This is a genomic window from Streptomyces sp. NPDC005866 (assembly GCF_040629895.1).
Classification (GTDB): Bacteria; Actinomycetota; Actinomycetes; order Streptomycetales; family Streptomycetaceae; genus Streptomyces.
In genome coordinates, this window is sequence record NZ_JBEXWP010000009.1 from 115344 (window position 1) to 172302 (window position 56959).

Sequence of the window (56959 nt, forward strand, 5' to 3'; positions counted from 1 at the left end):
CTGCTCGTCCTCGAGGGCCTCGAAGCAGTGCGCAAGCGTCCCGGCATGTACATCGGCTCGACCGACAGTCGCGGTCTGATGCACTGCCTGTGGGAAATCATCGACAACGCCGTGGACGAGGCCCTCGGCGGCTACGGCGACCACATCGAGGTCATCCTCCACGACGACGGTTCCGTCGAGGTCCGGGACAACGGCCGCGGCATCCCCGTGGACGTCGAGCCCAAGACCGGGCTGTCCGGCGTCGAGGTCGTCATGACCAAGCTGCACGCCGGCGGCAAGTTCGGTGGCGGCTCCTATGCGGCCTCCGGCGGTCTGCACGGCGTCGGCGCCTCCGTGGTCAACGCGCTCTCCGCGCGGCTCGACGTCGAGGTGGACCGCGGTGGCCATGTGCACGCGATCAGCTTCCGCCGTGGTGTCCCGGGCGCCTTCGCCGGCGACGGCCCGGACGCGAAGTTCGAAGCCAAGAGCGGACTGCGCAAGACCAAGAAGATCCCCAAGACCCGCAGCGGGACGCGTGTGCGTTACTGGGCCGACCGCCAGATCTTCCTCAAGGACGCCAGGCTCACTCTGGAGACCCTCCACCAGCGCGCCCGCCAGACCGCGTTCCTGGTGCCCGGCCTGACGATCGTCGTCCGCGACGAGTACGGCCTCGGCGCGGACGGCAGCAAGGGCGAGGAGTCGTTCCGCTTCGACGGCGGCATCAGCGAGTTCTGCGAGTACCTGGCTACCGACAAGCCGGTCTGCGACGTCCTCCGCTTCTCCGGGCAGGGCACCTTCAAGGAGACCGTCCCGGTCCTGGACGACCACGGGCAGATGACCCCCACCGAGGTCACCCGCGAGCTCGGCGTCGACGTGGCGCTGCGCTGGGGCACCGGTTACGACACGACCCTGAGGTCGTTTGTCAACATCATCGCCACGCCCAAGGGCGGCACCCACATGGCCGGCTTCGAGCAGGCCGTCCGAGAGACCCTCAACGAGGTGCTGCGTGGCAAGAAGCTGCTGCGCGTCGCCGAGGACGACATCGTCAAGGACGACGCCCTGGAGGGCCTCACCGCCGTCGTCACCGTCCGCCTTGCCGAGCCGCAGTTCGAGGGCCAGACCAAGGAGGTCCTCGGCACCTCGGCGGCCCGCCGGATCGTGAACAACGTGGTGACCAAGGAACTGAAGGCGTTCCTCACCTCCACCAAGCGTGACACGGCCGCCCAGGCCCGGGTGGTCCTGGAGAAGGTGGTCGCCGCCGCGCGGACCCGCATCGCCGCCCGCCAGCACAAGGACGCGCAGCGCCGGAAGACGGCCCTGGAGTCCTCGTCCCTGCCGGCCAAGCTCGCCGACTGCCGCAGCGACGACGTCGAGCGCAGCGAGCTCTTCATCGTCGAGGGGGACTCCGCGCTCGGCACGGCGAAGCTGGCCCGGAACTCCGAATTCCAGGCTCTGCTGCCGATCCGGGGCAAGATCCTCAACGTGCAGCGGTCCTCGGTGACGGACATGCTCAAGAACGCCGAGTGCGGCGCGATCATCCAGGTCATAGGGGCTGGCTCCGGCCGCACCTTCGACATCGACGCGGCCCGCTACGGCAAGATCATCATGATGACCGACGCCGATGTCGACGGCTCCCACATCCGCTGCCTGCTGCTGACGCTGTTCCAGCGCTACATGCGGCCCATGGTCGAGGCCGGCCGGGTCTTCGCGGCGGTCCCGCCGCTGCACCGCGTCGAGATCGTCCAGCCGAAGAAGGGCCAGGACAAGTACGTCTACACGTACTCGGACCGTGAGCTGCGCGACAAGCTCATGGAGTTCCAGAGCAAGGGCATCCGGTACAAGGACTCCATCCAGCGCTACAAGGGTCTCGGCGAGATGGACGCCGACCAGCTGGCCGAGACGACCATGGACCCGCGCCACCGCACCCTGCGCCGGATCAACGTCTCCGACCTCGAAGCGGCCGAACAGGTATTCGATCTACTGATGGGTAACGACGTGGCCCCCCGGAAGGAGTTCATCTCCGGCTCGGCGGCGACGCTGGACCGGTCGCGGATCGACGCCTAGCCGCTTCGCTGGGCTTTGGCCGAAGTGGAGGTGGGCTGGGCGGGGCATCTGGGTGGGCGGCGGGTTGGGCTGGGCAGGGCGGGCTGGGCGGGGCGGTAGGTCGCTCGGGGGTGAGGCTGGCGGCGGTGAGTATGCGCGCTGACCGCGTCTCAAGAGGCGCTCGCCCGTCTGCCTCGCCTGTCTCCCAGTGACTGGCCCACCGTGTCCCGGTGACCGGCCGACAGGGCCGCACGGAGCCTTAGCCCTTGGGCAAGGATGCCTGTCGGCCTGTCTCGGGGAGATATCCGCCGACCGCCCCACGAGTCACCAACTGGCTGCCGCAAGAGACACCGGGCGGCCGGTTGGCCTCAGGCGGTGCCTGCCGTCTGCCGGTCACCGGCCGTCGCCTGCCTCGCGTCGCCCGCCGGTTGTCGCCTGCCGCCTGTCACCCGCAGTCCGCCACACGGCGGCCGTTCGCGCAGACCTGCGCGTGGTTCTCCACCCGGGGGTGGAGAGATCCCGCTCGTTGGATTCCACCCGTGATCCACCCACGCTCCGATCTGCTGACCTGCGCGTTTCCGTAGCGTCGAAGGCGTCGGCAGTTCCCGCTCCCGACACCGCCCTTCCCGCTCACGGAGGCTCTGATGTCCGGGCTCGTCAACGCGTTGCTGATCGTGGCAGTTGTCGTCGTGGTGATCGTGCGCCAGTTCCGCGCACGCCCGATCGACACGGGTCGGCGCTGGTGGCTCCTGCCCGTGGTCCTCGCGGTCGTCGCGCTACGCGAACCAGGCATACTCGACGCCCATCACCACACCGAATCCGCCCTGCTGCTCGCCACCGAGGTGCTGGTGGGACTGGGGATGGGTGCCGGCTGGGCCTGGACCAGCCGGGTGTGGACGGAGCCCGACGGGGTCGTATGGACCAAGAGCACCAAGGCGAGCGTGGCCGTCTGGTTCGTCGGGATAGCCGTGCGCCTCGGTCTTTTCGGCCTCGGAGCCCTCGTCGGCGTCCATCAGGACAGCTCGGCCCTCATGCTCGGACTGGCGGTCACCCTGCTGGTGCGCGCCGGCATCCTCGTCCGGCGTGTGCAGTCCCTCCCCTCCGCTCCGTCCGTCAGCGGCCCCGCCCGGGCGTACGGTGACGACACGGCCCGGGTCACCAGGAAGGAAGGCGTGTGACGGAGAACCTCTGGACGCGCTGGCCCTCGCGTGAGGCGCTGAGCCGCGAGGGGATCTCCCAGCCCCGGCGCATGCTCGCCTGGGCCGTGCGACTGGTGGTCGTGGGCCTGCTGCTGTGGAGCGCCTTCAACCAGTCGCACGTCCACGGCTGGGGCGTGGCCGCCGCCGTGGCGGGTGTCGTCGTGACCGCAGTGACCTCTTGGGCGTTCTTCCGGACCACCTACGCCCACCGGCTCGTGCCCTCCCTGGTCCTCGTCGGTGTCCTCCTGGCCCTCGCGGTCGCGGCGGAGGCCACCGGGTTCCGTGGACCGGCCCTCGTGATCTGGTGCGGCTGCGGCATCTCCGCCCTGGAGAGGTTGCCGATCGCCATCGCGGTGCCCGTCACGTCCGTCGCCCTGGCCTCGTATTCCGCGTTCACCAACGACGTGTGGCTGACCACCGCTGCCACCGTCGCCGGAATGGCTCTCGCCGGCTACGTCATGAGACTTGATGCCGAGGCCCGGGGCCACGCGCAGCGGCTGCTGGCCCAGGAGCGCGCGGCGAGAGCGGCGGAGGCGGAGTCGGCGGCGCTCGCGGAGCGGGCCAGGATCGCGCGGGAGATCCACGATGTGCTGGCCCACAGCCTCTCGGCCCAGATGGTGCACCTGGAGGCGGCGCGGCTGCTGATCGAGCGTGGAGCCGACCGGGAGCAGATTCTCGAACGGGTCGTGGCCGCCCGGGGAATGGCCCGGGACGGACTCGCCGAGACCCGCCAGGCACTGTCCGCCCTGCGTGGCGAGCTGACCCCGCTGGAGGAGTTCCTTACGGAGATCGTCGATTCGACCGACGGCGCCGAGGTGACTGTTACAGGTGAACGCAGGGCCCTGCCCGCAGAGGCGTCGCAGACCGTACGACGGGTCGCCCAGGAGGCGTTGACCAACGTCCGCAAGCACGCCTACGGCGCCAAGGTGCGCGTGCGGCTGGACTACCAAGAGCACGAAGTGACGCTGAACGTAAGGGATTCGGGCGGTCGTCCCGGCGAGCTCACCGGCGCCGGCAGCGGGTACGGTCTGCTGGGTATGCGGGAGCGGGCCGAGTTGCTGGGCGGGTCGCTGGAGGCAGAGCGTGACGACGAGGGCTTCGAGGTGACGTTGAGGGTGCCCGTATGACGGACGGGGAGAAGAAGCCCGCGCGGGTGGTGGTCGCCGACGACCAGACAGTGGTCAGGGAAGGCATCGTGATGCTCCTCGGCCTGCTGCCGGGCGTGGAGGTTGTGGGAGCGGCGGGCGACGGGGAGGAGGCGGTGCGGCTGGTCGCCGAACTCGACCCGGACGTGGTGCTGATGGACCTGAGGATGCCGCGTTGCGACGGGGTTGAGGCGACCCGGCGGATCAGGTCGGAGTACCCCGGGACGCAGGTCGTGGTGCTCACCACGTTCGCGGACGACGAGTCGCTGTTCCCGGCGCTGAGAGCCGGCGCCCGTGGCTACCTCACCAAGGACGCGGGCGGCGACGAGATCGTACGGGCCGTGCAGAGCGTGCTCTCGGGAGACGCGGGACTGTCGCCGAGCATCCAACGGCGGCTGCTGGAACGGCTGTCGCAGCCCGAGCCGCCGCCCATGGCCGCCGAGGCGCCCGACGGGCTGACCGCGCGGGAGACCGAGGTCCTGGTGCTGATCGCCGAGGGGCTCACCAACCAGGAGATCGCCCGCAAGTTGCACGTTTCCACCGCGACGGTGAAGACACACATCAACAACCTGTTCGCCAAGACCGGCCTCAAGGACCGGGCCCAGGCGGTGCGTTACGCCTACGGGAAGGGTTTGGTGCGGCCACCAGCGGATTGAGTCACCTGATGGGGTGAAGAGCCAGGGGAAGAAGAGTCAGGGATCTTCCCGATCTGTCCATCCTTGGGCATGCAGTCAAGCAACGGGCGTCACCGCGACGGCGGGGGCGGTCCCGAGAGTTCGGCCGAGAGGCACGAGGACCAGGGCGAGTACGGCACGGCCTCCCGGGAAATCAGATACGAGGACCCCTGGTACGACGCTCTGGCCTCCGGCTGGGGCGAGCTGGACGGCACAGGGGTGCCGGCTCCCGCCGTACCGGCCGCGCGAACGGAGCGGGAGCGGGCGGCCGTTCGCGCCCGCGACGTGTATCTGGAGGTGCAGCGCAGCGCGGCCTTTCAGGAGGTGCGCAGCCGCTACCGGAGGTTCGTGGTGCCGGGAGTCGCCGTCTTCCTCACCTGGTACGTGGGGTATGTGGTGACCGCGACGACCGCGCCCGGGCTGATGGCGAGGCCCGTCGCGGGGGCGGTGAACGTGGCGATGGTCGCGGGCCTCGGGCAGTTCCTCACCACGTTCCTGTTCACGTGGGCCTATGCCCGGCATGCGCGGTTGCGCAGGGACCGTGCCGCGTTGGAGCTGCGCTGGGACACCCAGGAGCTGACCCGCGGCGCCCGGGGTGGTGCATCATGACGGGGCAGCATCAGACCCTGGCACTGCTGCTGTTCAGCGGGTTCGTCGCGGTGACGCTCGGGATCACGACGTGGGTGAGCCGGAGACGGCACGGTTCGGCGGAGGAGTTCTACGCCGGCGGTCGGCTCTTCTCCCCGATGGAGAATGGTTTTGCCATCGCGGGCGACTACATGTCGGCGGCCTCCTTCCTCGGCGTGACCGGGCTCATCGCGCTCTTCGGCTACGACGGGCTGTTGTACGTGGTCGGCTTTCTGGTGGCGTGGCTGGTCGTGCTGTACCTGGTGGCCGAACTGGTCCGCAACTGCGGGCGGTTCACGCTCGCCGATGTGATCGCGGCGCGGATGCGGGAGCGGCCGGTGCGGATCGCGGCGGGAACCTCCTCGATCACCGTGTCCGTTCTCTATTTGGTGGCGCAAATGGTGGGGGCGGGCAGCCTGGTCGCGCTGCTGCTGGGGCGAACGAGCGCAGCCGCGCAGGCGTGGACGGTCATCGGGGTCGGCGCGCTGATGGTGATCTATGTGTCATTGGGCGGGATGCGGGCCACCACCTGGATCCAGATCGTGAAGGCGGTCCTGCTGCTCAGCGGGACGGTGGTGCTGACCGTTCTGGTGCTGCTGCGGTTCCACGGCGACATCGACCGGCTGCTGCTCACCGCCGCCGACCGGAGTGGACACGGGAATGCCTTCCTGGCGCCGGGGCTCAAGTACGGCGGCAGCTGGAGCGCGCGGCTGGACTTCATCAGCCTGGGGCTGGCGCTGGTACTGGGCACGGCGGGGCTGCCACACATTCTGTCCCGCTTCTACACGGTGCCCACGGCGCGCGCGGCCCGGCGTTCGGCGGTCTGGTCGATCGGACTGATCGGCGGCTTCTACCTGATGACGATCGTGCTCGGCTTCGGGGCGGCGGCCCTCGTCGGACCGGACGCGGTGCGCGCGTCGAACGCGTCGGGGAACACGGCCGTTCCGCTGCTGGCGCTCGACCTGGGCGGCGGCGCGGGCTCCACAGGCGGAACGGTTCTGTTCGCGGTCGTGGCGGCCGTCGCCTTCGCGACCATCCTCGCGGTGGTCGCCGGGATCACCCTCGCCTCCTCCGCGTCCGTCGCCCATGACCTGTACGCCTCGCTGCGCAGGCCGCACGCCAAACAGCGCAGCGAGGTGACGGTGGCGCGCATGGCGGCGGTCGGCATCGGTGTAGTGGCCATCGCCCTCGGTCTGCTGGCCCGCGATCTGAACGTCGCCTTCCTGGTGGGGCTGGCCTTCGCGGTGGCGGCGTCGGCGAACCTGCCGGTGCTGCTGTACTCGCTGTTCTGGCGGGACTTCACGACCCGCGGTGCGGTGTGGGCCGTATACGGCGGGCTGGTTCCGGCCCTGGGGCTGGTCGTGCTGTCCCCGGTGGTGTCGGGAAGCCCGGGCGCGCTGTTCCCGGCCGTGGACTTCCAGTACTTCCCCCTGCAGAACCCGGGGATCGTCTCCGTCCCGCTCGGCTTCCTCGCCGGCTGGCTCGGCACGGTCACCTCGGACGAGGTCCCGGACGAGGCCAAGCACGCGGAGACCGAGGTGCGGTCGCTGACCGGGGCGGGGGCCGTGTGACCCGTTCGGAGCCGCTACGGCGCCACCCAGGCGTACCGGTGCTCCGGGCGGCCTGTGTCGCCGTACTTCAGGGAGAGGCGGAGCCGGCCCGCCTGTTCCAGGTGGCGGAGGTAGCGCTGGGCGGTGGAGCGGCTGAGACCGGTCTCGGCGGCGACCTCATGTGCGGACAGCGGGTGGCCGGCGCGGTGCAGGACGCCGCAGATGAGGTCGGTGGTGGGTTCGGAGTGGCCGCTGGGCAGCCCGGGCGGGGACGGTGCTGGTGAGGTGCGCAGCGCGCCGAAGATCCGGTCGACCTGCTCCTGGCCGGTCAGGCCGCGGCCGCCGACCCGGTCGACGGTGCGGCGCAGGGCCGCGTAGGAGTCGAGGCGGGCGCGCAACGCGGCGAAGGTGAACGGCTTGACCAGGTAGTGCAGGGCGCCCAGGCGCATCGCCTTCTGGACGGTGGTCACGTCGCTGGCGGCCGTGATCATGATGACGTCGGCGCCATGGCCCTGTTCCCGCATGCGGTGGACGAGTTCGAGGCCGGTCTGGTCGGGCAGATAGTGGTCCAGCAGGACCAGATCGATGGTGCCCCGCTCCACGGCGGCCAGGGCCTGGGCGGCGCTGTGCGCGCGGGCGGCCACCCGGAAGCCGGGAACCTTCCCCACGTACTTGGCGTTTATCTCGGCGACGCGGAAGTCGTCATCGACCACCAGGACGTCAATCATCAGGCCTCTCCTTCAAGGCCGGCGAGCGTTAAGCCCGTGTTTCGTCTGCGCAGTTGTAGCGCGAGCAAAACGAGCACAACAGATGCTTGCGAGCAAAAGAACGGCTTGCGCCCAGAAGACTGCTGCTGTGGTCCCGGCCACACCTACCGTCCCGGCCCATGAGCACAGACAGCAGCCCCGCCATCGAACTGCGGGCGGCGAGCAAGATCTTCAAGACCCCGTCGGGGGGTCTGCACACGGCCGTCCGAGGCCTCGACCTCACCGTCGGGCGCGGTGAGTTCGTGGCCGTGGTAGGACCCACGGGCTGTGGCAAGTCCACCACGCTGACCCTGGTCAGCGGGCTGGAGGAGCCCAGCGAGGGCGAAGTGCTGGTGGCCGGTGAGCCGGTCGACGGTGTCGGCGACAAGGTCGGATTCGTCTTCCAGCAGGACGCCACGTTTCCCTGGCGGACCGTGCTGTCCAATGTGATGGCCGGCCCCCGCTTCCGGGGCGTGCCCAAGGCGGAGGCGAAGGAGAAGGCCCGCGCCTGGCTGGCCCGGGTCGGCCTCGCCGCATTCGAGGACCGTTACCCGCACCAGCTCTCCGGCGGCCAGCGCAAGCGCGTGGCGCTCGCCGCGACCTTCGTCAACGACCCGGAGATTCTGCTCATGGACGAGCCGTTCTCCGCGCTCGACGTGCAGACCCGGGCCCTGATGTCGGACGAACTGCTGGAGCTGTGGGAGGGCACGGGCGCCTCGGTCGTCTTCGTCACCCACGACCTGGAGGAGTCCATCGCGCTGGCCGACAAGGTCGTCGTCATGACCGCCGGGCCCGCGACCGTCAAGCAGGTCTTCGACATCGACCTGCCCCGCCCCCGCAAGGTCGAGTCGGTGCGTCTGGAGCCGCGGTTCATCGAGATCTACCGCGAGATCTGGGAGTCCCTCGGCGAAGAGGTCCGCATCACCCGTGAGAGGGGTGCCGCTCATGTCGCCTGAGGTTCTCAGCACACCGGTCGTCGACACGGCCAAGGCCCCGGACCGCGCCCGGTCGCGGGCCCAGGCCGCCCGCAGACGCAAGGTGATCGTGCTCGCCGTGCGCGTGCTGCTGCTGGTGGCCGTGCTCGGGCTCTGGGAGGTCCTTTCCCGGGCCGCGGTCATCGACCAGTTCAACTTCTCGATGCCCTCGAAGATCTGGGACCAGATCTGGACCTGGGTGACCCACGGCACCGCGCTCGGCCCACTCGGCGAGCAGATCTGGTACACCCTCTACGAGGCGCTGCTCGGCTGGGTCATCGGTGTCATCGCCGGTGTCATCTGCGGTATCGCACTGGGGCGGATCAGCTTCCTCGCCGATGTCCTCGGCCCCTACATCAAGGTGCTCAACTCGATCCCCAGGATCGTGCTCGCCCCGATCTTCGTGATCTGGTTCGGGCTCGGGGCGTCCTCCAAGGTCGCCTCGGCCGTCGTACTGGTGTTCTTCCCGGTGTTCTTCAACGCCTTCCAGGGCGCCCGCGAGGTCGACCGCAACCTGGTCGCCAACGCCCGGATCCTGGGTGCGAGCGACCGCAGGGTGACCCTCCAGGTCGTCATCCCGTCCGCCACCTCGTGGATCTTCACCAGCCTCCACGTCAGCTTCGGCTTCGCCCTCATCGGCGCCATCGTCGGCGAGTACATCGGTGCCACCAAGGGCATCGGCCTGCTCGTCGCGCAATCGCAGGGCACCTTCAACGCGGCCGGTGTGTACGCCGCGATGGTCATCCTCGCCGTCGTCGCGCTCGCCGCCGAAGGGCTGCTGACCTTCGCCGAGCGCCGCATCTTCCGCTGGAAGCCGTCGGACTCCGACAGCTGACCGGCCCCCTGCTCCTCCTCCCCGCACCGCCCTCTCACAAGGACGTGAACCGACATGCGCAAGTCCGCCAGATACACCACCCTGGCCGCCGCCGGCCTGCTCGCCCTCTCCTCCCTCACCGCCTGTGCCAACGACGCGGCGAGCACCGCCACCGGCAGTAAGGGCGGCGGCAAGGGGACGAAGGTCAAGATCATGGTCGGTGGCCTGGACAAGGTCATCTACATGCCGGCGATGCTCACCCAGCGACTCGGCTACTTCGACGCCGAGGGCCTCGACGTGGAGATGCTGAGCGAGCCGGCCGGCGTCCAGGCCGAAACGGCGCTCGTCTCCGGTCAGGTCCAGGGGGCTGTCGGCTTCTACGACCACACGCTGGACCTGCAGACCAAGGGCAAGTCGGTGGAGTCCGTCGTGCAGTTCTCGCACGCGCCCGGCGAGGTGGAGATCGTCTCCACCAAGGCAGCCGGCGACATCACCTCGCCCAAGGACTTCAAGGGCAAGAAGCTGGGCATCACCGGCCTCGGCTCCTCCACCGACTTCCTCACCAAGTACCTCGCCGTCAAGAACGGCGTGAAGGTCAGCGAGTTCACACCGGTCGCCGTCGGCGCGGGCCCGACTTTCATCTCGGCGCTCCAGAAGGGCGCCATCGACGGCGGTATGACGACCGACCCGACGGTCGCGACGGTCCTGGACAAGAAGGCGGGCAAGGTCCTGCTGGACATGCGGACGCCGGAGGGATCCCAGAAGGCGCTCGGCGGTCCGTACCCGTCGTCAAGCCTGTACATGCAGACGGACTGGGTCAACGGTCACAAGGACACCGTCCAGAAGATGGTCAATGCATTCGTCAAGACGCTCAAGTGGATGTCCACGCACAGCGCCTCCGAGATCGCGGCCAAGATGCCCGCCGACTACTCCCAGGGCAACAAGACGCTCTACACGGAGGCCATCAAGAGCACGCTGCCGATGTTCACCGACGACGGTGTGATGCCCCAGAACGGTCCCGAGACCGTTGAGAAGGTGCTCAAGGCATTCAATCCGAACATCCAGAACGCCAATGTCGACCTCAGCAAGACGTTCACGACCGAGTTCGTCGAGGCCGCCAAGTAGCGGCGGGGCTGAGCTCGTTCAGCCGCGGGTCGCCCACACGTAACGGTGTTCGGGGCGGCCCGCGTCGCCGTATTTGAGGGTCAGCCGGGCCCGTCCGGTGCGCTCCAGGAGCTTCAGATAGCGCTGGGCGGTCTGGCGGCTCACCCCGGTCCGCTCGGCGATCTCCTGGGCTGACAGCGGGCCCTCGGAGTTCATCAGGGACTGGCGCACCAGTTCGGCGGTGGTGGGGGAGTGCCCTTTGGGCAGGTCCGGCTCGGAGGTCGTGGACAGGACGCCGAAGATGCGGTCCACCTCGGCCTGTTCGGCCTCGCCGCCGCCGTCCAGGGTGCGCCGCAGCTCGGCATACGCCTCCAGCTTGGCGCGCAGCCCCGCGAACGCGAACGGTTTGACCAGGTACTGCAGGGCGCCGTGGCGCATGGCCGCCTGCACGGTCGACACGTCCCGGGCCGCCGTCACCATGATCACGTCGGTCTGGTGGCCGCGCCGGCGCATCTCCTGGACCACCGCGAGGCCCGTGTCGTCGGGCAGATAGTGGTCCATGAGGACCAGGTCGAGATGGGGCAGCGCCTCCAACTGGCCCAGTGCCTCGGCCGCGTTGTGGGCCTCTCCGGCCACATGGAAGCCCGGCACCTTCTCGACGTAGGCGGCGTTGACCCGGGCGACCCGGGTGTCGTCGTCCACGACCAGGACCTCGATCATCGCGTCTCCTCGTCGGCCGGGATGAGCGCCGGTGCCGGCTCCGGCTCGGTCAGCGCCTCGGGGAGCACGACGGTGAACTGCGCGCCCCCGCCGTCCGCCTCGCCCACGGTCGCCCTGCCGCCCTGCCGTTCGGCGAGCCGGCGCACCAGGGAGAGGCCGATGCCGCGCTTGCCGTGCGCGGGCGGCTTCTTGGTGGACCACCCCTCGGTGAAGACCAACTCCCGTTGCTCCGCCGGGACCCCGGGTCCGGTGTCGCGCACCCTGAGGACGATCGCGCGGCCCTCGGCGCACAACTCGACTTCCACGCGCGCGTGCGGAGTGCCGGCGACCGCGTCCAGCGCGTTGTCCACGAGGTTGCCCACGACCGTGACCAGGCCCCTGGGGTCGATCAGCCGGTCCGGGAGCCGGGTGCGGTCCGACACCCACAGGGCGACTCCGCGCTCGGCCGCGACGGTGGCCTTGCCGACCAGCAGGGCGGCCAGCAGCGGATCGTGGATCTTCTCCGTGACCTGCTCGGCGGTGACCCGGTGGTCGCCCACCACCTCCCCGACGAACTCCACGGCGTCTTCGTACATCTCCAGTTCCAGCAGCCCGAGCAGGGTGTGCATACGGTTGGCGTGCTCGTGGTCCTGGGCACGCAGGGCGTCGATCAGCCCGCGGGTGGAGTCGAGTTCGCGGCCGAGCTGCTCCAGCTCGGTGCGGTCGCGCAGGGTGGCGACGGCGCCGCCGTCGTCGGTGGGCATGCGGTTGGCGACCAGGACCCGCTGGCCGCGCACGGTGAGCAGATCGGTGCCGGCCACCCGGCCGGCCAGCACATCGGTCGTACGGCCCTCGCCGAGCGCGTCGTCGGGGGACCGGCCGACGGCTTCGTCGCCGATGCCCAGGAGCCGGCTCGCCTCGTCGTTCAGCAGGCGGATGCGGCCGCCGCGGTCGAGGGCGACGACGCCCTCCCGGATGCCGTGCAGCATCGCCTCGCGCTCCGCGAGTAGCGCCGAGATGTCCGAGAAGGCCAGGTCACGGGTCTGTCGCTGGACCCGTCGGGAGATCAGCCAGGCGGCCAGCGCGCCGACCGCGAGGGCGCCGCCGGCGTACGCGAACAGCCCGGGGATCGCGCTCAGCAGCCGCGCCCGCACGCTGTCGTACGCGATACCGACCGAGACCGCCCCGATGATCCTGTGGTCGCTGTCGTACAGCGGCACCTTGCCCCGCGCGGAGCGCCCAAGGGTGCCGTCGTCGATCTGCATGACCTCCTTGCCGGCCAGCGCCTCCCTGGGGTCGGTCGAGACATGGCGGCCGACCTCCGAGGGCGTGGTGTGGGACCAGCGGAACCCCCGCAGGTCCATCACCACGATGTACTCGGCGTGGGTGGCCTTCCGGATCCGCTCCGCCTCCTTCTGCACCGGCCCGTCCGTGCTCGGCCGGGTGGTCAGGACGCCCTCGGCTATCTGCGGGTCCTGTGCCGTGGTCTGGGCGATCGCCAGTGCCCTGCGCATCGCCTCCTGGTCCAGCTGCTTGCTCAGCGGTGCCAGGAAGAGTCCGGTGGCGAGCACCGCGACCCCCGCGGCGATCGCGACCTGCATCAGCAGGACCTGCGAGAACGCCCGTCGGGGCAGGCCGAGGCGCAGGCGGCGTGCGGGGGGAGTGGGGCTCATACCCACGACGGTACGTGGGGGTGCGGGCGCGGCCGTAGGGGGTGTGGCGTGGATCTCTTGACTGTTCCTTGGGGAAAACCGTCTCCGACCGTCCCCGACCGTCTGCAGGGCCACGTCAGCTCGCCAGAGCCGTCGCCGTCCGCAGTTCCCGCAGCGACACGACGTCCATCCGGGCCGGCGACCCCAGCGCCGACACCCCGCAGCTCTCCGGGCGGGGCGGCAGCGAGGCGCCCTGAGCCACGGCGACTCGCCAGCGGCGGCCGTCGGCGTGGGCGACGGTGACGTCCCAGCGCGGGGCCGCGCCCTCGGTCCGTACGACGCTCAGCACGCCGGCCGCGTACTCGCCCGCCGCCTCGCGCACGGCCAGCTCGGCCGCCTGGCCGGGCCGTTCCCATGCGGAGCACCCACGGCAGCCCTCCAGCACCACACGGCCCTCCTGGGCGGCGTGCAGGACCTCCTTGACGGCATGTGCCTCGGCGCGGCCGTACGCGTAGCCGTACGGCAGGACGAGCACCGTCGGCGAGAAGCGATGGCCACCCAGATGGGTGACCTCCCAGGTGCCCGCTACGCCGGACGCGGCCAGCTCGGCGGCGAGCGGGCGGCCCAGCAGGGCGCAGCAGCGGTCGCGCTTGCCATTGGTGCAGACGAGCGCGAGGGGACTGCCCGAGTGCGGCCGGCCGCCGAGCGCCGCGCCGAACGAACGGTGGTCGCCCGCGCCGAGCGCGGCGAAGTCGAGGCCGAGCAGTCGCGCGGGGTCGCGGGTGGAGGTGCTGTGCAGCCAGACGTTGCCGGGAACCGTGTGGGCCGCGTACACCTGGCGGACGGCGGAGGTGCCCGGATCGGCGTGGCGGCCGGCGCGGCGGATGAGCGCGATCCGCACCCCGGTCCCCTTGGCCGCGGCCTCCAGAGCGCGGCCCAGGGCGGGGTCCAGGTGGCTCGAGGTGAGCGCCTTGGCACCCCACGGGCCGGGCTGTTCCAGCAGCAGCCACGTCGTCGCGGTCGCCGCGGTGCCGGAAACGGGCTCGTCGAGCATCCGGGAGACGGTTGCGCACCTACTCACAGAGGTGAGCCTAACCTGACTTGGCCCAGGATGACTTCCGGCCTCGCCCGTTCGCCCCTGCGGCGGGGTTATCCGGCAGGGGCTGCGGCGGTTTCGGACCGACGTAATGACCGCTGGGACGCATCCGCAGCGGGCGCTCCCCGTACTCCTCCAGGGCGTGTGCGATCCATCCCGCCGTTCGGGCGACGGCGAAGATCGTCTCGCCCGCGGTGGCGGGCATACCGCAGGAGGCCGTGAGGACGGCCAGCGCCAGGTCGACGTTGGCGTGCAGCGGAGCGTGCCGAGCGGTCGTGGCGACGACGTCCCGGGCCGCGAGCAGGGCGGGCTCCGCGCGGGGGACCTCCTCCAGGAGGCCGAACAGCACACGCGCGCGTGGGTCCTCGCCCTCGTAGAGACGGTGCCCGAGTCCGGGGATACGGCGGCCCGCGCGGAGTTCGTCCGCGATCACCGGGACGGCGGTGCCCTGGTCGAGGACGTCGAGCAGCATCCGGTGGGCGAGGCCGCTGGAGGCGCCGTGCAGTGGGCCTTCGAGGACGCCGAGCCCGGCCGACACGGCCGCGTACGCGTGGGCCCGGGCGGAGGCGGCGACCCGGACCGCGAGCGTGGAGGCGGCCAGGTCGTGGTCGACGAGCAGCGCGAGCGCCGTGTCCAGGACGCCCAGCGCGGCGTCGCTGGGGTCGATGACGGTCAGCCGGCGCCACAGACGGTGGGCCAGCGGGCCGTGGTCGTGCCGGCGCTCGCGCTGCACCGGCAGTGCGGCGACGAGCGTGGGGATCAGCAGGCGCGCGGTGCCGAGTACGGCGTCGTCGGACAGGTCGAAGCGCAGTGGATCCTGGGCGGCGGACGCGATGGTGGCGACCCGCAGCCGGTCGGTGGGGGAGGTGTGCTCCGGCAGCGCGTCGACGGCCCGGCGGGCGACCGCGACGGCGGCCTCCGGGGCGGTGAAGGTCATGCCGGGGGTCATCCGGCCCGTCCACAGCCACTCGGCCACCTCCTCGTAGGAGTGCCGCGCGGCGAGTTCGGTGGCGTCGACGCCCCGGAAGAAGTAGCGGTCCTTCTCGATCAGCGTGATCCGGGTGCGCACCGACAGATCCCCGCCGGACCCCGGACTCCCGGCGGCTTCCCGCCTGTTGCGCCGGGCGAGCGCATCCACCTCGTCGGCGTCGAAGGTGCTGGCGCGGCCACCGGGCTCACGCCTGCTGCTGAGCTGACCGCGGCTCACATAGGCGTACACGGTCTCGGGCTTCACGCCGAGCAGCTCGGCGGTCTCCTTGGTGCTCAGCCGTCGCGCGGGACTGCCTGGAGCGGGTTGTTGATCGCGCATGGCGCCACCGTAGCCGTGTCCGGTGAAGGTTGATTCAATCAATATTGGCACGCATTTCATCGGGTAAGGACAGTCGAATGGTCAGGGCCGCCGAGCGCGTCGCCCCCCGGTGGCGCCGCACACTGCCGCGATCACAGCGCGTACCGAGGACGCGCCTCTGCCTGTCTTCGCGAGTGTCCCTGGCTCACCCCCCCGGGTTGAGACCAGGGGGTTCCACGGGCGCGATAGACGCCTCGCCGCACAAGAGTGGGTCCGGAATCGGGAAGCCGGACGTCATGGCTCCAGGCCGCACGGCGGCAGAGATGACAAGGACTTCAGAAATGCGCACGGACATATGTGGACCGCTGAGCGACGACGCCGTATGGGTCAGGGGTGTCACGGGGATCAAGCTCCATCACACGACGGACCTCCAGGACGCCGGCCGGTTCCTGGGCAACGCCGCGATGGCGATGCGGGCCGCGCACGTACGGACCGGCGACGACCGTTATTCCTCTCTCGTCGGTCAGGTCAAGGCCGTGCTGACAGAGGCGCGCGAGCTGGAGGACGAGGCGCGGGCGGACGTGCGCCGGCTGCATTCCGCCGACCCCGAGAAGTTCATCCGCTGCCGCGAGGGGGAGGAACCGTGGCCCGGCGAGATCGAAGCCGGCTTCATCCCACGGCACACCTGCAAGGACGAGTGCCTCTACCACGCCCACAACGTCCTGGACGCCATCACGCAGTGCATCTGCGGGCGGCCCCCGTGCCGGGCCTGCGCCATCGAGGTCGGTTGACCCGGGACTGTGCCGTGCCCGGTCGAGCACGGCACTCCGAGGCGGACGTCGCCACCGCCTGCACGGGGAGTTCGAGACGCTGCACGCCGGCGACGAGGCGTTCATCGGATTCTCCCAGGCCATGATCCTCAGCCGCCGTCTGGGCCGCCCGGGTATCCGCCCGCGGCCAGAGCAGTCTCGGTGGGCTGCCGCGGCATGAACCGTCCCGACGGCAACAAGGGACGCCTCGCCGGGTTGGCCGGCCCACCGGGACGACGGGACTCAGTTCCGGCGGCGGGTCGTTTCCTATCCTGGACCGGCCCACCTCCCGCCCGCGTGAAAGAGGCCCCCCGTTGGAGCACCACCGCAGCCCCCAGCAGATCCCGGTAGTCGTGCTCGCCGGATTCCTGGGCTCCGGGAAGACCACGCTCCTCAATCACCTGCTGCACCGCGGCGGAGGGAGCCGGATCGGGGCGATCGTCAATGACTTCGGGGCCATCGAGATCGACGCGATGGCCGTGGCCGGCGCCCTCGGCGACTCGACGGTCTCGCTCGGCAACGGCTGCCTGTGCTGCGCCGTCGACGCGAGTGAACTGGACCTGTACCTGGAGCGGCTCGCGAACCCCGCCACCGGTATCGACGTCATCGTCATCGAGGCGAGCGGTCTCGCCGAGCCCCAGGAACTCGTCCGGATGCTGCTCGCCAGCGAGCACCCCGGCATCGTCTACGGCGGCCTGGTCGAGGTCGTCGACGCCGCCGAGTTCGCCGACACGCGCGCGAAGCACCCCGAGATCGACCGGCATCTTGCCCTCGCGGACCTGGTCGTCGTCAACAAGCTCGACCGGGCCGAGCCGGGCGGTGAGCGTGTCCTCGGGCTGGTGCGCTCCCTCAGCGACCCCGGGGCCGCTGTCGTCCCGGCGACCTACAGCCGTATCGACCCCGAGTTCCTCTTCGACTGCCGGCCCAGCGAGGAGCGCGTCGGGCAGCTGTCCTTCGACGATCTGCATGAGCATGACGGCGGTGCCGAGCATGAGGGGCATCTGCACACCGGGTACGACAGTCTTTCCTTCGTCTCCGGCGATCCCCTCGATCCCCGCCGGCTCATGGCCTTCCTCGACAGCCGGCCCGAGGGGCTCTACCGGATCAAGGGATACGTCGACTTCGGGCCGTACGACACCGGGAACCGGTACGCCGTGCATGCCGTGGGCCGGTTTCTGCGGTTCTACCCGGCGCCCTGGGGACGGGACGAGGAACGGCTGACGCAGCTCGTCCTCATCGGCTCCGGCATCGACGCGCCCGCCCTGGGCAAGGAGCTGGAGGCCTGCACGAGCGACGCCCCGCACGCCGACGAGCACGGCATGTGGGGCGTCCTGCGCTACGTACAGGGCCTGGAGCAAGGTCCTGAGGAGGATGCGTACGAGGCTTAGACCGGCCCCGCCACCACCCACACCGTCTTCGGCAGCGACACACCCGAACCGTCCCGGCGCGGGTCGGGCTCCGGAAGGTCGGCCGGCGTGCCGTTCTTCTGGGCCGCCTTCGCCGGAACCGGGCCCGCCCAGGCGAAGGCCAGGCAGTCCTCGCCCTTGAGCAACCGCTGGCAGCGCACACCGCCGGTGGCGCGGCCCTTGCGCGGGTACTCGTCGAACGCGGTCAGCTTGGCCGTCGTCTGCACCGAGTCGTCGAGCGTGCCGCGCGAGCCGGCCACCGTGAAGACAACCGCGTCGGCCGCCGGGTCCACCGCCGTGAAGGAGATGACCTTCGCGCCCTCCGTGAGCTTGATGCCCGCCATACCGCCCGCCGGACGGCCCTGCGGACGCACCTGGGAGGCCTGGTAGCGCAGCAGCTGTGCGTCGTCGGTGATGAACACCAGGTCCTCCTCGCCGGTGCGCAGCTCCATCGCGCCGACGATCCGGTCGCCCTCTTTGAGGGTGATGACCTCCAACTCGCCCTTGTTGGTCGGGTAGTCGGGGACCACGCGCTTGACCACACCCTGCTCGGTGCCGAGGGCGAGACCCGGCGAGGACTCGTCCAGCGTGGTCAGGCAGACCACCGACTCGCCGTCCTCCAGGGAGAGGAACTCGGACAGGGGCGCACCGCCCGCGAGGTTCGGAGCGGTCGCCGTCTCCGGGAGCTGCGGGAGGTCGACCACGTTGACACGGAGCAGACGGCCGGACGAGGTCACCGCGCCGACCTCGCCGCGGGCGGTCGCCGGGACCGCCGAGACGATCACGTCGTGCTTGGCGCGCTTGCCGTCGGAGTCCACCGGGAACGGCTCGCCGTTCATCGTGCGCGCCAGCAGCCCCGTCGAGGAGAGCAGCACCCGGCACGGGTCGTCGGCCACCTGGAGCGGCACCCCGGCCGCCGGGGCGCCCGCGGCCTCCAGCAGGACCGTGCGCCGCTCGGTGCCGAACTTCTTCGCCACCGCTGCCAGTTCGGCGGAGACCAGCTTGCGCAGCTCCGCGTCCGACTCCAGGATCCGGGTCAGCTCGGCGATCTCCGCGGTCAGCCTGTCCTTCTCCGCGTCCAGCTCGATGCGGTCGTACTTGGTCAGCCGGCGGAGCGGCGTGTCCAGGATGTACTGGGTCTGGATCTCCGACAGCGAGAAGCGCTCCATCAGGCGCTCCTTGGCCTGCGCGCTGTTGTCGCTGGCGCGGATCAGCCGGATGACCTCGTCGATGTCGACGAGGGCCGTCAGCAGGCCCTCCACCAGGTGCAGCCGGTCGCGACGCTTGGTGCGACGGAACTCGCTGCGCCGGCGGACCACGTCGAAGCGGTGGTCGAGGTAGACCTCGAGGAGCTCCTTCAGGCCCAGGGTGAGCGGCTGGCCGTCCACCAGGGCGACGTTGTTGATGCCGAAGGACTCCTCCATCGGCGTCAGCTTGTAGAGCTGCTCCAGGACCGCCTCGGGCACGAAACCGTTCTTGATCTCGACGACCAGACGCAGCCCGTGCTCGCGGTCGGTGAGGTCCTTGACGTCGGCGATGCCCTGCAGCTTCTTGGAGTTGACAAGGTCCTTGATCTTGGCGATGACCTTCTCGGGGCCGACCGTGAAGGGCAGTTCGGTGATGACCAGGCCCTTGCGGCGGGCCGTGACCGTCTCCACCGACACCGTGGCGCGGATCTTGAAGGTGCCGCGGCCCGTCTCGTACGCGTCCCGGACGCCCTCCAGGCCGACGATCCGGCCGCCGGTGGGCAGGTCGGGGCCCGGAACGTGCTTCATCAGCGTGTCCAGGTCCGCGTTCGGGTACCGGATCAGATGGCGGGCGGCCGCGATCACCTCGCCGAGGTTGTGCGGCGGCATGTTCGTCGCCATGCCGACCGCGATGCCCGACGAGCCGTTGACCAGCAGGTTCGGGAAGGCGGCGGGCAGCGCCACCGGCTCCTGCTCCTGGCCGTCGTAATTGGGCGTGAAGTCGACCGTGTCCTCGTCGATCGACTCGGTCATGAGGCTCGTCGCCTCGGCCATCCGGCACTCGGTGTACCGCATGGCGGCCGGCGGGTCGTCGTTGCCCAGCGAGCCGAAGTTGCCGTGGCCGTCGACCAGCGGGACGCGCATCGAGAACGGCTGGGCCATGCGCACCAGGGCGTCGTAGATCGACGCGTCGCCGTGCGGGTGCAACTTACCCATCACTTCGCCGACCACGCGCGCGCACTTCACATAGCCGCGCTCGGGGCGCAGCCCCATCTCGTTCATCTGGTAGACGATCCGGCGGTGCACGGGCTTGAGACCGTCGCGGGCGTCCGGCAGGGCGCGCGAGTAGATGACCGAGTACGCGTACTCAAGGTAGGAGCCGCGCATCTCGTCCACGACGTCGATGTCGAGGATCCTCTCCTCGTACGAGTCGTCGGGCGGCGGGGTCTTCGTGCTGCGGCGGGCCATCGCTGCCGGCTCCTTGCTCATGCGTGAACGGGATCTGACGCGGACCATTGTGGACCGCGGCACTGACAACCCGGGCCGGGACCCGGTCTCCGCGGGCCGCCCCCGGTGCCTCGGAGGCGTTCGAGAACGGGTGGGACGCAGGCTACGCGATCCGCTGTGGGCGTACGTCGTGCGGGAACTTCGCCGGGCCCCGGCACGCTTGCATACAGTGGCAGGACTGGCAGAAAAACCGCGGTTCGAGACCGCTCCAGCGAGCGAAGGGACGTACATGCCCATGGGTCACACGACCACGGCCGAGACAGGCTCCGGAGGCCTGACAGCGACCGAGCACCGCTTGGCCAACGGTCTGCGCGTGGTGCTCTCCGAGGATCACCTGACCCCGGTCGCGGCGGTCTGCCTCTGGTACGACGTCGGTTCCCGGCACGAAGTCCAGGGCCGTACCGGCCTGGCTCACCTTTTCGAGCACCTGATGTTCCAGGGCTCCGCCCAGGTGGACGGCAACGGCCACTTCGAGCTCGTCCAGGGCGCCGGCGGCTCGCTCAACGGCACCACCAGCTTCGAGCGCACCAACTACTTCGAGACCATGCCCGCCCACCAGCTGGAGCTCGCCCTCTGGCTGGAGGCCGACCGCATGGGCTCCCTGCTCGCCGCCCTGGACGACGAGTCGATGGAGAACCAGCGGGACGTCGTCAAGAACGAGCGCCGCCAGCGCTACGACAACGTCCCCTACGGCACCGCCTTCGAGAAGCTGACCGCGCTCGCCTACCCGGAGGGCCACCCCTACCACCACACGCCGATCGGCTCGATGGCGGACCTGGACGCGGCCACCCTGGAGGACGCCCGGGCGTTCTTCCGTACCTACTACGCGCCCAACAACGCGGTCCTGTCGGTCGTCGGCGACATCGACCCGCAGCAGACCCTCGCCTGGATCGAGAAGTACTTCGGTTCCATCCAGGCGCACGACGGCAAGCCCGCCCCACGCGACGGTTCGCTGCCCGACGTCATCGGCGAGCAGCTGCGCGAGGTCGTCGTGGAGGAGGTGCCCGCGCGCGCGTTGATGGCCGCCTACCGGCTCCCGGAGGACGGCACGCGCGCGTCCGACGCGGCCGACCTGGCCCTCACCGTCCTCGGCGGCGGCGAGTCCTCCCGCCTGTACAACCGGCTCGTACGCCGCGACCGGACGGCCGTCGCCGCCGGCTTCGGCCTGCTGCGGCTGGCCGGTGCGCCCTCCTTGGGCTGGCTGGACGTGAAGACCTCTGGTGACGTCGAGGTGCCGGTCATCGAGACCGCCATCGACGAGGAACTCGCCCGGTTCGCCGAGGAGGGTCCTACCCCCGAGGAGATGGAGCGTGCCCAGGCACAGTTGGAGCGCGAGTGGCTGGACCGGCTGGGCACCGTCGCGGGCCGCGCGGACGAACTGTGCCGGTTCGCCGTCCTGTTCGGTGACCCGCAGCTCGCCCTTAGCGCCGTCCAGCGCGTCCTCGCGGTGACCCCGGAAGAGGTCCAGGAGGTCGCCAAGGCCCGCCTGCGGCCGGACAACCGCGCGGTGCTGGTCTACGAGCCCAAGTCCCCGGAGGCGGTCGAGGACGCCGACGTCCCCGAGGACCCCGAGGCCGAGGCCACGGTCGAAGCCGCCACCGACGAGCACGACGACGAGGAGACGGCCAAGTGACCGAGCTCGCCACCATGGACTTCCACCCGCGGCCCCAGCCTGGCGAGGCCCGGCCCTGGGCCTTCCCGGCCCCCGAGCGCGGCACCCTGGACAACGGGCTGACCGTGCTGCGCTGCCACCGCCCCGGCCAGCAGGTCGTCGCCGTGGAGGTGCTCCTGGACGCGCCCCTGGACGCCGAGCCGACCGGCCTGGACGGCGTCGCCACGATCATGGCGCGTGCCTTCTCCGAGGGCACCGACAAGCACTCCGCCGAGGAGTACGCCGCCGAGCTGGAGCGGGCCGGCGCCACCCTCGACGCCCACGCCGACCACCCCGGCGTCCGGCTCAGCCTGGAGGTCCCGGCCTCCCGCCTGGGCAAGGGGCTCGGACTGCTCTCCGACGCGCTCAGGGCGCCCGCCTTCGCCGACAGCGAGGTCGAGCGGCTGGTCCGCAACCGCCTCGACGAGATCCCGCACGAGCTGGCCAACCCCAGCCGCCGGGCCGCCAAGGAGCTCTACAAGGAGCTGTTCCCGTCGACCGCGCGGATGTCCCGCCCGCGCCAGGGCACCGAGGACACCGTCGAGAAGATCGACTCGGCCGCCGTACGCGCGTTCTACGACCGGCATGTCCGCCCCGCCACCGCCACCGCGGTCGTCGTCGGCGACCTGACCGGCATCGACCTGGACGAGCTGCTCGGCGAAACCCTGGGCGCCTGGCGCGGCTCCACCGCCCAGCCCCGGCCCGTGCCCCCGGTGTCCGCCGACGACACAGGCCGTGTCGTCATCGTGGACCGCCCCGGAGCCGTTCAGACGCAGCTGCTCATCGGCCGCGTCGGCCCCGACCGGCACGACCGCGTCTGGCCCGCCCAGGTGCTCGGTACATACTGCCTGGGCGGCACCCTCACCTCCCGGCTGGACCGCGTCCTGCGCGAGGAGAAGGGCTACACCTACGGTGTCCGTGCCTTCGGGCAGGTCCTGCGGTCCGCCCCCGACGCCAGCGGCGCCTCGATGCTCGCCATCAGCGGCTCCGTGGACACCCCGAACACCGGCCCGGCCGTCCAGGACCTGTGGACGGTGCTGCGCACCCTCGCCGCCGAGGGCCTCACGGACGCCGAGCGCGACGTCGCCGTGCAGAACCTCGTCGGCGTGGCGCCGCTCAAGTACGAGACGGCGGCGGCCGTCGCCGGCACCCTGGCCGACCAGGTCGAGCAGCACCTGCCCGACGACTTCCAGGCCACGCTCTACCGGCAACTGGCCGCCACCGGCACCGTGGAGGCAACCGCGGCGGTCGTGAACGCCTTCCCGGTCGACCACCTGGTGACCGTCCTCGTCGGCGACGCGGCGCAGATCAAGGAGCCCGTCGAGGCCCTCGGCATCGGCGAAGTGACGGTCGTCGCAGCTGAGTAGCCGGACGAGCGGCACGCGCGCGTGAAGCGGCCCTGGTGACTGCCATGTCACCAGGGCCGCCGAATGTCCGAATTGGGGCGGAGGTTGCCTGTCTGCCCTGTGGGATGCGCGACAAAAACCGTGATCCGTTTGGGCATTGCGAGGACGCCCTCGTAGGTTCTTCCGGTCTGTCCGTCAGGCAGTGCGCCGCGCCCGCGGCACCGGACAGTCATCGCCGAGTCCCCGTACGGCGCGAGCCAGGGGAGCCGGGGACCCACGCAGTCCCTGGGGTGAATCGGGCGCCCGCGCGAGCCGCGAGGGGGCCCGTAGGAGACCTTCCTGCTCCGAACCCGTCAGCTAACCCGGTAGGCGAGAGGGAAGGAAAGGACCAGCCTCTACATGGCGTTCATGTGCGCCTCCGGGAAGCACCGCCGCCCCGGCCGGGTCAAGCGCACCACCGCGCAGGCCGCCGGCATCGCGGCCCTCACCACCACGGGTGTCATCGGCACCGTCTCGGCCGCCCCGGCGCTCGCCGCCGAGAACTCCGTCGAGCAGACCGGCCTCACCCCGGTCATCACGGTCAGCGACTCGATCGCCGACCAGATCGACGCCCAGGCCGCCGCGCAGAAGGCCGCCGCCGAGCGCAAGGCGGCCGAGGAGGCCGCGCGCAAGAAGGCCGCGGAGAAGGCCAAGAAGGAGCGCCAGGCCAAGGCGCGCGCCGCACGGGAGGCCGAGCGCAAGCGCCTCAACGCCTTCGTCGCGCCGATCTCCGACTCGTACGTCTCCACCGGTTACAAGACCGGCGGCTCCCTGTGGTCCTCCGGCGCCCACACCGGCATCGACTTCCACGCCGCCAGCGGCACGGTGGTGCACGCGGTCGGCACCGGCACGGTCGTCTCCACCGGCTGGGGCGGTGCGTACGGCAACCAGATCGTCATCAAGATGGCCGACGGCATGTACACCCAGTACGGCCATCTGTCGTCCATCGGCGTCTCGGTGGGACAGAAGGTCACCCCCGGCCAGCAGATCGGCCTCTCCGGCGCGACCGGCAACGTGACCGGCCCGCACCTCCACTTCGAGGCCCGCACGACGCCCGAGTACGGCTCGGACGTCGACCCGGTCGCCTACCTCCGCAAGCACGGCCTGAACGTCTGACACCACCACGGCGCCCCCTCGCGCGAGCCCGGCGCGGCCGCCCCGCGCGAGCCCGGCGCGCACCCCCCGTGCGCGGGCGCACGGGCGCACGCGCAAGACAGCCCGGCGTGCGCGCCCCGCGCGAAGCCCCGTGTGCGCGCCCCATCGCCGAGCACCGGCCGAGCACCGGCCGAGCACCGTATGAGGATTCCGCACGCGCGGCGGCGCGTACACCGCCCGGCCACGCGAGCACGGTGGTGAACATGTGACGTCACATGGCGAGAGCCCCGAAGCCCCGGTCCCGGAGTCGGGGCTTTCGTCGTTTTCGTGACCCCACTGTCCAAAAAATATGCATGGATTCCGGGCCGCCGTCGGAAATTCCGGCTCATTGCAATAGAGTCACGGAAGGACGTCACTCGGCGGCGTTTCACGGGGATTAAGGCGGAGGTCGGACATGCGTATTCCGGCGCACTCGGTATGCACGGCGATCCGGGACGACATCGTCGCGGGTGTCTACGAGCGCGGCAGCCGGCTCACCGAAGAACTCCTGGCCCGCCGCTACGGCGTCTCACGCGTCCCCGTCCGCGAGGCCCTGCGCACCCTGGAGGCCGAGGGCTTCGTGGTGACGCGCCGGCACGCGGGCGCGTGCGTCGCGGAACCCACCGAGCAGGAGGCCGCCGACCTGCTGGAGATGCGCCTGCTCCTGGAGCCGCTCGGCGCCTCCCGGGCCGCCCAGCGCCGCACCGAGGCCCACCTCAAGGTGCTGCGCGGACTCGTCAGGCTGGGCCAGGAACGGGCCCGCAGGGGCGGCAGCGAGGACCTGCGCTCCCTGGGCGGCTGGTTCCACGAGACGCTCGCCCAGGCCACCGGCAGCCACGCCCTGACCTCGACACTCACCCAGCTGCGGCACAAGATCGCCTGGATGTACGCCGTCGACGCCCCCGCCAACCCGGTGGAGTCCTGGGCCGAGCACGGCGCCATCGTGGACGCGGTGACGCGTGGCGACGGTGAGCGCGCACGGGCGATCACCGCCCTGCACACCGAGCGGTCCACGGTCTCCCACCGGCTGCGCTTTTCCGGCGGCACGGACCGGGTGAACGGTGTGAGGACTTCGCAACACCCCGTAAACATGCCGAGCCTGCGGCATTAACACCGGCGCCGTATACAAAGAGGTGTTATTCGGCGGAGCGGTATTTCCGTTGCCCTCTGTTGCTCTCCGCTGCCCGTATTTCGCGCGCGCCTGGAATTTCCGGTGGCGCGTCTTCGGTGTGCCCGGCGGGGAATTAAACTATGCCCGGTGCAGAATCCGGCCCCGTATAAAGGGCGGCCGTTCATAAAGACCGGCTCCGAGCGAAGTCCGGCCGGAAACGGCGAGGCCGCGCCACACCCTCGGAGGGGTGACGCGGCCTCGGTCGTGCGGGCGCCATGGCGCTCAGACGGTCTCGGGGAGCTCCTCAAGACCCTCGGCGACCAGCTTGGCCAGGCGGTCGAGGGCGGCGTCCGCACCCTCGGCGTCGGAAGCGAGGACGATCTCCTCGCCGCCCTGGGCGCCCAGGCCCAGGACAGCCAGCATGGAGGCCGCGTTGACGGGGTTGCCCCCGGCCTTGGCGATCGTCACCGGGACGCCTGCGGCCGTGGCGGCTCGGACGAAGATGGAAGCGGGGCGGGCGTGGAGACCCTCGGCCCAGCCGACGTTGACGCGGCGCTCAGCCATGTGATGCTGCCCTTCAGTACTCAGGGTTGTCTAGACCAGTTTCCCATATCGTGAAGCATGCCCGGAGCCGGACGTGAGCCCCTCCGGGTGTGTCGTCGGACCGCGGCCTCGGTCCGACTTCCGTCCCCCACAGACTGCCTCGCGCCACTGTCGGACGCGAGCCGTACTCTGGGGCCCATGCAGACCCCGGCGGACCGGCAGGACCGGCACGAGTACCCCTCCCACTGGGAGGCGGACGTGGTGCTGCGCGACGGGGGTACCGCGCGCGTCCGGCCCATCACCGCCGACGACGCCGACCGCCTGGTCAGCTTCTACGAGCAGGTCTCGGCCGAGTCGAAGTACTACCGCTTCTTCGCGCCGTACCCCAAGCTCTCCGCCAAGGACGTCCACCGCTTCACGCACCACGACTTTGTGGACAGGGTGGGACTCGCGGCCACCATCGGCGGCGAGTTCATCGCCACCGTACGCTATGACCGCATTGGCGCCGGCGGCATGCCCGCCTCCGCGCCCGCCGACGAGGCCGAGGTCGCCTTCCTCGTCCAGGACGCCCACCAGGGCCGGGGCGTCGCCTCCGCACTGCTGGAGCACATCGCGGCCGTCGCGCGGGAGCGCGGGATCCGCCGGTTCGCCGCCGAGGTGCTGCCCGCCAACACCAAGATGATCAAGGTGTTCACGGACGCCGGCTACACCCAGCAACGCAGCTTCGAGGACGGCGTCGTACGCCTGGGCTTCGACCTGGAGCCCACGGACCGCTCGGTCGCCGTCCAGCGCGCGCGGGAGCAGCGGGCCGAGGCCCGTTCGGTACGACGGCTCCTGGCACCCGGTTCCGTGGCCGTGATCGGCGTCGGCCGCGCGCCCGGCGGCGTCGGCCGCAGCGTCCTCGGCAACCTCCGGGACGCCGGCTTCACCGGCCGCCTGCACGCCGTGAACCAGGCCTTCCCCGAGGACTTCAAGGAGGTCGACGGGGTGCCCGCGCACCGCTCCGTGCGCGACATCGACGAACCGGTCGACCTCGCCGTCGTCGCCGTACCCGCCGAGCACGTCACGGACGCCGTCACCGACTGCGGCGAACACGGCGTCCAGGGGCTCGTCGTCCTCGCCTCCGGGTATGCGGAGAGCGGCCCGGACGGCCGCGAACGCCAGCGCGAACTCGTCCGGCACGCGCGCACGTACGGCATGCGGATCATCGGGCCGAACGCCTTCGGGATCATCAACACCGCCGACGACGTACGGCTGAACGCCTCCCTGGCACCCGAGATGCCCCGCCCCGGCCGCATCGGCCTCTTCGCCCAGTCCGGCGCCATCGGGATCGCCCTGCTGTCCCGGCTGCACCGGCGGGGCGGGGGCGTCACCGGGACCACGGGCGTGTCGACCTTCGTGTCGTCCGGCAACCGCGCGGACGTGTCCGGCAACGACGTCCTTCAGTACTGGTACGACGACTCCGAGACCGATGTCGTCCTCATGTACCTGGAGTCCCTCGGCAACCCGCGCAAGTTCACCCGCCTCGCGCGGCGCACCGCGGCGGCGAAGCCGCTGGTCGTGGTGCAGAGCGCCGGCTCGGCGCCGCAGGGGCACGCGGTGCGGGCCACACGGCTGCCGCACGCCACGGTGTCCGCGCTGCTCCGGCAGGCCGGGGTGATCCGCGTCGACACCATCACGGAGCTGGTCGACGCCGGGTTGCTGCTCGCGCGCCAGCCACTGCCGGCCGGGCCCCGGGTGGCGATCCTCGGAAACTCGGAGTCGCTGGGGCTGCTGACGTACGACCGGTGCCTGGCGGAGGGGCTGCGGCCGGCACGGCCGCTGGACCTGACGACCGGGGCGACCGGGGCGGACTTCCACCGGGCGCTGACGGACGCGCTGGCGGACGAGTCCTGCGACGCGGTGGTCGTCACCGCCATTCCGACCATCGGGGAAGGGGCGGTCGGGGACCCGGAGCTGGCGGAGGCCCTGCGGTCGGCGGCCGAGGAGGTTCCTGGGAAGCCCGTGCTGGTGGTGCATGTGGAGCTCGGGGGGCTCGCGGAGGCGCTCTCGGCCGCGGGGCGCACCGCACCGCAGACGGGTGCCATGGCACCCGTCGCTGCTGGCGGTGCCCCTCCGTCCCGGCCTGCGCAACGATCGCCCCTGGCGGCCGAGGCACCGTCCACCGCGGGAGCCGCCCGGACACCGCCCGCCGCTGTCACCGAGGCCGCCAAGCCCCCCACCCCCCACCCCTGCTCCCATCTGATCCCCGCCTACCCCGCTGCCGAGCGCGCCGTCCAGGCCCTCGCCGAAGCCGTGAAGTACGCGCAGTGGCGGCGGGAGGCCGCCGATCCCGGGAGGGTGCCCGAGTACGACGACATGGACGAGAAGGGGGCCGCCGAGCTGATCGGCGCGCTGCTGGAGCGCGGGGAGGGGCTCACCCTCGGGACCGAGCAGACCTGTGCGCTGCTCGGCAAGTACGGCGTCGACGTGCACCGCGCGCTGCCCGCCCCCACCCCCGAGGCCGCCGTCGCGGCCGCCCGTGACCTCGGCTACCCGGTCGCCCTCAAGGCCACCGCCCCTCACCTGCGCCACCGCGCCGACCTGGGCGGAGTACGGCTCGACCTGGCCGACGAGGAACAACTGCGCCGGGCGTACGCCGAGTTGACCGGGCTGTTCGGACCGCCGCAGGAGCTGCGCCCGGTGGTGCAGCGGATGGCCCCCCGGGGTGTCGACACCGTCGTGCGGGCCGTGATCGACCCGGCGGCCGGCGCTGTGCTCTCCTTCGGGCTGGCCGGGGCCGCCTCGCAGCTGCTCGGGGACACGGCCCACCGTCTGGTCCCGGTCACGGACCGGGACGCGACCTCGCTGGTGCGGTCGATCCGCACCGCGCCCCTGCTGTTCGGCTGGCGCGGCTCGGCCCCCGTCGACACGCCCGCCCTGGAGGAACTGCTGCTGCGCGTCTCCAGACTGGTCGACGACCACCCCGAGGTGGTCGCGGTCACCCTGGAACCGGTCGTGGTAGCCCGGCACGGCGTCAGCGTCCTCGGTGCCACCGTCCGCCTCGCGCCGCCGCCCGCCCGCGACGACCTGGGCCCGCGGACCCTGCCCGCGTACTGACGCCGGCGAACACCCGCCCCCGCGATGGCGTTCGAGAAGGTGCGTCGACTGGCCCGGACCCCCCTTGCCCACGGATTAGGATGGACGCCATGGCCAAGACCAGTACGACGACCCAGGGGCTGCGCGTCGCGATCGAGCGCAGCGGCTACTACCCGGCCCTCGTGGCCGAGGCGGTGGAGGCTGCCGTGGGCGGTGAGCCGATCCGGTCGTACCTGGTCCACCAGGAGACGACGTTCGACCAGAACGAGGTGCGGCGGCATGTGACCGTGCTCGTCCTCACCGGCAACCGCTTCATCGTCAGCCACACCGACGAACAGGCCGCCGACAGCACCTCCCCGACGCCGTACGCGACGACCTCCACGGAGTCGGTCAAGCTCGGCCGGATCTCGTCGGTCGTGGTCAGCCGGGTCGTGGCCAACCCGGAGCAGTACACGCCGGGCACCCTGCCCCGCGAGATCGTGCTGACCATCGGCTGGGGCGCCGTCTCCCGCATCGACCTGGAGCCCGCCGCCTGCGGTGACCCCAACTGCGAGGCCGACCACGGCTATACGGGCAGCTCCACGGCGGACGACCTCAGCCTGCGCGTGAGCGAGGCCGGGGACGGCCCGGAGACGGTGCGCCAGGCGCTGGCCTTCGCCCAGGCCATCTCCGAGGCGACCGCGGACGTCACGGACTGATGGCGTACGCCGCCTGGGACCATCCGGAACCGCTCGCCCTCGGCTCCGCGCCGCTGCCCGAGTACGGCAGCGGCTCCCTCGCCGACCTGCTGCCCACCCTGGCCGCCGGGATGGCCGTACCCGGAATGACCGCGTCGATCGCGGAACTGACGGCCGCCGACCGCAACTGCGTCTTCCTGATCGACGGTCTGGGCTGGGAGCAACTCAGGGCCCACCCGGACGAGGCCCCGTTCCTGACCTCGCTGCTCGGCAGCTCACGCGGCGGCACCGGACGGCCCATCACCGCCTGCTACCCGGCGACCACCGCGACCTCCCTCGCCTCAGTCGGCACCGGTCTGCCGCCCGGCGCGCACGGCCTGCTCGGCTACACCGTCCGCAATCCGGCCACCGGCGAGCTGATGAACCAGCTGCGCTGGCAGCCGTGGACCGACCCGGCCGCCTGGCAGCCGTATCCCACCGTCTTCCAGCTCGCCCAGAAGGCGGGCGTGCACTCCGCCCAGGTGTCCTCCCCGACCTTCGAGCACACCCCGCTCACCAAGGTCGCGCTCAGCGGCGGAACGTTTCACGGTCGGCTGACCGGCGAGGAGCGGATGGACTCCGCGGCGGAGCAACTGGCCGCCGCCGACCGCTCTTTGGTGTACACGTACTACGCCGAACTGGACGGCGCCGGGCACCGGTACGGCGTCGACTCCGACACCTGGCGCGGCCAGCTGATGCACGTCGACCGGCTGGTGCAGCGGCTCGCCGAGCAGCTCCCGCCGCGCAGCGCGCTGTACGTGACCGCCGACCACGGCATGCTCGACGTGCCGTTCGACGAGCAGCACCGCATCGACTTCGACGAGGACTGGGAGCTGCGGGCCGGCGTCGCCCTGCTCGGCGGCGAGGGCCGCGCCCGGCACGTCTACGCGGTGCCGGGCGCCCAGAACGACGTCCTGACCTGCTGGCGCGAGGTACTCGGCGAGCAGTTCTGGGTGGCCTCCCGGGACGAGGCGATCGCGGCCGGCTGGTTCGGCCCGCCGGGCCGGTTCGACGAACGGGTGTACGGCCGGATCGGTGACGTCGTCGCCGCCGCGCACGACGACGTCCTGATCATCGCCTCCGAGCGGGAGCCCAAGGAGTCGGCGATGGTCGGCAACCATGGCTCGATGACCCCTGCCGAGCAGCTCGTCCCGCTGCTCGAAGTACGCTCCTGACACTCTGCCCGCACGGCCTCACCGAAACTGAAAGGTCATCAACTCCCCATGCCCGAGCTGGTCTTCTTCTCCGGAACGATGGACTGTGGGAAGTCGACACTGGCTCTACAGCGAATCCACAACCGGTCGGCGAGGGGTCTAGAGGGCGTGATCTTCACTCGCGATGACCGGGCGGGGGAGGGGAAGCTGTCTTCGCGGCTCGGTCTGGTGACGGAGGCTGTCGAGGCGGCGCCGGGGATGGACCTGTACGCCTATGTCGTGGGTCGGATGTCGCAGGGCGACAAGGTCGACTATCTGATTGTGGACGAGGCGCAGTTCCTGGCGTCGGAGCAGATCGACCAGCTGGCGCGGGTCGTGGACGACCTGGGCCTCGACGTCTTCGCCTTCGGTATCACGACCGACTTCCGGACCAGGCTCTTCCCGGGCTCGCAGCGGCTGATCGAGCTGGCGGACCGGATCGAGACCCTTCAGGTCGAGGCGATGTGCTGGTGCGGGGCGCGCGCCACGCACAATGCCCGCACGGTGGGTGGCGAGATGGTGGTGGAAGGTGAGCAGATCGTCGTCGGCGATGTGAACCGTGCCGCCGCGGAGGTCGGCTACGAGGTGCTGTGCCGACGTCACCACCGCCGCCGCATGACCAGCGCCGCGGCGCGGGCCGGCGCGCTCTCGCCGGACGTCCTGCCGGTCGACCCGGCCTGAGCCTCGAAACCCGCCTGTGACGCCGTCGGTCCGAAGCCCACCGCCGTCCGAGAAGCGATCTGCGCGTGGTCTGCGTGGCTGTTCTCGAGCCCGCCACAAGGGGGTGAGCCCGCCACAAAGGTGGACGACCTACCCGCTCACAGTGGCCTGACCTGGGAGTTCAGAACGCAGGCATGACCGCACGGGCGAGGGTGGGCGGTCGCCGCAGGCGATCCTTGACGCTCGGACGACGCTCGATCCAGTGGGTCTGACGCCCGCCACTCTGCCGCCCGCCGGCCCGTATCAGTGGCGAGCGGGAAGCGTGATGCCGTATGCCCTCATCTTGCGGTAGATCGTCGTGCGGGAGATGCCGAGCCGCTGTGCCGCCAGCAATTTGTTGCCTTCCACCTCCAGCAGCGCCTGGACCAGGGTGTCACGCTCGGATGCTTCCCAGGGGCTCAGAGACCGGCTGCCTGCGCTGTGCAGGGACGGCGGCAGGTCGCGGAGCTCGATCCGGTACGTGCGGCGGCCCGCGGCGGCCTTGCACAGGGCGTAATTCAGCTGGCGGATGTTGCCGGGCCAGTCGTGCCGGCGCAGCAGAGACAGAACCTCCGGTGCGCACTCCACGCCCGCGCCGATGCGTTGCAGCAGACAGTCGACCAGGGCCGGGACGTCCGCGAGACGGTGCCGCAGGGCGGGTACCGCCGCCGCTTCGACGAAGCAGTGCCTCAGGGGCTCTGGTACGCAGGATGCGCGGTGGAGCGTGCCCACGATCCATGTGCCCTGTGCCGCCGCGGCGTCCAGCGCCAGGGCGACGGCGGGTGCCTGCTCGGGGGCCACGGCGCCGACGTTCCGCAGGACCAGGGCGCGGCCCGGCCCTGTCGGCGCCGCGCGCAGGGCGGCCGGCAGGTCGGTCCCGGCCTCGGCGGCCCGGGGGTCCATGGCATCCACGATGACGGGCGCCGAGGCTGCCCCGGTAAGCGCGTGGGCGGCACGGATCAGCGCGGATTTCCCTGTTCCGGTCTCGCCGTGGAGCAGGAGCGGTGTCCGTTCACGGGCACAGCGCGACACCGTACGGGAGACGGTGTTCCATGCCGGGGCCGTCCCGGCCAGGCCCGGCAGCGGCCACGGCAGGTTGGCGCCCTGCTCCTCACGGGAGCGGGGGCGGGAGCCGGTACGGGGGCGGGCCTGGCCGGAGGGATGGTCCGTGAAGGCCAGCTCCAGCAGGTACCCGGCCGCGCCTGCGGAACTGTCGACCTGGCGGCACCGCATCAGCACGGTCTCTCCGCCGGTCAGCTGCACCTGTTTGCGGGTGCGCGGCGCATGTCCCAGTTCGGCGGCGGCCTCGTGCAGCAGCCGGTGGTCGTCGCCGGTGAGCCTCGCCGTGGCCGCGGGGCTGGCGAGCACGAGATCCTGGCCGAGGCAGAGCACCGGCCGGTCACCGTAGTGGGTCACCTGCTGGAACGCTTCCAGCAGGGCTCGCTGGTGCGAGCTGCTGAACTCGTACATCACGCGCTCGATGTCGCTTGCGGCTTCCTGCACCAGGGCTGCCATGAGGGTGCGCGCCGGGCCTTTCCAGCAGGTCAGGTTCATGGCTCCTTCGACCCGTCCGGTGACCGAGTTACGGATCGGGGCGGCCGCGCAGGAGACGTTCTGCAGGCGTTCGTTGAAGTGCTCGGTGCCCAGCACCACGTTGGGCCGGCGCTCCTCCAGCGCGACCCCGATGCCGTTCGTACCGACGAACTGTTCGGCGTAGTTGAAGCCGGGCGCCAGGTGGACCCGGTCCAGGTGCGCCGAGAGCCGCTTCTCCCCGACGCGGCGGTCGCGTACCCAGCCTTTTCGGTCCGTCACGATCACACAGGCGTCCGAACCCGCCAGCGCCTGTTCCAGACGGTCCAGGACCGGCGTGGCGGCACGTACCAGGCGGCTCTTCCGGTCGTAGTCCGGCTGATAGGGGACGACCACATCGTCCGTGCCGATCCCCAGGTACTTGGAACGCTGCCAGGAGTTACGGATGCCCTCGGGCACGATCGGCGCAGGCGGGTCCGCGCTTGCGAGGAACTGCAGGCGTGCTCGTGCGATGCTCCGGTCCCGCTCTGTGCTGTCACTGAACATGACGTCTCCGATGAGCGCGTTTCCTTCATGTTACGAACGCGTTTACGCCTGTCAACGGTGGTTCGCCATGGCTCTTCCGTGCGCCGTGCCCTGGTCCGGGGCGGGTCAGGCGTGTTCCACATTGAAAAACTCGACGGTACTCCTCGCCCCCACGCTGATGGTCAGCACCGCACGAAGGCTGCGGCGACTCAGCGTCGAGCACAGGAGCACCTATGACTTCCGCAGGCAACGCAACCCGTACCGCGATCGTCACCGGCGCCGCCCGCGGCATCGGCCGCAGTGTCGCGGAGCGGCTGGCCAAGGACGGGCTCGACGTGGCCGTCGCCGACCTCCCCGGCATGAGCGAGGAGCTGAGCGAGGTGGCGGCCGTCATCGAGAAGACGGGTCGCCGGGCCCTCGCCGTGCACGCCGATGTGACCAGCAAGGAGCAGACCGACGCGCTCGTCGAAGAGGTGGCGGACCGCTTCGGCAAGGTCGACGTCTACGTGGCCAACGCCGGTATCGCCAGGGTCACCCCGCTGCTGGACACCGGGACAGACGAGTTCGAGCAGGTCATGGCCGTGAACCTGCGCGGCGTCTTCCTCTCCTATCAGGCCGCGGCACGGCAGATGATCGCCCAGGGCGGCGGCGGCAAGATCATTGGTGCGGCCTCGATCGTCGCGTACCGCCCGTTCGCGCTGCTCGGTACCTACTCGGCGTCGAAGTGGGGCGTACGCGGTCTGACCCAGGCCGCGGCCATGGAGTGGGCGCAGCACGGCATCACCGTCAACGCGTACTGCCCGGGAATCGTCGGCACGGACATGTGGGACCTGATCGATGAGCGGCTGGCGGAGGCCGAGGGCCTGCAGCAGGGCATGGCGATCAAGAAGTACGCGGAGGCGATCGCGCTCGGCCGGATCGAGGAGCCCGCGGATGTCGCGTCCTTCGTCTCGTATCTGGCCTCGCCGGACTCGGACTACATGACCGGCCAGTCCGTCATGATCGACGGCGGAATCCAGTTCTCGTGAAGCGGGCCTCGAGCGCCGACTCGGTCAACCATCCATCGCGAACTGGGGAGTGAGATGTATTCCAAGGACGGCGAGAACTACTTCATCGTGGACGCGCACGTCGCGCTCTGGGACGCGCGCCCCGAGAACCAGCTCAACATCCACGGCAAGCAGTTCATCGACTGCTTCTACGACTACCACCGCAACCTGAGCCCCGAACCGGAACTGTGGCCGTACGAGGAGTACCTCTACTACGGCGGTGAGCGTCTGATGAAGGACCTTTTCGTCGAGGGGTACGTGGACCATGCCATCTTCCAGCCCGCGCGGCTGGGAGCGTTCTACCGCAACGGCTTCGGGCAGACCGAGGAATCCTTCGCGCTCGCCCGGCGGCACCCGGACAAGCTGACGTACAACCACTCCTGGGACCCCCGGTACGGGCAGAAAGGCCTCGACCAGCTGCGGCGGGACGCCGAGCGGTTCCAGCTCAAGGGCGTGAAGCTGTACACCGCCGAGTGGAAGGGCGACAGCCGCGGCTACAAGCTCGACGATCCGTGGACGTATCGCTATCTCGAGGCGTGTCAGGAACTCGGGATCAACAACATCCACATCCACAAGGGGCCGACGATCCGGCCGCTCGACCTGGACGCGTTCAATGTGGCGGACGTCGACAAAGCGGCCACGGAGTTCCCCGAGATGAACTTCGTCGTAGAGCACTGCGGCCTGCCCCGGCTGGAGGACTTCTGCTGGATCGCCACGCAGGAGCCCAATGTGCACGCGGGTCTCGCGGTCGCGATGCCCTTCATCCACAGCCGGCCGCGGTACTTCGCGCAGATCATCGGCGAACTGCTGTACTGGCTGGACGAGGACCGCATCCAGTTCTCCAGCGACTACGCGCTGTGGACGCCGCGTTGGCTGATCGAGCGGTTCGTCGACTTCCAGATTCCTGCGGACATGACCGAGTACGCGCCGATCACCCTGGCGCAGAAGAAGAAGATCCTCGGGCTGAACGCGGCTGCCATGTACGACATCGAGGTGCCTACCGGGCTGGGCGTCGTCGAACCGGTGGTGGCCTGAGATGTCCGCCGACACACGGGAACGGTCTGCTCGCGCGGCGCTGGACACGGTCTTCGATCCGGAGCTGGACGAGCCGATCACCGACCTCGGCTTCGTACGCTCCGTGACGGTGACCCCCGACGGAGCGCTCACCGTCCGTCTCAGGCTTCCCACCTCGTTCTGTTCGCCGAACTTGGCGTATCTGATGGCCTCGGACGCGAAGGACGCGTTGACGGCGCTGCCCTGGACACGGGATGTCGCGGTGCTGCTCGACGACCACCACGACTCGGACCTGATCAATCGCGGGCTGGCCGCGGACGCGGGCTACCGCGGAACGTTCGGGGCCGAGGCGGAGAAGGATCTCGAAGCGCTCCGGCTGACGTTCCGCCGCAAGGCGCATTCCGCAGCGATGGAACGGGCGCTGGCTCTCCTGCTCCGGGGATCCCCAGACCTTACCGAGGAGGACCTCCACGGCGTGGTGCTCGGCGACCTGCCCGACGCGGCGGCGTCCGGTGCGCTGCTGCGGCGACGCGCGGCGCTGGGTCTCGGGGTGGCACCGTCCGACCCGGTCCTGGTGGACGAGGAGGGACGGCGCTACCCGCCGGGGGAGATCCCGCTCCGGCTGCGCTTCGCCCGTGCGGTCCGGGTGTCGATCGACGGCAACGCGCACTTCTGCCGGGGCCTGCTCCGCACCCGGTATCCGCAGTCCGCGGCCGACCAGTCCCCGCGCGCGGGGGAGTTCCTTCACCTCACCGCTCCGCCGAAGGAGAACGTCTCGTGAGAGCAGTCCAGGTCGTGGGATACGGCCAGAACCTCAAGATGGCCGAGGTTCCGGCTCCCGAGATCACCGGCCCGTACGACGTGATCGTCAGGATCGGCGGTGCCGGCGTGTGCCGCACCGACATCCACATCCTGGAAGGGCAGTGGGCGCAGAAGTCCGGGGTGGCACTGCCCTACACGATCGGACACGAGAACGCCGGCTGGGTCCACGCCGTCGGCAGCGCCGTCACCAATGTCTCCGAGGGCGACAAGGTCATCGTGCACCCGCTGATCACCTGCGGACTGTGCCGGGCGTGCCGGGCAGGTGACGACGTGCACTGCGAGAACAACCTTTTCCCCGGTATCGATACGGCCGGCGGTTATGCCGAGTACCTGAAGACCTCCGCGCGCAGTGTCGTGCGGATCGACGACTCCCTCGAACCGGCCGATGTCGCGGCTCTCGCCGACGCGGGCCTGACGGCCTATCACGCCGCGGCCAAGGCCGCCCGGAAGCTGCGGCCGGGGGACCGCTGCGTCGTGATCGGCGCGGGCGGGCTGGGGCACATCGGCGTACAGGTACTCAAGGCCATCACTGCAGCCGAGATCGTCGTCGTCGACCGCAATCCCGACGCGGTGGCCCTGGCCGTCTCCATCGGGGCCGACCACGGTGTCGTTGCCGACGGCCTTCAGGTGGACCGGGTACGCGAACTGTTCGGTGGGCAGGGGGCGGAGGCGGTCATCGACTTCGTCGGTGAGGGCGGCTCCACCAAGGACGGCGTCGGCATGCTGCGTCAGGCGGGCGATTACCACGTGGTCGGTTACGGCGAGAACATCGACGTCCCGACCATCGACATCATCTCCGCCGAGATCAACTTCATCGGCAACCTCGTCGGCTCCTACAACGACCTGTGCGAGCTGATGGTCCTCGCCGCACAGGGCCGTGTGCGCCTGCACACCGCGAAGTACCCTCTCGATCGTTTCCAGGACGCCCTGGACGATCTCGGCAGCGGCCGGATCCGGGGCCGGGCGATCCTCACCCCATGATCCCGCCCCCAACGACAAAGGAAGTGGCCCCTTGATTTTCATCACCGTGAAGTTCCGCGTCCTTCCCGAGCACGCCGACCGCTGGCCCGAGGTGGTGGAGGAGTTCACCCGGGCGACGCGCGCCGAGCCAGGATGCCTGTGGTTCGACTGGTCCCGCAGCATCGAGGACCCGGCGGAATACGTTCTGGTGGAGGCCTTCCGGGACGACGAAGCCGGTGCGGCGCACGTGGGCTCGGCGCACTTCAAGACGGCGCAGCGGACATTGCCGCCCCACCTCGTCGCCACGCCCAGGATCGTCAATGTGAAGGTGCCCCAGGACGACTGGTCGCTTCTCGGTGAGATGACGGTCCACGAAAGCTGAAGCGGGTCGTGGAGTGACGGAGGGGGCCGAAGCCAGTGGGACGGGCTTCGGCCGCCCTTCGCATGTCCGACAGCTACGGCGTTGCCCGCGCACAGACGTCCACGACCAGCTGGAACCGGGCTCCTCCGCCAACGGCCCGACCAGCTGACGGCAGCCACCGTCGCCCCTGCCCGTCCGCCGATCGGCTCGCGGAGCAGCAGCGGGAGCAGGGGCGTAGTCGTGCAGCCGGCCGCCCACGTACGCCCTCCCGCCTCGCCCTGGTCACGGACGCCGTCGAGGCCGAGGACGGCCAGGACCTGTGCGCGTACCTTGGTCGACCAACTCTCGCAGGGCGGTCGACGATCTGACGTACCCCGGCACGACCTGACTCAGCGCGGGCTCTGGATCACCGAGAAGACGGCGCCCTCCGGGTCGGCCACCGTGGCGACCCGGCCGTGTGCGCTGTCCCGGGCCGGCTTAAGCACCTGCCCGCCCAGCGCGGCGACCTCGCGCAGGGTCGCGTCCGCGTCGGCCACCTCGAAGTACGTCAGCCAGTGCGGCCCCCGGTCCCGGGGCAGCGAGAGGCCGACCCCGTGGATGCCGGCCACCGGCCGGCCCTCGACGTGCAGGGTCACGTAGTCGAAGTCGGCGGACACCACCGGCTCCTCCGCGTAACCGAACACCGCCTTGTAGAACTTGGCGACGCTTCCGGTCTCGAAGGTGAGCAGCTCGTTCCAGGCGGGCGTGCCGGGGACACCGGTGACGGCCGTCCCGAGGCGGGCCGAGGCCTGCCAGATGCCGAACACCGCGCCCGACGGGTCGGAGCCGATGGCCATCCGCCCGGCCTCGGCCGCGTCCAGCGGGCCGACGCCCACCGTTCCGCCGCACATCCGGACCGTCTCGGCCGTCTGGTCCACGTCCTCCGAGGCGAAGTACGGCGTCCAGGCGATGGGCAGTTGGCGGTCCGGCTGCAGCTGCCCGATGCCCGCGACCTCCCGCCCGTCCAGCAGCGCCCGGACGTAGGGGCCGAGCTGCTGGGGGCCGGGCTGGAACTCCCAGCCGAACAAGGCCTCGTAGAACTCCTCGGTCGCGGTCAGGCCGTGCACCATCAGGCTCACCCAGCAGGGGGTGCCGGGCGCGCGCCGAGTGTGTGTACTGCCGTTCGGGCCGGCCGATCCCCGTTCCTCGGTCATCGTCACTCTCTCCTCGGCCCCTCGCGGTGGCCGTGTCGCTTCCGCTCTCCGGACCGGCTGTCGCCGCAGCCGTGGGCACGCCCCGTGCCGATGCTCGCACCCTCCGTGGCGCCCTGCGCCCGGCCTGCGGGGCGGCTTCGCCGCGAGGATGCCTGATCTGCCATTTCTCGCCCGTTTCCGGCCGATTGCCGCCGGGTGTCCATCAGCCATACAGCATGTGCCCGATCCCGTACGCCCCGTGATCGAGCCTGTCCGGCCGAGCAGAGTAGTCGTACCTGGACGATGGGGCCACCCCTGGCGTAAGGATGGGGCCATGGAAGCCATCATCACCGCAACCGAACTCGCCGACGACCTGAGCGGGCCGAACCCGCCCGTGCTGCTGGACGTGCGCTGGCAGCTGACCACGCAGGGCGGCCTGGCCTTCGACGGCCGGGCCGAGTACACGGCCGGGCGCCTTCCGGGCGCCGTCTACGTGGACCTGGACACGGAGCTGGCCGGGGCGCCCGGGGAGCGCGGCCGGCATCCGCTGCCCGACCTGGCCGCCTTCGGTGCGGCGATGCGCCGCGCGGGTGTGTCGGCGGACCGGCCGGTGGTCGTGTACGACGGCGGACACGGCTGGGCGGCGGCGCGCGCGTGGTGGCTGCTGCGCTGGACGGGTCACCCGGATGTGCGGGTCCTGGACGGCGGGTTGCCGTCCTGGGAGGGCGCTCTTTCGACTGACCCGGCCGAACCGGCCGAGGGCGACTTCGAACCGGCGCCCGGCGCGCTGGAGTTGCTCGACGCGGACGGAGCGGCCGCGCTGGCCCGCGCGGGTGTGCTGCTCGACGCCCGTGCGGGGGAGCGGTACCGGGGTGAGGTGGAGCCGATCGACCGGGTGGGCGGACATATCCCGGGCGCCGTGTCCGCGCCGACCACCGAGAACGTGGGCCCGGACGGCCGTTTCCTGTCCGCCGGGGAGCTGAGTGACCGTTTCAAGGCCCTGGGCGCCTCCCAGGCGGCCCCGGTGGGCGTCTACTGCGGCTCGGGCGTCTCGGCCGCCCACGAGGTGCTGGCGCTGGCTGTGGCGGGCATCCCGGCGGCGCTGTACGTGGGTTCGTGGTCGGAGTGGTCCGCCGACCCGTCCCGTCCGGTGGCGGTCGGACCCGACCCGCAGTAAGGGCAGCAGAAAGAGGGGGCACGCGCGCGTGCCCCCTCTTCGTACGGTCGTACGACCTGTTCCTACTCCTGCTTCTTGCGCCGCGTCCCGAAGACGATCTCGTCCCAGCTCGGCACGGCGGCCCGGCGGCCGGGGCGGACGCCGTCGGCCTCGGCCTGGCGGTCGGTGGCGCCGATCAGCCGGTCGCGGTGGCTGCCGACGGAGCGGGGCATGAGGACGTCCGCGTAGGCGGAGCCGGCCGACGCCGCCGGGGCCGGGGGCTCCTCCGCCGCCGGTTCCGGGGCGGGCTCCTCCGGGACCTCCGCGGGGCGCTCCGGGACCACCATGTCGCCCCGGAAGCTCGGTACCGCCTCCAGCAGGCTGGTCAGCGAGTCCCGCTCACTGGTCGTCTCGTCGACCGGCTCGGACGACTGCGCGGGCAGGCTCGGCCGGTCCCGGTCGCCGGAACGGTCCATCGGGCGGTCTCGCGGCAGCCGTGCGATCCGGGGTACGAACGGAAAGCTGGGCTCCGGTACGGCGAGGTCGTCGGACTCGCCGATCAGCGAGCGAGCCTCGTCGTCGACGGCCTGGACGAGCCGCCGGGGCGGGTCGTAGGTCCAGCTCGCCGAGTGTGGTTCGCCCGCGACCCGGTAGACGAGGAGGACCTCCCAGGTGCCGTCGTCGCGCCGCCAGGAGTCCCACTGCACGGTGTCCTTCTCGGCGCCGCGCAACACCAGCCGCTCCTGGACGGCCTCGCCGAGCAGCGGCCCGGAGTTCTCGCCGGGCCGGCGGACCGGCGTCTTTCGGGCTCGCTCGGCCATGAAGGCGCGCTCGGCCAGTACCGGACCCTCGAAGCGCCGCACCCGGTCGACGGGGATCCCGGCGAGCTGGGCGACCTCTTCCGCGGTCGCGCCCGCGCGTATCCGCGCCTGGATGTCTCGGGGCCGGAGATGGCTCTCGACCTCGATCTCGATCTGGCCGAGCCGGGGCCGGTCGCCGCGCACGGCGGCACGGAGCCGTTCGTCGATCGGAAGCGTGTACTCCGTAGAGTCGGCAGCCTTGAGCACCAGCCGTGTGCCGTCATTGGAGACGGCCACGACACGCAGTTCGGGCATGGGGACCTCCCGGGTGGTGCCTGCCGACGTCACGTGCGTCGCTGCTTCCGCTAGTCGAGTGTGGCCTGCCCGGGTGCAGCCTGCCACAACCTTGCCGAGTTGCCCGGCGTGTCGGGCACGGGCCCTGGAACGCCGTTATGGCACGGTTACCTATTCGCAACGCTAAGTGACCAACTCCGTCACCCTGTGCAACGGGCCCCCTCCCGGCAGTCCTGCAAGGCTCCGGACGCCCTGGCGGGAGACCGGACCCAGGGCTCGCAACAGTACTCCATTCGGGCCACGTGCGTGGATTGGCGCGCCGCCCAACTTCTGGCAACGACCGTTCTCCGTCCACCGGTTGCCCACTTCAGCCGATCTTGAACGTGGCGTATTTCACGCAATCCACAGAAACGGAACCAATGGTTTCGCTCGTACGTCCCTTTCTTATGCAGTCGATCGAACAAGTGCGGGAACGGTAGGCAAGGTTCGGGAATGCGTGAAAGGCCCGGTTCTGGTGACGAGACCAGTGTGGGGGAGGAGGTGAAGGGAAGTTCGAAGCGTATCGACCTCAGCGTGCCCCAGATCGCCGGCAGTGCGATGGCCGCGGTGGTGGCCGCCAAACTCGCGTCCTATTTCGGGGTGTACGGCACGATCCTCGGCGCCGGAGTGGTCAGTGTGATCGCCAGCTGTGGCGGCACGGTGTTCCAGCACTTCTTCAAGCGCACGGGAGAACAGCTCCGCGACGCCACGGTGACCACCCGGCCCCGTGAGCAGGCTCCGCCGGCGCCCGGCGAGTTCACCGAGGGCACCGTCTACCGCGCCCGGGTGAAGACCTGGCGCCGCCCGGTGTTCGTGGCGGCCGTGGTGTTCGCGGTGACCATGGCCGGCATCACTACCTACGAACTGGTCTCCGGCAACAGCTTCACCGGCGACTCCGGTACGACGGTCAGCGGCGCCGTCACCGGCGGCACCACGTCCTCGAAGTCGTGGGACCCCTCGGCCCCGTCGGGCTCTCCCGACCCGAAGTCCGATGTCGGTACGGCCACTTCGCCGGCCCCGTCGCCGTCGTCCTCCTCGGACGCGTCACGGACGCCCGCGAGCGACGGGGCCATCACATCGGCGCCGCCCGCGAGCGAGTCCGCGAGCGGGCAGCCGAGTACGGCCCCCACGCCCACCGAGTCCTCGGCTACTGCCCCAGAACCCTCCGCAAGTAGTCGTTCTGGAACAGCCGGTCCGGGTCGAGCCGGTCCCGCAGCGCCGTGAACTCGCCGAAGCGCGGGTAGGCCGCGGCGAAGTAGTCCGCGTCCCGGGTGTGCACCTTGCCCCAGTGCGGACGGCCCTCGTGTGCGACGAAGATGCGTTCGGCGGCCGTGAAGTACGCCTGGTACGGCGTGCCCCGGACCATGTGCACGGCGATGTAGGCACTGTCCCGGGCGGAGGCGGTGGACAGGGCGATGTCGTCGGCGGGGGCGGTGCGGACCTCGACCGGGTAGCTGACCCTGAGGTCCGAACGCTCGACCATCGCCTTGATCTCCCGCAGCGTGTCCGGCAGGGCCTCGCGCGGGACGGCGTACTCCATCTCGACGAACCGCACCCGGCGGGTCGAGGTGAAGACCTTGTAAGGGATGTCGGTGTACGTCCGTGTGGACCAGGCCCGGGTGGAGATCTGGGCGATGGCCGGAATGGCCGCGGGCGCCGCGCGGCCGACCCAGTTGGCCATCTGCCAGAGCCCGTTGGCGACGAACTCGTCCTCGAACCAGCTCGCGAGCGGCTTCACGGGCTGCGCCGGGCCCGCGCTGCGGTTGTTGCGCTTGGTGTTGGTGGACGCGGTGTGCGGGAACCAGTAGAACTCGAAGTGCTCGTTCTCGGCCCAGTGCTGGTCGAACTCGGCCAGCACCCGGTCGAAGGGCATCGGTTCCTCGCGGGCCGTGAGCAGGAAGACCGGTTCGACGGCGAAGGTGATCGCGGTGACGATCCCGAGGGCACCGAGGCCGATCCGCGCGGCCGCGAAGAGCTTGGGGTTCTCCTGCTCGGAGCAGGTGAGCACCGAGCCGTCGGCGGTGACCAGTTCGAGCGCCTTGATCTGGGCGGCGAGTGAGGCGGACTCGCGGCCGGTGCCATGGGTGCCGGTGCTGGTGGCCCCGGAGACCGTCTGCTCCATGATGTCGCCCATGTTGGTCAGCGACAGACCCTCGCGGGCCAGGGCCACATTGAGTCTCTTGAGCGGGGTGCCGGCCTCGACCGTGACGGTCATGGCTTTACGGTCGATGTCGCGGATGCCGGTCAACAGTTGAGGGCGGATCGAGACACCGTCGGTCGCGGCGATCGTGGTGAAGGAGTGGCCGCTGCCGACCGCCTTCACCTTCAGACCGTCCTCCGCAGCCTGCCGTACGGCCGCCGCCAGTTCCTCCGTGGAGGCGGGTGTGACCTCCCGCGCGGGGCGGACGGTGACATTCCCTCCCCAGTTACGCCACGTGCCGCTCTTCCCGCTCGCTGTACTGCTCAACGGTGCCTCCCCGACCCGTGACCGGCCTGTTGAGCCGGTGGTACCCGAGGAAACCGACCACGACCGCGACGGCCCCGGCCACGGCCGGAACCCCGTACCCGGCACGGGCGCCGGCCGCGTCGATCACCCAGCCGGCGACCGAGGAGCCGAGCGCCACCCCGACCGCGAGGCCGGTGCTCACCCAGGTCATGCCCTCGGTGAGCTTCGCGCGAGGTACGTGCTTCTCGATGAGGGACATCGTCGTGATCATCGTCGGTGCGATGGACAGGCCCGCAACGAACAGCGCCACGGCCAGAAGCGGCAAGTTTCCGACCAGTAGGAGGGGGATCATACTCACGGCCATCGCACATATGCCCAGCAGCCATCTGCGTTCCGGCTTCCCCGCGAAGCGCAACAGACCGAAGACGACCCCGGCCAGGCAGGAGCCCGCCGCGTACAGGGCCAGGACCACGCTCGCAGCGGCCTTATGGCCGCGTTCGTCGGCGAAGGCGACGGTGACCACGTCGACCGCCCCGAAGATCGCTCCCGTGGCCACGAAGGTTGCCACCAGTACCTGGAGGCCTGGCGCGTGCAGCGCCGAACCGCGGCCGTCATGCCCGCGCGGGTGCGGGGCGGGCTCGGTGGCGTGCTGGGCGGTCAGCCAGAAGACGCCGGCGGCCAGGAAGCAGGCGGCGAGCAGCGGCCCCGCCTCCGGGAACCAGGCCGTGGACAGGCCGATGGAGATGATCGGCCCGAAGATGAAGCAGACCTCGTCGACGACGGACTCGAACGAGTAGGCGGTGTGCAGCCGGGGGGTGCCCCGGTAGAGGGCGGCCCAGCGGGCCCGGATCATCGCGCCCAGGCTCGGCACCGCGCCGATCCCGGCGGCACAGACGAACAGCACCCAGTCGGGCCACCGGTAGTGCGCGGCGCACAGCAGTCCGGCCGCCGCGGCCAGCGCGAGCAGCGTCGCGGGACGCAGCACCCGTCGCTGGCCGTGCCGGTCGACCAGCCGGGAGACCTGCGGGCCGAGGGCGGCGGCGGAGAGCGCGATGGTGGCCGAGAGCGCGCCCGCGAGGCCGTACCGCCCCGTGAGCTGGGAGATCATCGTGACCACGCCGATGCCCATCATGGACAGCGGCATCCGGCCGAGGAAGCCCGCGGCCGAGAAGCCCTTGGTGCCGGGTTCGGCGAACAGGGCGCGATAGGGGCTGGGCACGGGGGTTCTCCGACGGCTGGGTAAGGCGTGACTGCGGTTGATACAGCTTACGAGTGAGGGCCCCCTGATGCACCCGCTCGGCACTGGGGATAAACCTCCCGAATCCGACTCTTCACGCGCCTGTTTCCGGCCCGTCAGCGCCGGGTGGCAGGATCGGCTCATGTCAGACGCGCTCGATGCCACCCCCTACGACGCCCTGCTCCTGCTCTCCTTCGGCGGCCCGGAAGGCCCGGACGACGTGGTCCCGTTCCTGGAGAACGTGACGCGCGGGCGCGGTATCCCGAAGGAACGCCTCAAGGAGGTCGGGCAGCACTACTTCCTGTTCGGCGGGGTCAGCCCGATCAACGACCAGAACCGCGCCCTGCTGGACGCCCTGCGCAAGGACTTCGCCGAGCACGGCCTGGACCTGCCTATCTACTGGGGCAACCGCAACTGGGCGCCGTATCTGACGGACACCCTCCGCGACATGGTCGCCGACGGCCGCCGCCGCATCCTGGTGCTCGCCACCAGCGCCTACGCCTCCTACTCGGGCTGCCGCCAGTACCGCGAGAACCTCGCCGACTCGCTGGCCGCGCTGGAGGCCGAGGGCCTCGAACTCCCGAAGATCGAGAAGCTGCGGCACTACTTCAACCACCCCGGCTTCCTCGACCCGATGATCGACGGGGTCCTCGAGTCCCTCACCGACCTGCCCGAGGACGTCCGTACGGGCGCCCACATCGCCTTCACCACCCACTCCATCCCGACCGCGAGCGCCGACACCTCAGGCCCGGTCGAGACGCACGGCGAGGGCGGCGCGTACGTCGAGGAGCACCTGGACGTGGCCCAGCTGATCGCCGACGCGGTCCGCGAGCGCACCGGTGTCGACCACCCCTGGCGGCTCGTCTACCAGTCCCGCTCCGGCGTCCCGCACATCCCCTGGCTGGAGCCCGACATCTGCGACCACCTGGAGGCGCTGCACGAAGCCGGCGTCCCGGCCGTCGTCATGGCCCCCATCGGCTTCGTCTCCGACCACATGGAGGTCCTCTACGACCTCGACACGGAGGCCAAGGCCAAGGCCGAGGAACTGGGACTGCCGGTACGGCGGTCCGCGACCGTCGGGGACGACCCCCGGTTCGCCGCCGCCGTCCGCGACCTGGTCCTGGAGCGCGCGGCCGTGGCGAGCGGGCGGGAGGCCACGCCGTGCGCGCTGGGCACGCTGGGCGCGAGCCACAACCTCTGCCCGGTCGGCTGCTGCCCGTCCCGCGCCCCCCGTCCGGCCGCCGCCGGCGCCGACAGCCCGTACGCGTGAGGAGCCCCGTGACCGACGCCCTGCACACCGACCTGCTCGAGCTCGCCCGGGAGGCGGCCGCCCGCGCGGGCGAGCTGCTGCGGGACGGCCGCCCGGCCGACCTCGCCGTCGCCCGGACCAAGTCCAGCCCGATCGACGTCGTGACCGAGATGGACATCGCAGCGGAGAAGTTGATCACCGACCTGATCTCCGCACGCCGCCCCGACGACGGCTTCCTCGGCGAGGAGGGCGCGTCGACGGAGGGCACCAGCGGGATCCGCTGGGTGATCGACCCCCTCGACGGCACGGTCAACTACCTGTACGGGCTGCCGACCTGGGCGGTCTCCATCGCGGCCGAGCGGGACGGCGAGACCGTGGCCGGCGTCGTGGCGGCCCCGATGCGCGGCGAGACGTACCACGCGGTGCGCGGCGGCGGGGCCTGGGCGACCGGGGCGTGGGAGGGCGAGCTGCGGCTGACCTGCCGTCCTGCAGCGCCGCTGGAGCAGGCGCTGGTGTCGACCGGCTTCAACTACGTGACGGAGGTCCGCACCCACCAGGCAGAGGTCGCCGCCCGGCTGATCCCGCTGCTCCGCGACATCCGCCGCAGCGGCTCGGCGGCGATCGACCTGTGCGACCTGGCCTGCGGCCGGCTGGACGGGTACTACGAGCGCGGGCTGAACGCCTGGGACTGGGGCGCGGGGGACCTGATCGCGAGAGAGGCCGGCGCGTTGACCGGCGGCCGCCCCGGAGAACGTCTGTCGCGCGACCTGACGATCGCGGGCACTCCGGGCGTCTTCGAGCCGCTTCAGCAACTGCTGGAGGACTTCGGAGCCTGGCACGACTGAGCCCGAACGCCTGGGTCGGGGGCACGGCACCGCCGAATACGCCGTGACGGCTGAGCACCGTTGCGGCGGGTGGCAAATCGAACGTCGTTGCGGTGGGTGGTGAGCAGACATGAGCGGGGCCCCGGCGCTGGATTCGCCGGGGCCCCGCTCTCGTGCCGGTGAGCTGCTGCTGCGGGACTGTCAGACGCTGGTCGCGCCGACCTCCACACCGTGTTCGGCGGCGAGGCGGCGCAGGTCGTCGAGCTCGGCCTGTTCCACTTCGACAAGGAAGTCGTCGCCCTCGTCACGAGCCCGTGTGAGGTCGGACTCGGTCGCCTTTATGCGCTGCAGAAGTCCTGCGGTGAATGCGTCCATGCTGCGCCCCCTCGTCCTGGGTCGTGGGTCGGTGGCACGGGGGTGTGCCGTTGAAGGGGCGATCACGTCTCTCGCGGGTGCCCAGCGCTGCCCTGCTGGGCGGCGACGGTGCCGGACACCCCCATCGTCCACTCTGCTGTAGCGGCGACGTACGTACCGCATGGTGCTGCGGCACATGCAGAGCGTGATCGCGGGGTGTACATGCCGTCCTCCCCCCGCTCCCCTCCGTGGAAACCTCAACCGGAAGAGAAAATCTCCCATTCCCGCCCGGCCGCCCCGATCCGGCCCTCCTCGTCCCCGTCTTACTGCCGACTTATGGCCGAAAAGGGCAGGATGGAGGTCACACACCCCAGGAGCCCCCTGCCCTCGTGCGCCTGTGCGCGCTACGCGGGTGGACAGAGGAAGGACAAGCGACGTGCGCGTACTCGTCGTCGAGGACGAGCAACTGCTCGCCGATGCGGTGGCCACCGGACTGCGCCGGGAGGCCATGGCCGTCGACGTCGTGTACGACGGTGCGGCCGCTCTGGAGCGCATCGGCGTCAACGACTACGACGTGGTCGTCCTCGACCGCGACCTCCCCCTCGTGCACGGCGACGACGTCTGCCGCAAGATCGTCGAGCTCGGCATGCCCACGCGCGTGCTGATGCTCACCGCGTCCGGCGACGTCAGCGACCGTGTGGAGGGCCTGGAGATCGGCGCCGACGACTACCTCCCCAAGCCCTTCGCGTTCAGTGAGCTCATCGCGCGCGTCCGCGCCCTCGGCCGCCGTACCAGCGTGCCGCTGCCCCCCGTCCTGGAGCGCGCCGGCATCAAACTCGACCCGAACCGCCGCGAGGTCTTCCGCGACGGCAAGGAGGTCCAGCTCGCGCCGAAGGAGTTCGCCGTCCTGGAGGTGCTGATGCGCAGCGAGGGGGCGGTGGTCAGCGCCGAGCAGCTCCTTGAGAAGGCCTGGGACGAGAACACGGACCCGTTCACCAACGTCGTGCGGGTGACGGTGATGACGCTGCGCCGCAAGCTGGGCGAGCCCGCCGTGATCGTCACCGTCCCCGGCTCGGGCTACCGGATCTGATGACCGTGGCCACCACTCCCGCACCTGCGCAGGCGCCCCCCAAGCCCACCTGGGACCCCCGGAGACCACAGCCGGTCTTCCCGTGGCTGCGCCCGACCATCCGCATACGGCTCACGCTGCTGTACGGCGGCATGTTCCTGATCGCCGGCATCCTGCTGCTCTCGATCATCTACCTGCTCGCCGCGCAGGCGATCAGCACCGGCAACCAGCCGCTGTTCAAGATCATCGGCGGTTCGGACATCAAGATCTCCAGCGACAACTGTCCGGCGATCACCGGCACGACCAGCCTGCAGATCTCGGACTTCAACGCCGCGATCGCCCAGTGCGTGGACCATCAGCGCCAGGCGGCCCTGGACGACCTGCTCAGCCGCTCGCTGCTGGCCCTGCTGGGCCTGGCCGTGATCGCCTTCGCGTTCGGTTACGCGATGGCCGGCCGGGTGCTGTCCCCGCTCGGACGGATCACCCGTACCGCTCGCGCGGTGGCCGGCTCGGACCTGTCCCGCCGGATCGAGCTGGACGGCCCGGACGACGAGCTGAAGGAGCTCGCGGACACCTTCGACGACATGCTGGAGCGGCTGCAGCGGGCCTTCACCGCCCAGCAGCGCTTCGTCGGCAACGCCTCCCATGAGCTGCGCACGCCGTTGGCGATCAACCGCACGCTCCTGGAGGTGCACCTCTCGGATCCGAACGCGCCCGTGGAACTGCAGCAGCTCGGCAAGACCCTGCTGGCCACCAACGAACGCAGCGAGCAGCTCGTGGAGGGCCTGCTGCTGCTGGCCCGCAGCGACAACCAGATCGTCGAGCGCAAACCGGTCGACCTGGCTGAGGTGGCCACCCAGGCCGTCGACCAGGTACACGCCGAGGCGGAGGCCAAGGGCGTGACCATCCGGGGCGTGCGGAAGCCTGCGGTGGTGCAGGGCAACGGCGTGCTGCTGGAGCGGATCGCGCTGAACCTGGTGCAGAACGCGGTGCGCTACAACGTGCCCAATGAGGAGGTGCAGCGCGAAGCGCTTCCCAACAAGGGTGGTGGCGGGCGACGGGAGGGCGGCTGGGTCGAGGTCGACACCGAGATCCAGCACGGCCAGGCGGTACTGTCCGTCGCGAACACCGGCCCGGTCGTGCCGGCCTATGAGATCGACAACCTGTTCGAGCCCTTCAGACGGCTCCGTACCGAGCGCACCGGCAGCGACAAGGGCGTCGGCCTCGGCCTGTCCATCGTCCGGTCCGTGGCCCGGGCGCACGGCGGCCACATCGCGGCCCAACCCCGCGAGGGCGGTGGGCTCGTCATGAGGGTCACCCTGCCCGTCTGAAGCCGTTACAAGATCACGACACACGCGAGGGATGTTCGCTTTGCGCGGAATTTCTTATCGGCGTGTCGCGCTACCCCGTGTGTGATCGATCACAAGCGCGTATTTCTGGCCATATACTCTCAGTGATCATGGCTGGGGGAATAAAGCCGGGAAAATCCCTGTTTTCAGGGGTCTTGATCACGGGAAGTACAGGGTGAGGCGCCTTTGAGGTGTCTCGTGAGGACCGTGTACGGTCCCCATCGCCATTCAACCCGATCACTCTCGAGGGATCCGGTTGGGTGTCGATTGAGTAACAGACCTTGATGTGAGGCAAAATCTCCGCCTCGGGTCGGGCACAAGTCCGGCCTCTCACGCGTTACGTGCGCTGGAGACACCGCAGACACCCAGAGGGGGAGAGCGACATGGCAACCGATTACGACACTCCACGCAAGACCGACGATGACGTCGACTCGGACAGCCTTGAAGAGCTGAAGGCTCGGAGGAACGACAAGTCCACGTCCGCTGTGGACGTGGACGAGTTCGAGGCCGCCGAAGGCCTGGAGCTGCCCGGCGCGGACCTCTCGAACGAGGAGCTGGCCGTCCGGGTGCTGCCCAAGCAGCAGGACGAGTTCACCTGCATGAGCTGCTTCCTGGTGCACCACCGCAGCCAGCTGGCCCGGGAGAAGAACGGTCAGCCGATCTGCCGCGACTGCGACTGAGGAGGGGTCGGGCATGACTGGCTCGACCCCACCTCGGAAGCGCCGCTTCTCTCGCAAGGGAGCGGACTCGGGGCCGTCCGACGGCCCGCACGCGCGTGACGACGGGCGAGGCTCATCCGATCCGGGAGCCTCGCTCGAACCGGCGGCCGACCGGGGTGACCTCCCGGCGCCGGCGGACCAGCCCGCGCCCGTCGCACGGCGACGGGCCGGGGCCATCCGTGACAAGGCCGTGGACCTGGCCCGGGAAGGCGCCCGCAAGGGCGGCAGCCGGGCCAAAGCGGGGCTGGCCCACCTCGCGGACCGGATCATCGAGATCGCCCCTCGTGTCCCCGTACGCGACCTCGCGACCCTGCGTCGGCACTTCCCGGGCCTCGGGCCCGAGCAGCTCGCCGACAAACTGGTGGCGGGCGCGGCGGGCGCGACCTCGGCGGTCGGTGCCGGGATCGGCGCGGCGGCGATGCTGCCGGTGCCGCCGGCGATGCCCACCGAGCTGGCCGCGGAGATCACCGGGGTCGCGGCGATCGAGCTGAAGCTGATCGCCGAGCTCCACGAGGTGTACGGCGCGCGGCCGCCGGGGAACCTGAAGGCCCGCAGCACCGCGTATCTGTCCTCCTGGTCGGGGGAGCGCGGGATCGACGTGATGAGGCCGTCGACGGTCAACAACGCCCTCGGCGGGCAGATGAAGCGCGAGCTGCGCCAGCAGATCACGAAGCGGGTGGTGCGGGATCTGCCCAACCTGATGCCGTTCATGGTGGGCGCCGCCGTGGGCGCGGTCATGAACCGCCGGGACACCAAGAGGCTCGCGGCGCGGATCCGGGCGGACCTGAGAAAGATCCAGGTGCCGTGGGAGGAACTGTCGCAGCTGCCCCCGCTGGAGAAACCGGCGGAGCCACTGCCCATCGCGGAGCTGCCGGAGGACTTCGGGGGCTGACGGCCGGTCGGCGGCGCTCAGGCTTCGAGGTGCGGAAACCTGCGCCGCCCGCACCCGCGGGGGAGAGGCCTACTGGGCCTTCTTGGCCGCCTCGATCGCCGCCGCCAGAGCCTCCGGCTCCCGTGTCGACAGGTACAGGTACGGCGTCGGGTCCTCCGGGTCCGTGACCTCCACGCGCAGGGCCCTGGGGATGTAGGCGCGCAGCAGGAGGAAGGCGCGGACGTCGGCCTTGTACGTGCGCCAGGCGCGCGCCTCCTCCGGGTCCAGGATCTCCGACGCCCCCAGGGCCGACACCGGGATCTTCGCCTCGCCCGCGATCAGTGAGTCGCCCACCACCCGGATGCGCGGGGAGCCGTACGAACTGGCCACCACCGCTGCCGCCGCCGTGCCGCCCACCAGGCCGCCCAGCGTCGGCAGGGTGCCGAAGGGCAACAGGACCAGGGCGCAGGAGACGCCGATCAGGAAGCTGAGGAACCACCACGACCGGGGGGCCGTCAGGCGTTCTTCGTAGGGGGTGGCGGAGAGCTGCATGGAGCCAAGCTTGGCACGGTGTCCGGATTCACTGGACGCGCGGGTAAGGTCTGCGGCTGTGAGTGGTAGTTCCGCAGCTCTTCAGCCTCCCGCCAGTGCCCGCGAACCGGTGCGGCACCCCGACGCTCCCGCGCCCGGTGAGCTCATCGGCGCCCACTACGAACAGTGTTTCGGATGCGGCCACGAGCAGTCGCACGGGCTGCATCTGGAGGTACGGGCCGGCGAGGGGGTCTCCCTCACCGCCGAGTTCACCGTGCGGGCCGCCCACCAGGGCGCCCCGGGCCTCGCGCACGGCGGTGTCCTCGCCACCGCTCTCGACGAGACGCTCGGCTCGCTGAACTGGCTGCTGCGGAAGATCGCCGTCACCGGACGGCTGGAGACCGACTTCGTACGGCCGGTGCCCGTGGGCACCATGCTCCACCTGACGGCCGAGGTCGTCGCCGTGGCCGGCCGGAAGATCTACTCGACCGCCACCGGGCGAGTGGACGGCCCCGACGGACCCGTCGCCGTCCGCGCCGACGCCCTCTTCGTCGAGGTCCCGGTCGAGCACTTCGTGGACAACGGCCGCGAGGACGAGATCCGGGCCGCCATGAACGACCCGGTCCGGATCCGGCGCGCCCGCGCCTTCGAGGTGAACCCGTGAACCCCGCATCCGTCAGCCCTCTCGACGTCCTCATCCGCCGTGTCGACCAGGGCGTACCGATTCCTGCGTACGAGCACCCCGGTGACGCGGGGGCCGATCTGCGTACCACCGAGGCGTGCGAGCTGAAGCCCGGGGATCGGGCCGTCCTGCCCACGGGGGTGTCGATCGCCCTCCCGGATGGGTACGCGGCCTTCGTACACCCTCGTTCGGGGCTCGCCGCCCGGTGCGGTGTGGCCCTCGTGAATGCCCCGGGGACGATTGATGCCGGGTACCGTGGGGAGATCAAGGTGATCGTGGTGAATCTCGACCCGCGCGAGTCCGTGCGGTTCGAGCGCTTCGACCGGATTGCCCAACTGGTCGTCCAGCAGGTCGAGAGGGTCCGCTTCCAGGAGGTGGCGGAGCTCCCCGACTCGGCGCGGGCCGAAGGGGGCTTCGGGTCCACCGGCGGGCATGCCGCGGTGGGCGATGTGAGCGGCGCAAGCGGTCAGGCCGCCGAGGGCGGTCGGACGGGTGGGAATCGATACGCTTCGGTCGTATCCGACCGGGAAGGACAGTGACGTGTTCGGACGTCGCAAGAAGAAGGGTGCCGCCGAGGACGCGGCCGGCGAGGCCGAGCAGGTCGTCGACAGCGTCGACACCGAGGCGGACGAGGAAGAGGGCGGGCGCGAGCGCGTACGCCTGGAGCCGGAGCCCCGGCCCGACGGGCCGTGGGACGCCACCGAGGTGCGGGATCCGGGCGAGGGCCGGGTGGACCTCGGCGGTCTGTTCGTGCCCGGCGTCGACGGCATGGAGTTGCGGGTCGAGGTCGCCGGTGACGCGATCGTCGCGGCGACGGTGGTGCTCAAGGACAGCGCCGTGCAGTTGCAGGCCTTCGCCGCGCCCAAGCGCGAGGGCATCTGGGGTGAGGTGCGTGAGGAGATCGGCTCCGGCATCACCCAGCAGGGTGGCATCGTCGACGAGGTCGAGGGACCGCTGGGCTGGGAGCTGCGTGCCCAGGTGCCGGTGCAACTGCCGGACGGCACGGGCGGCTTCCAGGTGGTGCGGTTCGTCGGTGTGGACGGTCCGCGCTGGTTCCTGCGCGGTGTGATCTCCGGGCAGGGCGCGGTGCAGCCGCAGGCCGCCGGGCTCCTGGAGCAGATCTTCCGGGACACCGTCGTGGTCCGCGGCGAGGGCCCGATGGCGCCCCGTGACCCGATCGTCCTCAAGCTGCCGAACGACGCCCAGATGGTCCCCGAGGGTGTCCAGCAGGAGGAGGGCTCGCGCTTCTCCGGCGGCATGGGCCAGCTCCAGCGCGGACCGGAGATCACCGAGGTCCGCTGACAGCACGGGAAGCGACAAGGGCCGTACCCCCTGGGGTGCGGCCCTTTCACATGCCCGGCGCTCCCGATGTGAACGGTCGCCCCTTACTTCACACCTTGACGGAAGTCTGGTCCGTACCTACGGTCTCGGGTCAACGCCTATGTTCACAGAGGCGCTCCAAGTTCACATACGAGAACGTACGAGAACGGAGTCGCTGTGCGTCGCATCCCCCTGCTCGCGGCCGTGGGAGCCCTGCTCCTGGGCGCCTTCACAGCCCCCGCCGCCCACTCGGCCCCCAGCACGTTCGTGCACCCCGGGGTCACCGTCTCCAGGGCCCAGCTGGACTTCGCCCGCACCGAGGTGCTGGCCGGCGCCCAGCCCTGGAAGTCGGCCTACGACCAGATGATGGCGAGCAAGTACGCCGACCTGAACCGCACGCCCAAGCCCCGGGCGACCGTCGAGTGCGGGTCGTACTCGAACCCCAACTACGGCTGCACCGACGAGCGCGAGGACGCGATCGCCGCCTACACCGACGCCCTCGCCTGGTACATCACCAAGGACGCCCGCTACGCCCAGAAGGCCATCCAGCTCATGGACGCCTGGTCGGCCACCATCACCGGCCACACCAACAGCAACGCGCCCCTGCAGACCGGCTGGGCAGGCTCCTCCTGGCCCAAGGCCGCCGAGATCATCAGGTACACGTACACCGGCACCTGGGCGAACGAGGCCCGCTTCGCCACCATGCTGCGCAACGTCTACCTGCCCACCGTCATCAAGGGCTCCAACTCCAACGGCAACTGGGAGCTGTCGATGATGGAGGCCGCCGTCGGCATCTCCGTCTTCCTGGAGGACAAGACGTCGTACGACACGGCCATGGCCAAGTTCCGTACCCGCACGGCCGCTTACGTCTACCTGGCCTCCGACGGGTCGGTGCCGAAGACCGTGCCCAGCCAGAACCTGGACACCACCGCCAAGATCGTCTCCTACTGGCAGGGCCAGTCCACCTTCGTCACCGGCCTCACCCAGGAGACCTGCCGGGACTTCACCCACACCGGCTACGGCATCTCCTCGATCTCGCACGTCGCCGAGACCAGCCGGATCCAGGGCCAGGACCTCTACGGCACGGACGTCGGCGAACGGCTGCGGCAGGCGCTCGGCTTCCAGTCCAGGTACCAGCTGGGCACCGCCGTCCCCAGCTGGCTCTGCGGCGGCTCCCTCAACCTCGGCCTCGGACCCGTCACCGAGGTCGGCTACAACGCCCTCCACAACCGGCTGGGCATCGCCATGACCAACACCCAGACGCTCACCCAGAACAGCCGCCCGGCGGGCAGCAACAACCTCTTCGTCGCCTGGGAGACCCTCACCCACGGTGACAACCCCAACTGAGCCCCGAGGCCCCGAGGCCCCGCGGCCCTCTCAGGGAGGCCCGCGGGGCACATCAGGGTTCTGTCAAAGATGCCAGCCGCCGATCCCCCTGCCCCATTGGCCGGGATTGTTGGCCGTAAGGTCGACGCTGCGTAGGCGGCGGTAAGCGGAAGACAATGGGACCATGGCACGCGGCAAGCTTCGGATCTATCTCGGTGCGGCACCGGGTGTGGGCAAGACCTACGCCATGCTCTCCGAGGCCCACCGGCGCGTGGAGCGCGGCACCGACTGTGTGGTCGCCTTCGTCGAGCACCACGAACGGCCGCGCACCGAGGTGATGCTGCACGGCCTGGAGCAGGTCCCGCGCAAGGAGCTGAAGTACCGCGACGCCCTGTTCACGGAGATGGACGTGGACGCCGTACTGCACCGCGCCCCCGCCGTCGCCCTGGTGGACGAACTCGCCCACACCAACGTCCCCGGCTCCCGCAACGCCAAGCGCTGGCAGGACGTCGAGGAACTGCTGGCGGCCGGGATCGACGTCGTCTCGACCGTCAACATCCAGCACCTGGAGTCCCTCGGCGATGTCGTCGAGTCCATCACGGGGGTGCGCCAGCGCGAGACCGTGCCCGATGAGGTGGTACGGCGCGCGGACCAGATCGAGCTGGTCGACATGTCGCCCCAGGCGCTGCGCCGGCGCATGGCGCACGGCAACATCTACCAGCCGGACAAGGTCGACGCGGCCCTGTCCAACTACTTCCGGCCCGGCAACCTCACCGCCCTGCGTGAACTGGCGCTGCTGTGGGTGGCCGACCGGGTCGACGAGTACCTGAAGCAGTACCGCAGCGAGCACCGGGTCTCGGCGATCTGGGGCTCCCGGGAGCGGATCGTCGTCGGGCTCACCGGCGGTCCCGAGGGGCGGACGCTGATCCGGCGGGCCGCGCGGCTCGCCGAGAAGGGCGCCGGCGGCGAGGTCCTTGCCGTGTACATCTCCCGCAGCGACGGCCTGACCTCGGCCTCCCCGAAGGAACTCGCCGTCCAGCGCACCCTGGTCGAGGACCTCGGCGGCACCTTCCACCAGGTCGTCGGCGAGGACATCCCCGCGGCCCTGCTCGACTTCTCGCGCGGCGTCAACGCCACCCAGATCGTGCTCGGCTCCTCACGCCGCAAGGCCTGGCAGTACGTCCTCGGGCCCGGCGTCGGCGCCACGGTCGCCCGCGAGTCGGGACCCGACCTGGACGTCCACATCGTCACCCACGAGGCGGTCGCCAAGGGGCGCGGGCTGCCGGTGGCCCGGGGCGCACGGCTCGGGCGGGGCCGGATCATCGCCGGCTGGCTGGCCGGTCTGATCGGCCCGGCCGTCATGGCGGTGCTGCTGAACACCGTCGACCTCGGCCTCGCCAACGACATGCTGCTCTTCCTGACCGTCACGGTCGCGGCCGCGCTGCTCGGCGGGCTCTTCCCGGCGCTGGCCTCG

At 70.7% G+C, this 56959-nt stretch carries 51 protein-coding genes, 1 pseudogene and 1 riboswitch (2 of these 53 only partly in view); of the genes and pseudogenes, 38 read left to right on the forward strand and 14 right to left on the reverse strand.

The genetic code is table 11. The annotated features are described in order from the left end of the window. From ABZ396_RS15785 to ABZ396_RS15810, 6 genes are all read left to right on the forward strand, one after another. On the forward strand, window positions 1-2043 hold the 3' portion of the coding sequence (locus ABZ396_RS15785) for a DNA topoisomerase IV subunit B (RefSeq protein WP_358923108.1). The gene continues 81 nt to the left of window position 1, outside the view; only the last 2043 of its 2124 coding nucleotides appear in the window; its start codon lies beyond the left edge, outside the window; the stop codon is at window positions 2041-2043. A gap of 623 nt (window positions 2044-2666) precedes the next feature. Then, window positions 2667-3200 carry a DUF1453 domain-containing protein gene (locus ABZ396_RS15790; RefSeq protein WP_358923110.1) on the forward strand — a complete coding sequence of 178 codons (534 nt, stop codon included), beginning with the start codon at window positions 2667-2669 and terminating at the stop codon, window positions 3198-3200. Continuing rightward, window positions 3197-4348, forward strand: a complete 1152-nt coding sequence (locus ABZ396_RS15795) for a histidine kinase (protein WP_358923112.1) — start codon at window positions 3197-3199, stop codon at window positions 4346-4348. The genes ABZ396_RS15790 and ABZ396_RS15795 overlap by 4 nt, the downstream gene beginning before the upstream one ends. Next, window positions 4345-5022 carry a response regulator transcription factor gene (locus ABZ396_RS15800; protein ID WP_358923114.1) on the forward strand — a complete coding sequence of 226 codons (678 nt, stop codon included), beginning with the start codon at window positions 4345-4347 and terminating at the stop codon, window positions 5020-5022. Before ABZ396_RS15795 ends, ABZ396_RS15800 begins: the two co-directional genes overlap by 4 nt. Before the next feature lie 69 nt (window positions 5023-5091). Beyond that, window positions 5092-5649 carry a DUF485 domain-containing protein gene (locus ABZ396_RS15805; protein ID WP_358923116.1) on the forward strand — a complete coding sequence of 186 codons (558 nt, stop codon included), beginning with the start codon at window positions 5092-5094 and terminating at the stop codon, window positions 5647-5649. Continuing rightward, on the forward strand, window positions 5646-7238 hold the full coding sequence (locus ABZ396_RS15810) for a cation acetate symporter (RefSeq protein ID WP_358923118.1): 1593 nt from the start codon (window positions 5646-5648) through the stop codon (window positions 7236-7238). The genes ABZ396_RS15805 and ABZ396_RS15810 overlap by 4 nt, the downstream gene beginning before the upstream one ends. Window positions 7239-7252: 14 nt before the next feature. Here ABZ396_RS15810 and ABZ396_RS15815 read toward each other — a convergent pair whose 3' ends face one another. Further along, window positions 7253-7945, reverse strand: a complete 693-nt coding sequence (locus tag ABZ396_RS15815; RefSeq protein WP_358923120.1) for a response regulator — start codon at window positions 7943-7945, stop codon at window positions 7253-7255. A 158-nt stretch (window positions 7946-8103) separates the two neighbouring features. Here ABZ396_RS15815 and ABZ396_RS15820 point away from each other — a divergent pair, with 158 nt between their 5' ends. From ABZ396_RS15820 to ABZ396_RS15830, 3 genes are read left to right on the forward strand one after another with little or no spacing between them, the layout of a single operon-like run. After that, window positions 8104-8919, forward strand: coding sequence for an ABC transporter ATP-binding protein (locus ABZ396_RS15820; RefSeq protein WP_358923122.1), 816 nt, complete (start codon window positions 8104-8106; stop codon window positions 8917-8919). Next, entirely contained in the window at window positions 8909-9772 is an 864-nt protein-coding gene (locus ABZ396_RS15825; RefSeq protein WP_358923124.1) for an ABC transporter permease, read from the forward strand. Before ABZ396_RS15820 ends, ABZ396_RS15825 begins: the two co-directional genes overlap by 11 nt. A 54-nt stretch (window positions 9773-9826) precedes the next feature. Next, complete coding sequence (locus ABZ396_RS15830) at window positions 9827-10876, forward strand: ABC transporter substrate-binding protein (protein WP_358923126.1); 1050 nt, start codon at window positions 9827-9829, stop codon at window positions 10874-10876. Window positions 10877-10894: 18 nt separating this feature from the next. Here ABZ396_RS15830 and ABZ396_RS15835 read toward each other — a convergent pair whose 3' ends face one another. From ABZ396_RS15835 to ABZ396_RS15850, 4 genes are all read right to left on the reverse strand, one after another. After that, window positions 10895-11575 carry a response regulator gene (locus tag ABZ396_RS15835; RefSeq protein WP_358923127.1) on the reverse strand — a complete coding sequence of 227 codons (681 nt, stop codon included), beginning with the start codon at window positions 11573-11575 and terminating at the stop codon, window positions 10895-10897. Next, on the reverse strand, window positions 11572-13227 hold the full coding sequence (locus ABZ396_RS15840) for a sensor histidine kinase (RefSeq protein WP_358923129.1): 1656 nt from the start codon (window positions 13225-13227) through the stop codon (window positions 11572-11574). Before ABZ396_RS15840 ends, ABZ396_RS15835 begins: the two co-directional genes overlap by 4 nt. A gap of 115 nt (window positions 13228-13342) precedes the next feature. Further along, window positions 13343-14287: a sucrase ferredoxin gene (locus ABZ396_RS15845; RefSeq protein ID WP_358923130.1), complete on the reverse strand. Its 945-nt coding sequence runs from the start codon at window positions 14285-14287 to the stop codon at window positions 13343-13345. A 10-nt stretch (window positions 14288-14297) separates the two neighbouring features. Beyond that, window positions 14298-15611 (reverse strand): citrate synthase, encoded by a 1314-nt coding sequence (locus ABZ396_RS15850; RefSeq protein ID WP_358923131.1) that lies wholly within the window; start codon window positions 15609-15611, stop codon window positions 14298-14300. A 320-nt stretch (window positions 15612-15931) separates the two neighbouring features. On the opposite strand from ABZ396_RS15850, the gene ABZ396_RS15855 reads away from it, so the two are divergent. After that, complete coding sequence (locus tag ABZ396_RS15855) at window positions 15932-16381, forward strand: hypothetical protein (protein ID WP_358923133.1); 450 nt, start codon at window positions 15932-15934, stop codon at window positions 16379-16381. A gap of 332 nt (window positions 16382-16713) precedes the next feature. Next, window positions 16714-17787 carry a GTP-binding protein gene (locus tag ABZ396_RS15860; protein WP_358923134.1) on the forward strand — a complete coding sequence of 358 codons (1074 nt, stop codon included), beginning with the start codon at window positions 16714-16716 and terminating at the stop codon, window positions 17785-17787. Here ABZ396_RS15860 and ABZ396_RS15865 read toward each other — a convergent pair. Then, window positions 17784-20240, reverse strand: coding sequence for a DNA topoisomerase IV subunit A (locus tag ABZ396_RS15865; RefSeq protein ID WP_358923193.1), 2457 nt, complete (start codon window positions 20238-20240; stop codon window positions 17784-17786). The two genes, ABZ396_RS15860 and ABZ396_RS15865, sit on opposite strands and share 4 nt — an antisense overlap. A gap of 268 nt (window positions 20241-20508) precedes the next feature. Between ABZ396_RS15865 and ABZ396_RS15870 the strand changes: the two genes are divergently transcribed. From ABZ396_RS15870 to ABZ396_RS15885, 4 genes are all read left to right on the forward strand, one after another. Beyond that, window positions 20509-21912: a pitrilysin family protein gene (locus ABZ396_RS15870; protein WP_358923135.1), complete on the forward strand. Its 1404-nt coding sequence runs from the start codon at window positions 20509-20511 to the stop codon at window positions 21910-21912. Beyond that, window positions 21909-23297: a pitrilysin family protein gene (locus tag ABZ396_RS15875; RefSeq protein ID WP_358923137.1), complete on the forward strand. Its 1389-nt coding sequence runs from the start codon at window positions 21909-21911 to the stop codon at window positions 23295-23297. Before ABZ396_RS15870 ends, ABZ396_RS15875 begins: the two co-directional genes overlap by 4 nt. Window positions 23298-23499: 202 nt before the next feature. Continuing rightward, a riboswitch (cyclic di-AMP (ydaO/yuaA leader) is annotated at window positions 23500-23663 on the forward strand. Between the two features lie 12 nt (window positions 23664-23675). Next, window positions 23676-24431 carry a M23 family metallopeptidase gene (locus ABZ396_RS15880; protein ID WP_358923139.1) on the forward strand — a complete coding sequence of 252 codons (756 nt, stop codon included), beginning with the start codon at window positions 23676-23678 and terminating at the stop codon, window positions 24429-24431. Window positions 24432-24864: 433 nt separating this feature from the next. After that, the gene (locus tag ABZ396_RS15885; RefSeq protein WP_358923141.1) at window positions 24865-25560 is read left to right on the forward strand and encodes a GntR family transcriptional regulator; all 696 of its coding nucleotides are present in this window, start codon (window positions 24865-24867) and stop codon (window positions 25558-25560) included. Window positions 25561-25842: 282 nt separating this feature from the next. Here ABZ396_RS15885 and ABZ396_RS15890 read toward each other — a convergent pair whose 3' ends face one another. Next, window positions 25843-26124: an HPr family phosphocarrier protein gene (locus ABZ396_RS15890; protein ID WP_030563197.1), complete on the reverse strand. Its 282-nt coding sequence runs from the start codon at window positions 26122-26124 to the stop codon at window positions 25843-25845. 177 nt (window positions 26125-26301) lie between these two features. On the opposite strand from ABZ396_RS15890, the gene ABZ396_RS15895 reads away from it, so the two are divergent. The 4 genes from ABZ396_RS15895 to ABZ396_RS15910 all read left to right on the forward strand — a co-directional run bounded on the left by ABZ396_RS15895 (window position 26302) and on the right by ABZ396_RS15910 (window position 31771). Next, window positions 26302-29202 (forward strand): GNAT family N-acetyltransferase, encoded by a 2901-nt coding sequence (locus ABZ396_RS15895; protein WP_358923143.1) that lies wholly within the window; start codon window positions 26302-26304, stop codon window positions 29200-29202. 89 nt (window positions 29203-29291) lie between these two features. Continuing rightward, entirely contained in the window at window positions 29292-29879 is a 588-nt protein-coding gene (locus tag ABZ396_RS15900) for a DUF5998 family protein (protein ID WP_358923145.1), read from the forward strand. Further along, a complete protein-coding gene (locus ABZ396_RS15905) occupies window positions 29876-31072 on the forward strand; it encodes a nucleotide pyrophosphatase/phosphodiesterase family protein (protein ID WP_358923195.1) in 1197 nt (398 codons plus the stop codon). The genes ABZ396_RS15900 and ABZ396_RS15905 overlap by 4 nt, the downstream gene beginning before the upstream one ends. Window positions 31073-31120: 48 nt before the next feature. Next, the gene (locus tag ABZ396_RS15910; protein WP_358923147.1) at window positions 31121-31771 is read left to right on the forward strand and encodes a thymidine kinase; all 651 of its coding nucleotides are present in this window, start codon (window positions 31121-31123) and stop codon (window positions 31769-31771) included. A gap of 282 nt (window positions 31772-32053) precedes the next feature. Here the strand turns inward: ABZ396_RS15910 and ABZ396_RS15915 are convergent, their stop codons facing one another. After that, a complete protein-coding gene (locus ABZ396_RS15915) occupies window positions 32054-33865 on the reverse strand; it encodes a helix-turn-helix domain-containing protein (RefSeq protein ID WP_358923149.1) in 1812 nt (603 codons plus the stop codon). Window positions 33866-34077: 212 nt separating this feature from the next. Here ABZ396_RS15915 and ABZ396_RS15920 point away from each other — a divergent pair, with 212 nt between their 5' ends. The 6 genes and pseudogenes from ABZ396_RS15920 to ABZ396_RS15945 form a co-directional block, all read left to right on the forward strand. Continuing rightward, on the forward strand, window positions 34078-34872 hold the full coding sequence (locus ABZ396_RS15920; protein WP_358923151.1) for an acetoin reductase: 795 nt from the start codon (window positions 34078-34080) through the stop codon (window positions 34870-34872). A 54-nt stretch (window positions 34873-34926) separates the two neighbouring features. Beyond that, on the forward strand, window positions 34927-35925 hold the full coding sequence (locus tag ABZ396_RS15925) for an amidohydrolase family protein (RefSeq protein WP_358923153.1): 999 nt from the start codon (window positions 34927-34929) through the stop codon (window positions 35923-35925). Window position 35926: 1 nt separating this feature from the next. Continuing rightward, the gene (locus ABZ396_RS15930; RefSeq protein ID WP_358923154.1) at window positions 35927-36685 is read left to right on the forward strand and encodes an iron-sulfur cluster assembly protein; all 759 of its coding nucleotides are present in this window, start codon (window positions 35927-35929) and stop codon (window positions 36683-36685) included. Continuing rightward, entirely contained in the window at window positions 36682-37707 is a 1026-nt protein-coding gene (locus tag ABZ396_RS15935; protein WP_358923156.1) for an NAD(P)-dependent alcohol dehydrogenase, read from the forward strand. The genes ABZ396_RS15930 and ABZ396_RS15935 overlap by 4 nt, the downstream gene beginning before the upstream one ends. 31 nt (window positions 37708-37738) lie before the next feature. Continuing rightward, the gene (locus tag ABZ396_RS15940) at window positions 37739-38068 is read left to right on the forward strand and encodes a putative quinol monooxygenase (protein WP_358923158.1); all 330 of its coding nucleotides are present in this window, start codon (window positions 37739-37741) and stop codon (window positions 38066-38068) included. 245 nt (window positions 38069-38313) lie between these two features. Next, a pseudogene (locus ABZ396_RS15945) lies at window positions 38314-38407 on the forward strand (thymidine kinase); the annotation flags it as partial. Between the two features lie 29 nt (window positions 38408-38436). On the opposite strand, the gene ABZ396_RS15950 reads toward ABZ396_RS15945, so the two are convergent. Then, window positions 38437-39240, reverse strand: a complete 804-nt coding sequence (locus ABZ396_RS15950; RefSeq protein WP_358923160.1) for a VOC family protein — start codon at window positions 39238-39240, stop codon at window positions 38437-38439. Window positions 39241-39553: 313 nt separating this feature from the next. Between ABZ396_RS15950 and ABZ396_RS15955 the strand changes: the two genes are divergently transcribed. After that, window positions 39554-40396: a sulfurtransferase gene (locus ABZ396_RS15955; RefSeq protein WP_358923161.1), complete on the forward strand. Its 843-nt coding sequence runs from the start codon at window positions 39554-39556 to the stop codon at window positions 40394-40396. Window positions 40397-40458: 62 nt separating this feature from the next. Here ABZ396_RS15955 and sepH read toward each other — a convergent pair whose 3' ends face one another. After that, complete coding sequence (gene sepH / locus ABZ396_RS15960) at window positions 40459-41490, reverse strand: septation protein SepH (protein WP_358923163.1); 1032 nt, start codon at window positions 41488-41490, stop codon at window positions 40459-40461. Window positions 41491-41961: 471 nt separating this feature from the next. On the opposite strand from sepH, the gene ABZ396_RS15965 reads away from it, so the two are divergent. Then, window positions 41962-42732, forward strand: a complete 771-nt coding sequence (locus ABZ396_RS15965; protein WP_358923164.1) for a hypothetical protein — start codon at window positions 41962-41964, stop codon at window positions 42730-42732. On the opposite strand, the gene ABZ396_RS15970 is transcribed toward ABZ396_RS15965, so the two are convergent. Beyond that, on the reverse strand, window positions 42656-43975 hold the full coding sequence (locus ABZ396_RS15970) for a D-arabinono-1,4-lactone oxidase (protein ID WP_358923166.1): 1320 nt from the start codon (window positions 43973-43975) through the stop codon (window positions 42656-42658). The two genes, ABZ396_RS15965 and ABZ396_RS15970, sit on opposite strands and share 77 nt — an antisense overlap. Beyond that, window positions 43935-45173 carry an MFS transporter gene (locus tag ABZ396_RS15975; RefSeq protein ID WP_358923168.1) on the reverse strand — a complete coding sequence of 413 codons (1239 nt, stop codon included), beginning with the start codon at window positions 45171-45173 and terminating at the stop codon, window positions 43935-43937. The genes ABZ396_RS15970 and ABZ396_RS15975 overlap by 41 nt, the downstream gene beginning before the upstream one ends. Window positions 45174-45333: 160 nt before the next feature. Between ABZ396_RS15975 and ABZ396_RS15980 the strand changes: the two genes are divergently transcribed. Then, window positions 45334-46461 (forward strand): ferrochelatase, encoded by a 1128-nt coding sequence (locus ABZ396_RS15980; protein ID WP_358923169.1) that lies wholly within the window; start codon window positions 45334-45336, stop codon window positions 46459-46461. Window positions 46462-46469: 8 nt separating this feature from the next. Further along, a complete protein-coding gene (locus ABZ396_RS15985; protein WP_358923171.1) occupies window positions 46470-47285 on the forward strand; it encodes an inositol monophosphatase family protein in 816 nt (271 codons plus the stop codon). Window positions 47286-47465: 180 nt separating this feature from the next. Here the strand turns inward: ABZ396_RS15985 and ABZ396_RS15990 are convergent, their stop codons facing one another. Continuing rightward, on the reverse strand, window positions 47466-47639 hold the full coding sequence (locus ABZ396_RS15990) for a hypothetical protein (protein ID WP_181802767.1): 174 nt from the start codon (window positions 47637-47639) through the stop codon (window positions 47466-47468). A 415-nt stretch (window positions 47640-48054) separates the two neighbouring features. Between ABZ396_RS15990 and ABZ396_RS15995 the strand changes: the two genes are divergently transcribed. The 4 genes from ABZ396_RS15995 to ABZ396_RS16010 all read left to right on the forward strand — a co-directional run bounded on the left by ABZ396_RS15995 (window position 48055) and on the right by ABZ396_RS16010 (window position 51647). After that, on the forward strand, window positions 48055-48708 hold the full coding sequence (locus ABZ396_RS15995; protein WP_196943825.1) for a response regulator transcription factor: 654 nt from the start codon (window positions 48055-48057) through the stop codon (window positions 48706-48708). 5 nt (window positions 48709-48713) lie between these two features. Further along, window positions 48714-50018, forward strand: a complete 1305-nt coding sequence (locus tag ABZ396_RS16000) for a HAMP domain-containing sensor histidine kinase (RefSeq protein ID WP_358923173.1) — start codon at window positions 48714-48716, stop codon at window positions 50016-50018. Between the two features lie 401 nt (window positions 50019-50419). Beyond that, window positions 50420-50716, forward strand: coding sequence for a DUF4193 domain-containing protein (locus ABZ396_RS16005; RefSeq protein WP_005481602.1), 297 nt, complete (start codon window positions 50420-50422; stop codon window positions 50714-50716). A 13-nt stretch (window positions 50717-50729) separates the two neighbouring features. After that, window positions 50730-51647: a hypothetical protein gene (locus tag ABZ396_RS16010; RefSeq protein ID WP_358923175.1), complete on the forward strand. Its 918-nt coding sequence runs from the start codon at window positions 50730-50732 to the stop codon at window positions 51645-51647. A 69-nt stretch (window positions 51648-51716) separates the two neighbouring features. On the opposite strand, the gene ABZ396_RS16015 is transcribed toward ABZ396_RS16010, so the two are convergent. Then, window positions 51717-52178: a DUF3093 domain-containing protein gene (locus ABZ396_RS16015; protein ID WP_358923177.1), complete on the reverse strand. Its 462-nt coding sequence runs from the start codon at window positions 52176-52178 to the stop codon at window positions 51717-51719. Window positions 52179-52236: 58 nt separating this feature from the next. Between ABZ396_RS16015 and ABZ396_RS16020 the strand changes: the two genes are divergently transcribed. The 5 genes from ABZ396_RS16020 to ABZ396_RS16040 all read left to right on the forward strand — a co-directional run. Further along, a complete protein-coding gene (locus ABZ396_RS16020) occupies window positions 52237-52821 on the forward strand; it encodes a PaaI family thioesterase (RefSeq protein ID WP_358923179.1) in 585 nt (194 codons plus the stop codon). Further along, a complete protein-coding gene (dut, locus tag ABZ396_RS16025) occupies window positions 52818-53378 on the forward strand; it encodes a dUTP diphosphatase (RefSeq protein WP_358923181.1) in 561 nt (186 codons plus the stop codon). The genes ABZ396_RS16020 and dut overlap by 4 nt, the downstream gene beginning before the upstream one ends. Window position 53379: 1 nt before the next feature. Then, window positions 53380-54141 (forward strand): DUF3710 domain-containing protein, encoded by a 762-nt coding sequence (locus ABZ396_RS16030; protein WP_358923183.1) that lies wholly within the window; start codon window positions 53380-53382, stop codon window positions 54139-54141. A gap of 204 nt (window positions 54142-54345) precedes the next feature. Continuing rightward, window positions 54346-55506 (forward strand): alginate lyase family protein, encoded by a 1161-nt coding sequence (locus tag ABZ396_RS16035; protein WP_358923197.1) that lies wholly within the window; start codon window positions 54346-54348, stop codon window positions 55504-55506. Between the two features lie 163 nt (window positions 55507-55669). Beyond that, window positions 55670-56959, forward strand: partial view of a sensor histidine kinase KdpD gene (locus ABZ396_RS16040; RefSeq protein ID WP_358923185.1) — the 5' portion only. Its footprint extends 1269 nt past the window's final position; the window shows 1290 of its 2559 coding nt (coding positions 1-1290); the start codon lies at window positions 55670-55672; its stop codon lies off the right edge, out of view.

What these genes read in the sequence shown, in the direction of transcription:
- ABZ396_RS15790 (WP_358923110.1), top strand. Translation starts at nt 2,667, where the DNA reads ATGTCCGGGCTCGTCAACGCGTTGCTGATCGTGGCAGTTGTCGTCGTG.
- ABZ396_RS15800 (WP_358923114.1), top strand. Translation starts at nt 4,345, where the DNA reads ATGACGGACGGGGAGAAGAAGCCCGCGCGGGTGGTGGTCGCCGACGAC.
- ABZ396_RS15805 (WP_358923116.1), top strand. Translation starts at nt 5,092, where the DNA reads ATGCAGTCAAGCAACGGGCGTCACCGCGACGGCGGGGGCGGTCCCGAG.
- ABZ396_RS15810 (WP_358923118.1), top strand. Translation starts at nt 5,646, where the DNA reads ATGACGGGGCAGCATCAGACCCTGGCACTGCTGCTGTTCAGCGGGTTC.
- ABZ396_RS15815 (WP_358923120.1), bottom strand. Translation starts at nt 7,945, where the DNA reads ATGATTGACGTCCTGGTGGTCGATGACGACTTCCGCGTCGCCGAGATA.
- ABZ396_RS15820 (WP_358923122.1), top strand. Translation starts at nt 8,104, where the DNA reads ATGAGCACAGACAGCAGCCCCGCCATCGAACTGCGGGCGGCGAGCAAG.
- ABZ396_RS15825 (WP_358923124.1), top strand. Translation starts at nt 8,909, where the DNA reads ATGTCGCCTGAGGTTCTCAGCACACCGGTCGTCGACACGGCCAAGGCC.
- ABZ396_RS15830 (WP_358923126.1), top strand. Translation starts at nt 9,827, where the DNA reads ATGCGCAAGTCCGCCAGATACACCACCCTGGCCGCCGCCGGCCTGCTC.
- ABZ396_RS15835 (WP_358923127.1), bottom strand. Translation starts at nt 11,575, where the DNA reads ATGATCGAGGTCCTGGTCGTGGACGACGACACCCGGGTCGCCCGGGTC.
- ABZ396_RS15840 (WP_358923129.1), bottom strand. Translation starts at nt 13,227, where the DNA reads ATGAGCCCCACTCCCCCCGCACGCCGCCTGCGCCTCGGCCTGCCCCGA.
- ABZ396_RS15850 (WP_358923131.1), bottom strand. Translation starts at nt 15,611, where the DNA reads ATGCGCGATCAACAACCCGCTCCAGGCAGTCCCGCGCGACGGCTGAGC.
- ABZ396_RS15855 (WP_358923133.1), top strand. Translation starts at nt 15,932, where the DNA reads ATGCGCACGGACATATGTGGACCGCTGAGCGACGACGCCGTATGGGTC.
- ABZ396_RS15865 (WP_358923193.1), bottom strand. Translation starts at nt 20,240, where the DNA reads ATGGCCCGCCGCAGCACGAAGACCCCGCCGCCCGACGACTCGTACGAG.
- ABZ396_RS15870 (WP_358923135.1), top strand. Translation starts at nt 20,509, where the DNA reads ATGCCCATGGGTCACACGACCACGGCCGAGACAGGCTCCGGAGGCCTG.
- ABZ396_RS15880 (WP_358923139.1), top strand. Translation starts at nt 23,676, where the DNA reads ATGGCGTTCATGTGCGCCTCCGGGAAGCACCGCCGCCCCGGCCGGGTC.
- ABZ396_RS15885 (WP_358923141.1), top strand. Translation starts at nt 24,865, where the DNA reads ATGCGTATTCCGGCGCACTCGGTATGCACGGCGATCCGGGACGACATC.
- ABZ396_RS15890 (WP_030563197.1), bottom strand. Translation starts at nt 26,124, where the DNA reads ATGGCTGAGCGCCGCGTCAACGTCGGCTGGGCCGAGGGTCTCCACGCC.
- ABZ396_RS15895 (WP_358923143.1), top strand. Translation starts at nt 26,302, where the DNA reads ATGCAGACCCCGGCGGACCGGCAGGACCGGCACGAGTACCCCTCCCAC.
- ABZ396_RS15900 (WP_358923145.1), top strand. Translation starts at nt 29,292, where the DNA reads ATGGCCAAGACCAGTACGACGACCCAGGGGCTGCGCGTCGCGATCGAG.
- ABZ396_RS15910 (WP_358923147.1), top strand. Translation starts at nt 31,121, where the DNA reads ATGCCCGAGCTGGTCTTCTTCTCCGGAACGATGGACTGTGGGAAGTCG.
- ABZ396_RS15915 (WP_358923149.1), bottom strand. Translation starts at nt 33,865, where the DNA reads ATGTTCAGTGACAGCACAGAGCGGGACCGGAGCATCGCACGAGCACGC.
- ABZ396_RS15920 (WP_358923151.1), top strand. Translation starts at nt 34,078, where the DNA reads ATGACTTCCGCAGGCAACGCAACCCGTACCGCGATCGTCACCGGCGCC.
- ABZ396_RS15925 (WP_358923153.1), top strand. Translation starts at nt 34,927, where the DNA reads ATGTATTCCAAGGACGGCGAGAACTACTTCATCGTGGACGCGCACGTC.
- ABZ396_RS15930 (WP_358923154.1), top strand. Translation starts at nt 35,927, where the DNA reads ATGTCCGCCGACACACGGGAACGGTCTGCTCGCGCGGCGCTGGACACG.
- ABZ396_RS15950 (WP_358923160.1), bottom strand. Translation starts at nt 39,240, where the DNA reads ATGACCGAGGAACGGGGATCGGCCGGCCCGAACGGCAGTACACACACT.
- ABZ396_RS15955 (WP_358923161.1), top strand. Translation starts at nt 39,554, where the DNA reads ATGGAAGCCATCATCACCGCAACCGAACTCGCCGACGACCTGAGCGGG.
- sepH (WP_358923163.1), bottom strand. Translation starts at nt 41,490, where the DNA reads ATGCCCGAACTGCGTGTCGTGGCCGTCTCCAATGACGGCACACGGCTG.
- ABZ396_RS15965 (WP_358923164.1), top strand. Translation starts at nt 41,962, where the DNA reads ATGCGTGAAAGGCCCGGTTCTGGTGACGAGACCAGTGTGGGGGAGGAG.
- ABZ396_RS15980 (WP_358923169.1), top strand. Translation starts at nt 45,334, where the DNA reads ATGTCAGACGCGCTCGATGCCACCCCCTACGACGCCCTGCTCCTGCTC.
- ABZ396_RS15990 (WP_181802767.1), bottom strand. Translation starts at nt 47,639, where the DNA reads ATGGACGCATTCACCGCAGGACTTCTGCAGCGCATAAAGGCGACCGAG.
- ABZ396_RS16005 (WP_005481602.1), top strand. Translation starts at nt 50,420, where the DNA reads ATGGCAACCGATTACGACACTCCACGCAAGACCGACGATGACGTCGAC.
- ABZ396_RS16010 (WP_358923175.1), top strand. Translation starts at nt 50,730, where the DNA reads ATGACTGGCTCGACCCCACCTCGGAAGCGCCGCTTCTCTCGCAAGGGA.
- ABZ396_RS16015 (WP_358923177.1), bottom strand. Translation starts at nt 52,178, where the DNA reads ATGCAGCTCTCCGCCACCCCCTACGAAGAACGCCTGACGGCCCCCCGG.